This is a genomic window from Dyella sp. OK004, assembly GCF_900114495.1.
Classification (GTDB): Bacteria; Pseudomonadota; Gammaproteobacteria; order Xanthomonadales; family Rhodanobacteraceae; genus Dyella_D.
Window position 1 is genome coordinate 1 of record NZ_FOZI01000004.1, and the last position, 57,671, is coordinate 57,671.

The following is a 57,671-nucleotide window of genomic DNA, read 5'->3' on the forward strand; positions in this document are numbered from 1 at the left end:
GGTCGCAAGTGATTGATCTTTGACAGTGTGCGCAGGTGACTTGTGTGGGCGCCTTGCGGTGGATGGTAACTCTGTCCATATATGCAAGCGTCTAACCTAAGAGTCAATTCAAAAGCTTGACGTTTTATGGTTAGGACTAACGCTTCAGAAAGATAGATCAAGTTCCTGCCTTCGGGTGGGGATGCGGTCGAAAACTTAAGTGAAGAGTTTGATCCTGGCTCAGATTGAACGCTGGCGGCATGCCTAACACATGCAAGTCGAACGGCAGCACAGCAGTAGCAATACTGTGGGTGGCGAGTGGCGGACGGGTGAGTAATGCATCGGGACCTGCCCAGACGTGGGGGATAACGTAGGGAAACTTACGCTAATACCGCATACGTCCTACGGGAGAAAGCGGGGGATCGAAAGACCTCGCGCGGTTGGATGGACCGATGTTCGATTAGCTAGTTGGTGAGGTAATGGCTCACCAAGGCGACGATCGATAGCTGGTCTGAGAGGATGATCAGCCACACTGGGACTGAGACACGGCCCAGACTCCTACGGGAGGCAGCAGTGGGGAATATTGGACAATGGGCGCAAGCCTGATCCAGCAATGCCGCGTGTGTGAAGAAGGCCTTCGGGTTGTAAAGCACTTTTATCAGGAGCGAAATACCACGGGTTAATACCCTATGGGGCTGACGGTACCTGAGGAATAAGCACCGGCTAACTTCGTGCCAGCAGCCGCGGTAATACGAAGGGTGCAAGCGTTAATCGGAATTACTGGGCGTAAAGCGTGCGTAGGCGGTTTGTTAAGTCTGTTGTGAAATCCCCGGGCTCAACCTGGGAATGGCAATGGATACTGGCAAGCTAGAGTGTGATAGAGGATGGTGGAATTCCCGGTGTAGCGGTGAAATGCGTAGAGATCGGGAGGAACATCAGTGGCGAAGGCGGCCATCTGGATCAACACTGACGCTGAGGCACGAAAGCGTGGGGAGCAAACAGGATTAGATACCCTGGTAGTCCACGCCCTAAACGATGCGAACTGGATGTTGGTCTCAACTCGGAGATCAGTGTCGAAGCTAACGCGTTAAGTTCGCCGCCTGGGGAGTACGGTCGCAAGACTGAAACTCAAAGGAATTGACGGGGGCCCGCACAAGCGGTGGAGTATGTGGTTTAATTCGATGCAACGCGAAGAACCTTACCTGGCCTTGACATGTCTGGAATCCTGCAGAGATGCGGGAGTGCCTTCGGGAATCAGAACACAGGTGCTGCATGGCTGTCGTCAGCTCGTGTCGTGAGATGTTGGGTTAAGTCCCGCAACGAGCGCAACCCTTGTCCTTAGTTGCCAGCACGTAATGGTGGGAACTCTAAGGAGACTGCCGGTGACAAACCGGAGGAAGGTGGGGATGACGTCAAGTCATCATGGCCCTTACGGCCAGGGCTACACACGTACTACAATGGTCGGTACAGAGGGTTGCAATACCGCGAGGTGGAGCCAATCCCAGAAAGCCGATCCCAGTCCGGATCGTAGTCTGCAACTCGACTACGTGAAGTCGGAATCGCTAGTAATCGCAGATCAGCTATGCTGCGGTGAATACGTTCCCGGGCCTTGTACACACCGCCCGTCACACCATGGGAGTGAGTTGCTCCAGAAGCCGTTAGCCTAACCGCAAGGAGGGCGACGACCACGGAGTGGTTCATGACTGGGGTGAAGTCGTAACAAGGTAGCCGTATCGGAAGGTGCGGCTGGATCACCTCCTTTCGAGAACGACAGAACCTCCCCGCAAGACGTCCACACAAGACACCTGCACTTTATTTCACGCGAAGACCTTTCGCGAAGAGCAAAATCAGCCATTCATGGCTGGACTCTTCAACGAAGAGCCGCTTCGATGCTAGGCATCGATGGCGGTTTTTTGTTTCGGAAGGCATTAGGTTCCCGGGTCTGTAGCTCAGGTGGTTAGAGCGCACCCCTGATAAGGGTGAGGCCGGTGGTTCGAGTCCTCCCAGACCCACCACCAAATCACTTGGGGCCATAGCTCAGCTGGGAGAGCACCTGCTTTGCAAGCAGGGGGTCGTCAGTTCGATCCTGACTGGCTCCACCATTTTGGTGATGACGTGAAATGAAGGCAGCGCACACATAAAGAATTTTGAAACCAACCGGCACTGTGGCCGACTTGGTGTTCTTTGAAAATGTAAACGAGTGACAAGCGTCTTGGTTCGAAACCGAATCGAGATGTGTCGTTGAGGCAATTAAGCGAACGCGTTGTTTGGAGATGTAATCCCGAGGCGACTTGGGGTTATATGGTCAAGCGACCAAGCGTATACGGTGGATGCCTTGGCAGTCAGAGGCGATGAAGGACGTGGCAGCCTGCGAAAAGTGTCGGGGAGCTGGCAACAAGCTTTGATCCGGCAATGTCCGAATGGGGAAACCCACCGCTTAGGCGGTATCGCATAGTGAATACATAGCTATGCGAAGCGAACCCGGGGAACTGAAATATCTAAGTACCCGGAGGAAAAGAAATCAACCGAGATTCCGTCAGTAGCGACGAGCGAACGCGGACTAGCCCAAAAGCGCATTATGTTTTAGTCGAAGGGTCTGGAAAGGCCGGCCATAGCGGGTGATAGCCCCGTAGACGAAAGGGCATAGTGCGTGAAATTGAGTAAGGCGGGGCACGTGAAACCCTGTCTGAACATGGGGGGACCATCCTCCAAGGCTAAATACTCCTGACTGACCGATAGCGAACTAGTACCGTGAGGGAAAGGCGAAAAGAACCCCGGAGAGGGGAGTGAAATAGACCCTGAAACCGTATACGTACAAGCAGTGGAAGCCCGCAAGGGTGACTGCGTACCTTTTGTATAATGGGTCAGCGACTTACTGTCAGTGGCAAGCTTAACCGTATAGGGGAGGCGAAGGGAAACCGAGTCTGAATAGGGCGCATAGTCTCTGGCAGTAGACCCGAAACCGAGTGATCTATCCTTGGCCAGGTTGAAGGTGCGGTAACACGCACTGGAGGACCGAACCCACATCTGTTGCAATAGATGGGGATGAGCTGAGGATAGGAGTGAAAGGCTAAACAAACTCGGAGATAGCTGGTTCTCCTCGAAAGCTATTTAGGTAGCGCCTCGTATGAATCTTCCTGGGGGTAGAGCACTGTTATGGCTAGCGGGCCATCGCGGCTTAGTAAACCATGGCAAACTCCGAATACCAGGACAGAATGTACGGGAGACACACGGCGGGTGCTAACGTCCGTCGTGAAAAGGGAAACAACCCAGACCCGCAGCTAAGGTCCCCAAGTTATCGCTAAGTGGAAAACGATGTGGAAAGGCATAGACAGCCAGGAGGTTGGCTTAGAAGCAGCCACCCTTTAAAGAAAGCGTAATAGCTCACTGGTCGAGTCGGTCTGCGCGGAAGATTTAACGGGGCTAAGCGATACACCGAAGCTCGGGGTGCACACGTAAGTGTGCGCGGTAGAGGAGCGTTCCGTAAGCCTGTGAAGGTGGATTGAGAAGTCTGCTGGAGGTATCGGAAGTGCGAATGCTGACATGAGTAACGATAATGCGGGTGAAAAGCCCGCACGCCGAAAGCCCAAGGTTTCCTCGCGCAACGTTCATCGGCGCAGGGTGAGTCGGCCCCTAAGGCGAGGCAGAAATGCGTAGTCGATGGGAAGCTGGTTAATATTCCAGCACTTGTCTGTAGTGCGATGTGGGGACGGAGAAAGTTAGGTCTACCGGGCGTTGGTTGTCCCGGGGAAAGGCGGTAGGCATGCATCTTTGGCAAATCCGGGATGCTTTATGCCGAGCACCGAGACGAGTCCTATTGGACGAAGTGACTGATACTACGCTTCCAGGAAAAGCCACTAAGCTTCAGCTACAGAGAAACCGTACCGTAAACCGACACTGGTAGGCAGGGTGAGAATCCCAAGGCGCTTGAGAGAACTCGGGTGAAGGAACTAGGCAAAATGGCACCGTAACTTCGGGAGAAGGTGCGCCCTTCGACGTGGTCACATGCGTGACTGAGCGTTGAAGGGTCGCAGTAACCTGGCCGCTGCGACTGTTTATCAAAAACACAGCACTCTGCAAACACGAAAGTGGACGTATAGGGTGTGACGCCTGCCCGGTGCTGGAAGGTTAATTGATGGGGTCAGCCGCAAGGCGAAGCTCTTGATCGAAGCCCCAGTAAACGGCGGCCGTAACTATAACGGTCCTAAGGTAGCGAAATTCCTTGTCGGGTAAGTTCCGACCTGCACGAATGGCGTAACGACAGCGGCGCTGTCTCCACCCGAGACTCAGTGAAATTGAAATCGCTGTGAAGATGCAGCGTTCCCGCGGCAAGACGGAAAGACCCCGTGAACCTTTACTACAGCTTCACACTGAACGTTGAGTTCTTCTGTGTAGGATAGGTGGGAGGCTATGAAACCGAGACGCTAGTTTCGGTGGAGCCATCCTTGAAATACCACCCTGAAGTGCTTGACGTTCTAACCTAGGTCCGTAATCCGGATCGGGGACCGTGTGTGGTGGGTAGTTTGACTGGGGCGGTCTCCTCCCAAAGAGTAACGGAGGAGCACGAAGGTACGCTCAGCGCGGTCGGACATCGCGCACTGTGTGCAAAGGCATAAGCGTGCTTGACTGCGAGATCGACGGATCAAGCAGGTACGAAAGTAGGTCTTAGTGATCCGGTGGTTCTGTATGGAAGGGCCATCGCTCAACGGATAAAAGGTACTCCGGGGATAACAGGCTGATACCGCCCAAGAGTTCATATCGACGGCGGTGTTTGGCACCTCGATGTCGGCTCATCACATCCTGGGGCTGTAGCCGGTCCCAAGGGTATGGCTGTTCGCCATTTAAAGTGGTACGCGAGCTGGGTTCAGAACGTCGTGAGACAGTTCGGTCCCTATCTGTCGTGGGCGTTGGAGATTTGAGGGGGGCTGCTCCTAGTACGAGAGGACCGGAGTGGACGTTCCGCTGGTGTTCGGGTTGTCATGCCCATGGCATTGCCCGGTAGCTACGAACGGAAGTGATAACCGCTGAAAGCATCTAAGCGGGAAGCACGCCCCAAGATGAGATCTCCCGAGACTTCGAGTCTCCTGTAGGCACCATCAAGACTAGGTGGTTGATAGGCGCGGTGTGGAAGTGCAGCAATGCATTGAGCTTACGCGTACTAATGAGCCGTGCGGCTTGACCATATAACCCCAAGACGCTTCGTTAAAACTTCAACGAACCATCTCGAACACATTTCACCAGACGCTTGTCACTCGTTTACCCCGTATGCCGGACTGGCGCTCATCAAGCGCTGTCCGCACCCTTTCCCTGGCGGCTATAGCGCTGTGGTCCCACCCGATCCCATCCCGAACTCGGAAGTGAAACGCAGCTGCGCCGATGGTAGTGTGGCTTGCCATGCAAGAGTAGGTCACCGCCAGGGGCTTTATCCTAAAAACCCTCACCGTCTCCGGTGAGGGTTTTTTCTTGAGTGAAAACAGTCAGCTCCGCCGAATCTGCGCGACGAATTTTGAGGTTCCTACCGCAGAACGCCGTCCAGATCAGCTCGCAGGACCGCAAGCATCACCTATGATGCAATAGCCTGCGCTGCCAGACGCTGTGACCGAGGGAGTCCTGCGTGTTTGTTCATGTCGAAACCCGGCGTCGCCCACGTGTGCAGTGGGCGACCATGTTGCTTGTTGTGCTGTGCGTAGTGAGCTTTGTCGGGCTCGCACTGCTGCCGGCACGGCAGCGGTTGTCGCTGCTGCTCGAATGGGGCACGGTGCCGGCGAATATCTTCGACGCGCACGAACCCATTCTTGCGCAATTGCATGATCCATCGCTGCTGAGATTGGTCACCGCACTGTTCATTCATGTCGCCTGGCTGCATGTCCTCGGCAACATGCTGTTCCTGGTGATCTTTGGCTTGCCTTCGGAACGCACTCTCGGCTCGACCCGCTTTCTCACGCTGTTTCTACTCGGCGGCATTGTGGCGAACCTTGTGGGTGCGCTCTCGCTGGCTGGCGTCCACTCTCCGATCATCGGATGCAGTGGTGCCGTCTCTGCCGTTCTCGGTGCCTATATCGCCTTGTTTCCCCGCGAACGTCTGGGCTTGGTACTCCCCTTGGGTTTGTACCTTGAATTCGTACGCGTCCCGGCTTTCTTGCTGATCGGTATCTGGGTGCTTCTGCAGCTGCTCTTCAGCTATGCGGGACCCAGCTACGGCGCGGTCGTGTGGTGGACGCATATCGCCGGCTTTCTGTTCGGCGTGATCTTCGCTCTGTTCTCGCGTGAGGCGATCGCACGTCGCCTGCGCGGATAAAATATGGCCATGCGCACCAAGAAACTCTATAAGGTCACCTTCCTGCATCTCGGCAAAAGTTACGAGTTGTACGCACGGCACGTTGCTTCGAGCAGCTTGTGGGGCTTTACCGAAGTCGGGGAGCTCGTGTTCGAACCGACAGGCGAAGGACTGCTGGTCGACCCGACTGAAGAAAAACTCCGCGAGGAATTCAAGGACACGCGCGTGCTGCATCTGCCGATGCAATCCGTTGTTCGCATAGAAGAAGTCGAACGCAAGGGCGCGCTAGTCATCCGCGATGCCAGCGACGGCCAAAAGGTCACGCCTTTCCCGATGCCGCCGCGAAGCCGCTGATCGTCAGCGCGCAGTAGCCAGCCCATGATGACGGGCGAACTGCCGCAGTAACCGTCGCGCCATCGGTGTGGGAGCCACCTGACGGAACGCGTGGTGCGGATCGAAACCTTCTTTGTGCATGTCCGCGCGTTTGCGATGGATGTAAGCGCGCATCACGTCGGCGTTGAATTCCGGGTGGAACTGCACGCTGACAGCATGCTTGCCATATCGAAGCAGGTGATTGGGATCGCGTGCTGAACTTGCCAATACGGTCACGCCTTCGGGCACTTCCATTACGCTTTGCTCGTGCGTGGCGTGTGCTCGGAACTGGGTAGGTAGTACTCCCGCGAGTGGATCGCGCTCTGCCTGTTGCAGAACCTCGATCGACACCGTTCCGATCTCCCGTCCACCAGGCAGATAGTCCACTCGTCCGCCCAGCGCGTGAGCCATAAGCTGATGTCCGTAACAGACGCCGAACATTGGTAGTTCCACGTCCATGGCATCGCGAATCCAGCCAGCCGTGCGCTCGCTCCAATCGGCGCGCTCAGTGACCATGGCGGCGGACCCGGTGATCAACGCGCCGGCAACTTCGCCAGGTGGCGGTAGCGATTCACCAGCCTGGACGTCGATGATGCGGATTTTCTCCGGTGCAAGCTGCGCACCCAGACGGAACCAATGAGGGAAATCGCCATAACGTGCGCGGATGGGGTCGGGTGCGCGGCCGGTGCGGATGATCAGGACAGGCTTCATTCGAGTCATGCACTACATAATTTCAGGGTTGGTGATCTTCGGGCGACTCGATCGGCGGCAACACGGTCAGTACCTCCTGCACGGTAGTCAGTCCTCGCGCTACCTGCGCGGCCGCTGAGATCCGCAAAGGACGCATGCCTTCCTTGAGTGCTGCGGTACCGAATCCACCGAGGTCGAGTTGAGCGGAAATAAGGCCGCGTAACCGAGCCGACAACTGCATCATTTCATAAATGCCGGTACGTCCCATGAAGCCGGTGTTGCGACATTCCAGGCAACCGACCGGCTTGAACACCGTCTCCGGCACCGGCAATGACCAGCCATGGGTGAGCGCAGTCCATTCGTGCGGATCTTGCGTGGCAGCCTGCTTGCAGTGCGCGCATAGCGTTCGCACGAGGCGCTGCGCCACCACGCCAGTCAGCGTGGATTGGATCAGATAGTGCGGCACACCGAGATCAAGCAGACGGGTTACCGCGCTGGGCGCGTCGTTGGTATGCAGCGTGGATAGCACCAGATGGCCGGTCAGCGACGCTTGCACCGCCATCTGCGCCGTTTCCAGATCGCGTATCTCACCGACCATGATGATGTCGGGATCCTGGCGTAGCAGCGTACGCACGCCGGCGGCAAAGTCGAGATCAATCGACTGCTGCACCTGCATCTGGTTGAACTCCGGCGAGACCATTTCGATCGGGTCTTCCACCGTGCATACATTGAGCTCCGGCGTGGCCAGATGCTTGAGTGTCGAATACAACGTGGTGGTTTTACCCGAGCCGGTGGGGCCGGTGACCAGCACAATGCCATGGGGGCGCTCCACCATGCTGCGCCACGCGACGTCCTCATCCGGCGAGAAGCCGAGCTGCGAGAAGTCCTTGGCTACGATGTCCGGGTCGAAGATACGCATCACTACCTTCTCGCCAAACGCGGTCGGCATGGTCGAGATGCGCAACTCCACCTCGCGGCGGGCGGCAGAGCGTGTCTTGATGCGGCCATCCTGAGGTCGGCGCTTTTCCGCCACGTCCATGCGCGAAAGAATCTTGATGCGGGCCGTCACGGCGGTCATCACCGGTGGCGGTAACTCAAATACTTTATGCATCACGCCATCGATGCGAAAACGCATCTGGCCTGCTTCACGACGCGGCTCCAGGTGAATATCCGAAGCTCGCTGCTCGAAGGCGTACTGCAGTAGCCAGTCCACGATATGCACGACATGACGATCATCCGCGCCGACCTCGCCACTCTTGCCCAGCTCTACCAACTGCTCGAAGTTGAGAATGGCTGAGGAGTCGTAACCGGTCGTCTTGGCATCCTGCGCCAGCTGGATCGAGCGCTGGACCCCGTAGAACTCCAGCAAATAGCGATTGATATCCAGCGGATTCGCCACGACCCGGCGCACGTCCCGGCGCAGCATATGCGCGAGGTCGGTGGCCCAACCCGCGTCGAACGGCTCGCAGGTGGCAAAAGTCACCTCGCCCGGCGCCGCCGCCACGGGCAGGATGCGATGGCGCTGCGCATAGGCATGGCTAACTACCTGCGTCACCGCGGCGGCGTTGATCTTCATCGGATCGATTTTCAGGTAGGGCAGACTGGCTTGAGCCGCCAGCCATTCGGTCAGCGCTTCCAGGCTCAGCGGGCGTGCTGGTTCGCGCTGGTTGGGCAGCTTGGCGTTTGCGATCAGCACCAGCGGATGCAACTCCACCGTGGCACGTCCACTGCGCGAACCCATGCGCACGTGCTTGGCGTCGTCGGCAAGCAGGAATCCGTCCACGACCAGGGCGGCCAGCATGTCTTCCAGCGTGAGCCGGCCGCGCCGGCCCAGCAGGGAAGCGATTTGCGGAGAAGCTGCCATGCGTCCGATTCCCCTTGGTTTTCGGCCTTCGGTAAGGCCAGAAGCATAGTGCGCCGCTATACTAACGCGCTTTATTCCAGGTCACGGAAAGCCATGTCCGCTCGCACCTTCCAGGATGTGATCCAGACCCTCAACCGCTACTGGGCGGCACAGGGTTGTGTGTTGCTGCAGCCGCTCGATACCGAAGTCGGCGCCGGCACCTTCCACCCTGCCACCTTCCTGCGTTCACTGGGTCCGGAGCCCTGGGCCGCTGCCTATGTGCAGCCCTCGCGCCGTCCCACCGACGGCCGCTACGGTGAGAATCCCAACCGCTTGCAGCATTACTACCAGTATCAGGTGGTGATGAAGCCCAATCCGGAAAACATCCTGGAGCTGTACATCGGTTCCCTCAAGGAGCTGGGCCTGGATCCGCTGGTGCATGACCTGCGTTTCGTCGAGGACAACTGGGAATCACCCACCCTTGGCGCCTGGGGTCTGGGCTGGGAAGTCTGGCTGAATGGCATGGAAGTCACTCAGTTCACCTATTTCCAGCAGGCTGGTGGCCTGGAGTGCAGGCCGGTGACCGGTGAGATCACCTACGGTCTCGAGCGCCTCGCCATGTATCTGCAGAACGTGGACAACGTCTACGACCTGGTATGGACTCAGGGTCCGTACGGTACCGTCACCTACGGCGATGTGTTCCACCAGAACGAAGTGGAGCAAAGCACCTACAACTTCGAGCACGCCAACGTGCCTGAGTTGCTGCGCTGGTTCGACGTGTGCGAGGGCGAAGCCAACAAGCTGATCGCCGCCGGCCTGCCGCTACCTGCGTACGAGCAGGTGATGAAGGCCAGCCACACGTTCAACCTGCTTGATGCACGCCGTGCTATCAGCGTCACCGAACGCCAGCGCTACATCCTGCGCGTGCGCACGTTGGCCCGCAGCGTGGCCGAAACCTACGTGGCTCAACGCGAGAAACTTGGCTTTCCGGGCCTGAAGCATCAAAAGAAGGAGCAGGTCGCATGAGCGCCGCCAAGTCGTTGCTGATCGAACTGGGCACCGAGGAACTGCCGCCCAAGGCACTGGACGAACTGGCCGCCGCATTCCAGCGCGGCATATGCGACGGGCTTGCCAAGCGCGGTGTGGAAGCTTCGCTTGACCTGGCCAAAGCTTATGCCTCGCCGCGCCGTTTGGCCGTCCATATCCCTGATGTCGCGGTCAATCAGCCGGAACAGACCATCGAGCGCCGCGGCCCCGCGATCAATGCCGCTCTGGATGCCGAAGGCCAGCCGAGCAAGGCCCTGCAGGGCTTTGCGCAGTCCTGCGGGGTCAGTGTCGAGCAATTGGAAAAGCTGGAAACCGACAAGGGCTCCTGGTTCGTTTTCCGTGCCGTGAAGCCCGGCCAGCCGGTGGCGAGTCTGCTGCCGGACATCGTCGACGAAGCGCTCAAGGGCCTGCCGATCCCCAAGCCGATGCGCTGGGCCGATCACGATTACAGCTTCGTGCGTCCCGTGCACTGGCTGGTAATCCTGCACGGTGCCGACATCGTGGATGGCGAAGTGCTGGGCCTGAAGAGCGGCCGCAAGTCGCGTGGCCATCGCTTCATGCATGCACAGCCGGTGCACGTGGCCGATGCGGATAGCTGGCTGGACGCGATGCGCGCCGCCAAGGTGCTGGCTGATCCAGTCGAGCGCCGTCAGCGCATTCGCGACGAGGTCGCCAAGGCTGCCAAGCAGACGGGCGGTCAGCCGCAGCTGGACGATGCCCTGCTCAACGAGATCGCCAACCTCACTGAATGGCCGGCGGCGATCGCCTGCACCTTCGAGCGCGAGTTCCTCGCTGTACCGCCCGAAGCTCTGGTCACCACCATGGAGACCAACCAGAAGTTCGTGCCGGTATTCGACGCCAGCGGCAAGCTCACCGAGCATTTCATCGGTATCGCCAACATCGACAGCAAAGACCCGGGCGAGATCCGCAAAGGCTATGAGCGTGTGATCCGTCCGCGTTTCGCTGACGCCAAGTTCTTCTGGGACGAAGACCTGAAGACGCCCTTAGCTGGCTACCAGGATCAGCTGAAGAACGTCACCTATCAGCAGTCCCTCGGCAGCCTTTGGGACAAGAGCGTGCGTGTGGCCGAGCTGGCCCGCATCATCGCCAACCGCGTCGGCGTGGATGCTGGCGAAGCCACCCGTGCCGCCGCGCTCAGCAAGTGCGACCTGCTGACGCGCATGGTTGGCGAGTTCCCTGAGTTGCAAGGCGTGATGGGCCGTTATTACGCCAGCCGCCATGGTGAAACGGCTGAAGTCGCCGCAGCGCTGGATAGCTACTATCAGCCGCGTTTTGCTGGCGACGCCATCGCCGCCGGCAAGGTCGGGCAGGTGCTGGCTGTCGCCGAACGCTTCGATACCCTGGCCGGCATTTTTGCCGTAGGTCTCAAGCCCAGCGGCAACAAGGATCCGTTTGCGTTGCGCCGCGCGGCTCTGGGTCTCGCCCGCACCCTGGTAGAAGGTCAGATTGAGCTCGACCTCAAGGGCAGCTTCGTTGAGGCGCTGGAGCTCATTCCAGAAGCTGCGCTGGCGGCCGGCCTCAAGCCGGGCAAGGATGGCAAGGCTCCGGCATTGGACGCCGGCAAGCGGCGCGGCGTGCTGGTCGATGAGCTGTACGACTTCGTGATCGATCGCCTGCGCGGCTACTACGCCGAGCAGGGTTTCACCAGCGAACAGTTTGAAGCCGTACTGGCCGTGGCGCCGGCTTCATTGGTCGATTTCGACCGGCGCCTGCGTGCCGTTGCGGAGTTTGGCCGTCGCCCCGAGGCATTGAGCCTGGCTGCCGCCAACAAGCGCGTGGCCAATATCCTGCGTAAGCAGGCGGAAGAAGCGAACGCATCCATCGTGGGCACCGTAGTCGATCCCGCCCATTTTGAAGCTGACGCGGAGCGCCATCTGGCTATGGCACTTGATGCCGCAAAGGCCGATACCGCGGCCCCTCTGCAATCGGGCGACTACACCGCCGTACTGGCGCGTCTTGCTCAGCTACAGGCGCCGGTCGACGCTTTCTTCGACAGCGTGCTGGTGAATGCAGAAGATCCGGCTGTCCGAGCCAATCGCCTGGCCTTGCTCGGCCAGCTGAAGGCACAGTTCACGGCCATCGCGGATATCGCCCGACTTTGATTCAAGTCGAACGTGCAAACAAAAACGGCAGCCAGATGGCTGCCGTTTTTGTTTGCCTTAGGTCGGAGCGCTCAGGCGGTGTGACGGTCGCGCTTGAGGCGATCGCCCAGACGGTGATTGAAAGCCACCATCTCCGCGGCGTCGACGTCATTGCCGCCGGGGCCAAGAATTTCATAGAGATCGGCAAGCAGATCCGCATTGTCGGCCAGCGATAGATGGCTATCGGCCAGATCCAGCTCCGATTGCAGGATGCGCAACGCGGTATTTAACCGCATCGGATCCATCGCCACGCCACTGGCATGCAGCGTATCCGCCGCCGTGCGCAGCTTTGTTCGCTGACGCTGTGAAAGTGAAGTTTCGGTGGTGCTCAGTTCTTCCCCGCTGGTAATGGCCTCGGTCTGAATGGTGCCTTCGCCAGCCACCAGCCACACCAGAGAAATGCCCAGGGTTTTCGCAAGCGTAACGCAGCGAGCGCGGGACGGATCGGTGTTGCCATCGCGCCAGCTGCGCACTACTCCTTCGGAAAAACCGCACATTCGAGCGATCTCCGTAACGCTGCCAACGCGCTGGATCAGCACCTTAATGCGATCCGCGAAAGTTCCCGCACTCTGAGGTGTCGTATTTAGTTGCGTAGCCATGGGGCGCTCCTAGGCAATCTGGCGGTTGACTTTTACTCAATTTGCTTTCGAGACGCTTACGTAGACGCCACTGAAGAACGTTACAAAAGTGTTGACCATCATGTGATCTTCATCTAGTTTCGTAATTTCTTTCGGAGTAATCCGCAAGAAAACCGGTCTCTGAGCGGGGAAACGCACGAGGCTCCATTTGGAGTACTTGCGCGAGCGCAGGGATGGGCAGTTGCAGGCTTTTTTGCCTTGCGACGTAACTAGACCCGGTTTTAGCCCGGGTATATCTCTTAAGGGGAGAACAATCGAATGAATTCACGCAACACGTCCGCCGTGTTTCGGCTCCGCCATGCCGCGTTGGCCGTCGCCGTCAGTTTGAGTCTTGGTAGTGGTGCCGTGCTGGCGCAGTCCACCGCCGGCGATATTTCCGGTACTGCCACCTATGCCGCCGGCGAAACCATCGTCATCAAGAATCTGGATTCCGGTTTGTCACGCTCGGTGAATCTGCCGGCTGATGGCAAGTTCCGTGTGCCGTCGTTGCCGAGTGGTCGCTACGAGGTTCAGCTGCTCCAAAACGGCAAGACGGTCGGCACCAATAATGTGACGGTGGTTGCCGGCCAAACGGCGCAGGTCAATCTTGGCGCCGAAATCCAGGCAACCAGTCTGTCGAGCGTGACGGTAACGGCGAATGCCATTCCCGCCATCGATGTCAGTTCGATCGAAAGCCGCACCACCTTCACGGCTTCACAGCTGAACTCGTTGCCAGTGCCGCGCGATATCGTCAGTGTGGCTACGTTGGCACCGGGTGTAGTTAAGGGTAATGCCGTATTCGGCAATCTGCCGTCTTTCGGCGGCTCGTCTGTGGCCGAAAACAGTTACTACGTTAATGGCTTCAACGTCACCAATCTGTACAACAACCTCTCATTCGGCCAAGTGCCGTTCCAGGCGATCGATCAGCTCGATGTGCAGACGGGCGGTTATGGCGCGCAATATGGTTTCTCTACCGGTGGTGTGACTAGCGTCAACATCAAGCGTGGTACCAACGAATGGAAAGGCGGCGTAAGTTGGGCCACCGTTCCGGGTTGGACACGCGAAACGCAACCAAACGTAAAACGCGCCAATGGCACCACGTTCCGTAACTACGACAAGAACAGCAGCGCCAGCAATGTCTATTCAGCTTGGTTAGGTGGCCCCCTAATTAAAGACAAGCTGTTTATTTTCGCGTTGGGTGAATTCACCAAGAGCACTAACACGACGTATGGCGCTTCGAGCTCAACCAGCAATAGCAATAATTTCAGCAGCGCAACGGCTTACGATCTGACCAGCAAGAGTCCGTATTGGGTGGTGAAGGTTGATTGGAACATCAACGACAGCAATCATCTTGAATACACTGGCTTCAACAACACCGATAACAACAAATACAAGTACAGCAGCGCGGCCTATACCGATGGCGAGTCGTCCAAGACGGGTTACCTCGGTGATATGCACACTAAGTTTGGTGGCCTGACAAACATCCTGAAGTACACCGGTTACCTGACGGATACGCTGACCCTCACCGCCCAGTACGGCAAGATGGACAGCAACAACTCGACCTATACGGTCAGCCCCAACGGTACGCAGACCAGGTACAACGGCGATATCAACGCCCCGAATTCGGGTTGCCCGTATGTCGCTTATCGTCTCACCACCGCTAGTCCCCAGGCGTGGGGGCCGCGTGGTTGCTGGATTGTCAGCAGCTTTGATCGATATGGTGGCGACGATCAGCGAAAAGCTGGCCGCATTGACCTAGATTGGAAGTTAGGCAGCCATGACATCGGCGTCGGTTACTCCGACGAGCGTTGGTCGTCGGATGCTGGTACGGCTTATTCCGGTGGTCACTACTATTACTACTACAGCAAGCCGAACGCCGCCGATCCAGTGAATCGTCCCGGTCTCGTTTTCGATACGGTGTTCAGCACCGGTGGCATGGTCAAGGTCAACCAGAAATCGTGGTACCTGGAAGATCGTTGGCAGGTCAGCGACAAGCTGATGCTCTATGGCGGTATACGTAACGACAACTTCAATAACAAGAACGGCAACGGTCAGACCTTCGTCAAACAGGACAACATCTGGCAGCCGCGCCTCGGCTTTTCATGGGACGTTCTGGGCGACTCGTCGTTCAAGATTTTCGGTACCGCCGGCCGCTATTCGCTGCCTATGGCCGCCAACGTAGCGCTGCGTGCCGCGACGGCGTCCTACTACGTTGAGTACGACAGCCTGTATTCCGGCATCAACCCCGATGGCTCGCCGGTTTTGGTCGGTGATCGAGGTGGCGAAGGCGTCTACGTTTCCAATGGCGAGGACGGCAGCACGCCGGACCCGAAGTCAGTCAGCAGCAAGGGTCTGAAGCCTTATGTGCAGGATGAGTACATCTTGGGCTTTCAGAAGACGCTTCGCAGCGATGTGAGCTTCTTCGACAACTGGACCGTTGGCGCGAAGGCAACTTATCGCAAGCTGCGTAATTCCATTGATGACACCTGCGACTCGCGCCCGCTGTTCGCTCTTGCCCAGGAAAAGGGGCTTGATGGTGCTTGGGATGACGAATGGACCGTGCCCAGCGGCATGCCGGGTTGCTGGATTTTCAATCCGGGTAGTGCTCTTAAGCTGACCACGTCGTTGGACGGCTCATCCAACAAGTTTGATGTGACGATTCCTGGCAATCAGTTGGGACCAGCCGCCAAGCGCTCCTATCAGGGTATTGAGCTGAAGGCCGAGAAAACCACGGACAAGTACTACGTCAACGCGTCGTACACGTGGTCGCGCAGCTACGGCAACACCGAAGGTCTGGTGAAATCGAACAACGGTCAGGACGATACCGGCACCACGGCTGACTTCGACTTCCCGGAGATCATGGCGGGGGCCAACGGTTATCTGCCCAACGATCGTCGCCACAGCTTCAAGCTCTACGGTGGTTACAAGTTCACGCCAGAGTGGTCGGCCGGTCTGAATATGCTGGTGCAATCGGGCACCCCCATCAGCTGCTACGGCGGCGGCGGTGGCACGCTCGGAACCCACTACGGCTACGGTGCACAGTTCCACGTGTGCAACGGCCAAGTCAGCCCTGAGGGTGGAGAAGGCCGTACCCCTTGGACCTGGACGGTCAGCCCGAACGTCGCGTATCAGCCGTCCTGGGCCAAGGGTCTGACGATGCAGCTGTCGGTGATCAATCTGTTCAACAACGACAAGCCTGTTTTCGTTTACGAACAGTACGAAACGATTAGCGCGGCAGGTGCACGTACTGCCTACACCAACTACAAGCTGCCGAAGTACTTCAACACTCCGCGCTATGCGCGCTTCCAGGTGCAGTACGACTTCTCGCTGTAATCCTCGAAGTATCCGCTGACGCGGGAAAGGGTCGCCGGTTTCCGGCGGCCCTTTTCTTTGGGCGGCCTGATCAGCCCAGGATTGCGACCGGAATCCCCCTTCGGGGGCGTATGGAGCGCCTTGATCCTATTGACTTTTCTGGGTGGATAATTTTGGGGTATGCTTGTAGCTTCCCCCGCGAACACCAATGGGCGCACTGCGCCAAGCCTTGGTCTCGCGCCCCGTTTCATAGCTTGATTGAGGTTCCACATGCGCAGGTTGGTTTGGTCGCTGATGTCGGTGGCAGCCCTGGCTCTCGCCGGCTGCAATTCTTCTGATACGTCGCAATCCGCGGCGCAGGGCGGTTCGGCTGCTCCCGCTGGTTCGGCGGCGGCGGGTCCGGCGGCCAAGGCCAATGCGGTCAGCGGTACCGTGACGCTGCGTGACAGCGCTGCCCAGCTTTCGCCCCAGGCCAAGCTGGAGGTCAAGCTGGTCGACGTGAGCGCGCAGGATGCCGCGCCGCTCGCTGCCAAGACGATCGAGCCGGTGGCCAGCCTGCCGCAGTCGTTTGAGCTGGAGTTCAATCCGGCCGACGTGAATCCCAACGACATGTACATCGTCCAGGCCGTGCTGACGGATGGCGACCGCCGCTATACCCCGCCGCTGCAGTCGACGGTGTTGACCAAGGGTGCAGCGAACCAGGTGTCGATCCAACTGGTGGGCGAGCAGACCCCGGGCGAGAAAGAACTGGCTGCCTTCAGCTCCGTGCAGAAGCAGATCGGCGGTATGAAGATCAGCAACGGCACTAAGCTTGAAGACAAGGTTTCGCGCGGCTGGCAGTTGTTCCGCGAGGCGGGCGAGGTCAAGTTCATCCGTGAGCAGGTCGATTACGGCGACAAGGGCTTCACCAGCACGGATTACGCCTTCAAGGATGGCAAGCCGTGGGTGGTGGTGCAGCAGAAGAAGGCCAGCAAGGACGCCCGTCCGAACTCCACCGAGCGTGCCGGCTGGAACGGCGAAGGCGCATTGGTGCTGAAGCAGAGCCAGGCAGGCGGCAAGACCGAGCCGCTGGCTGACGACGAGGCCGCCAGCCTGCAGAAGCAAGCCCAGGCGATCCTGAGCCTGGCGACCGGCGGCAAGGGCAAGTAAGCCCCGGCCGTGTGGGCGTCCGAATCACGGGCGCCGGAAATGAAAAAGCCGTCCGCGTAAGCGGACGGCTTTTTGTTTGGATGAAGACCGGCCTTAGAAGCCGACCTTCACACCCAGGTTGACGCTGTTGTACTTCTGGCTGTTGTCGCTGAAGCGGCCGCTGTAGCCCACCCAGCCCGTGACGTTCGGGCTGAACTGAGCTTGCAGACCGATGTCGGCGCTGCCCCAGGTCTTGTCCGGGCTGAAGCCGGTCAGGGAGAACGTGCCCGGCATGCTGTTCACGCCTGCAGTGATCGCGCGCGGATCAGCCTTGCTGTCGTGGTTCCAGGCGAGTTCGGCGTACGGCGACAGCATCATGCCGCCAGCCTGCCAATGACCCTGCAGGCGCCAGCCCAAGGTGGAGATCAGCGCGTCACGCTGCTGGCGGCCGAACCACATGGCGGTGCTGTCGCTGCCATCCTCGCTGTAGCCGTTGACCTTCACGCTCTGCCATTCGACGTTGGCGAAGGGGCCAGTGCGCAGGCCGGAGAAGTCGAACCACCAGCCGCCGGTCAAGCCGCCGCCGAGGCGGCTGCCATCCGCTTTACCGCTCTCGCTGCGCTGAGCAGCACCAAGCGTGATGCGGCGTTCGATATCGGAGAAGTTGGACTGGCCGAAATCGGCGTAGCCGCCGACATAGCCGCCGCCGTTGTGATAGGTCAGATAACCCAGGCCGCTGATGTCCTGCAGCTTGTAACCGCCACCGCCAGCGAAGTCAGCATTGTGCTGACCAATGCCCAGCGCCACGCCTGCGGAGAAGTGATCGTTGATGCGCACGTCGGCACCCAAGGTCAGGTTGACGTTGTCGCTGGTGGTCTTCGGCGAGCTGCTCTGCTGCTTGAAGTCCTGACGTGCGTAATCGACATTGGCGAAGAAGCGCGTATCGCTACCGATGCTGTCGGCCAGCATTTCGTTACGAATGGCGCGAGTCTGCGCGGCGCTGGCCGCGAGCGGGGCTTCGCCCAGCAGGGAGATCTGGCCCGGGGCACGGATCAGCGACACCACGTACTGGCCCAGCATGGCGTGAGCCGCGGTGGTTGGATGCACGCCGTCGGCAAACAGGTAGGTATTGTTGGTACCGGCTGCATAGCTGTAGGGCAGGCCGGAGCCGGCCGGGCCGCACTGCACCGAGGTGCCGTTACAGGCCGGCGTGGTGACGTTAGTGAAACCGTAGGCAGACGGATTGGCGATCACTTCGTTGAGCAGTGCGAAGGTATTCACCGGAATCACGTTGAGGCCGTTGTTGCTGAGCTGGGTGATGCCCGCGCCGAGCGTGCCGTTGAAGGCAAGCGAAAGCTGCGTGGCACCTGCGGCGGCGGCCGGGCCACCGGCCATGGCGGACGGGGTCTTGCCGATATCCGGCAGGTTGTAGACCACCACGTACTTGGCGCCAGCGGCCTGCAGCTGACCAATCATGCCCAGCTCAGTCTGCGCGGCGGAGATGGCGCCGGCAGCGAGCACGTTCGGATTGGTGGAGGTGGCGGTCAGATAGAAGATGTCGTTGGCGCCGCCCCATACCTGGTAGAGCGCCTTGGAATCGGCTGCGCCGCCGTTGGCGGCCAGATACATCTGCATCTGCTGCGGCAGCAGCGGCACGCCGGCCGGTGTGCCTGGTGAGTTGTGCTGGATACCAGCGCCGCCGAAGGCGAAATCCGTACCGCCCGACAGCGAATTGGTCACCGGCAGATTCAGTGCGGCCGCCACGTTCTCGGCCGTGGTGGTGCCCGGATTGGTGGTGAAGCGCAGCGGCACCGGCGAGCCCGACAGCTTGGCGATATTGCCAGCGTCGCTGAGGCTGTCGCCGATCACGACGACTTTGCTGAAATCAGTGGCGGAAGCGGCAGTGCTGAACAGCAGGGCGGCGGCGATGGCGCCGGCAATATGGCGAGTGCGGGGCATGACGATAACGCTCCTGGGGCCGGGATGGCCTTTGTTATTCCCGCGTTACGGTAATGCATGCCCATACGTAAGCGCATGCTGCGCTGCATCGCGGCGCAGCATGCGTCGGGCGGAGGGTTTTAGCGCTTCATGGCGCGCGTCAATGCATCAGCAAATGCGCTGTTGCCCGGAGCCAGTGCAGGCTTGGGCGCACTGCCACCTGGGCGCGGTCCACGGTTGTTGTCGCGCGGCCCGCCACGGCTGTCGCCGCCGCCGGCAGGGCGGCCACCACGGGCTTGGCCTGGTTCATCGTCCAGGCGCATGGACAGGCCGATGCGCTGGCGCGGGATGTCCACCTCCATCACCTTCACCTTGACGATGTCGCCGGCCTTTACCGCATCGCGTGGATCCTTGACGAAGGTGTGCGACAGCGCCGAGACGTGCACCAAGCCGTCCTGATGCACACCGATGTCCACGAAGGCGCCGAACGCCGCCACATTGGTCACGCGGCCTTCCAGGATCATGCCGGGGCGCAGGTCCTTCACATCCTCCACGCCCTCGGCAAAGCTGGGCGCGACGAACTCGGGACGTGGGTCGCGGCCGGGCTTCTCCAGCTCTTTCAGGATGTCGCGCACGGTAGGCACGCCGAAACGCTCGTCGGTGAACTGCTCTGGCTTGAGTCCGCGCAGGAAGCCGGTGTCGCCGATGATGCTCTTCACCTCGCGACCGCACTGGGCAATGATGCGCTCCACCACCGGATAGGCTTCCGGATGCACCGCGCTGACATCGAGCGGATTGTCGCCGTTAGATACGCGCAGGAAGCCCGCGCACTGCTCGAACGCCTTGTCGCCCAGGCGCGGCACCTTGAGCAGGGCTTTGCGGTTGGCGAACGGGCCATTGGCATCGCGGTGCTTCACCACGTTCTCGGCGACGCTGGTGGAGAGGCCGGCCACGCGCGAAAGCAGGGCGGCCGAGGCGGTATTCACGTCAACGCCGACGGCATTCACGCAGTCTTCGACCTTGGCATCCAGCGCGCGCGCCAGCTTCACCTGGTTCACGTCGTGCTGGTACTGGCCCACGCCGATGGCCTTGGGTTCGATCTTCACCAGCTCGGCCAGCGGATCCTGCAGGCGGCGCGCGATGGACACAGCGCCGCGCAGACTCACGTCGAGATCCGGGAATTCCTTGGCCGCCACTTCCGACGCCGAATACACCGATGCGCCGGCTTCGCTCACCACAATTTTGGACAGCATGAGGTCGGCGTGCTTCTTCATCAGCTCGCCGGCCAGCTTGTCGGTTTCGCGCGACGCGGTGCCATTACCGATGGCAATCAGGTTCACGCCATGCTGCTTGCTCAGCACCGCCAGGCGCGCGATGGACTGATCCCACTGCTTACGCGGCTCGTGCGGATACACAGTATCGGTGGCGAGCACCTTGCCGGTGGCATCGACCACCGCCACCTTCACGCCCGTGCGGATACCAGGATCCAGACCCATCACCGTCTTGGCGCCGGCCGGCGCGGCCAGCATCAGGTCCTTGAGATTGTCGCCGAACACGCGGATGGCTTCGTCCTCGGCGCCTTCGCGCACGCGACCGAACAGATCCAGGGTGAGGTGAAGATGCAGCTTCACGCGCCAGGTTAGACGCACGGTCTCGCGCAGCCATGCATCGGCGGCACGGCCGCGATTGAGAATGCCGGCGTGCGATGCGACACGGCCTTCGCCTTCCAGATGGCCCTGTTCCGCCTCGGCACTGGGTGCGAGCTCCAGCTCGATCACGCCTTCGTTGCGCGCACGCATCAGTGCTAGCAAGCGATGCGAGGGAATCTTGCCGATCGCTTCCATGTGGTCGAAGTAGTCGCGGAACTTCGCGCCTTCGTTCTCCTTGCCCTCGACCACCTTGGCGCGGATCTGCCCCTTGTCCCACAGCCAGTCACGCAGCTCGCCGACCAGATGGGCATCTTCGGCAATGCTTTCCATCAGGATCGCGCGGGCGCCGTCCAGCGCGGCGCGCACGTCCGGCACGCCTTTCTCGGCATCTACAAACGATTCGGCGAAGGCTTCCGGCGACTGCGTCGGGTCTTCGCGCAGGCTCGTGGCCAGCGGCTCCAGCCCTGCTTCGCGCGCAATCTGCGCCTTGGTGCGGCGCTTGGGCTTGTAGGGCAGATAAAGATCTTCCAACCGCGCCTTGGTGTCGGCGGCCAGGATGTCGCCCTTCAGCGCATCGCTGAGCTTGCCCTGTTCTTCGATGCTGGCCAGGATCGCCTCACGGCGCTCCTCCAGCTCGCGCAGATAGCGCAGGCGCTCTTCCAGTAGGCGCAACTGCGTGTCGTCGAGGCCGCCGGTCGCTTCCTTGCGGTAGCGCGCGATGAACGGCACGGTGGCGCCGCCATCGAGCAAATCCACCGCGGCGTGAACCTGTTCCGGCTTGGCGGCGATGTCCTGGGCAATGCGTTGTTCGATGCTGAGCATGAGGCTGTACGAATTCCTTGGATGTCTGCGTATGCCGGCCCCATGGGCCGGATCACCGATAATAGCAAGCTGTTTCCTCTGGCCCACTCCATCAGGGGCGGATGAGCGGGCAGGGTTCAGGGCGAGAGGATCTCTGCTCCCGCGCCTATGTGGCTACCGGGTCCCTTCTTGCGACGGTTTCGCCAAATCAGGATGCTTGGGTGGCCGCGCGGTGCCATGTCCGCACGGCCTATGTCACGACATGGTCTACAGGGGACAACATGATCAAGATGATCCGCATATGGGCGGCGGTGACGCTCGTGCTGCTTTTGACCGGCTGCCAGTCGAGTCTGATGACCAAGTCCAGCAAGGAAGCAACTACGGTGGCGCCCGGCGGGGCCACGGTGGTTTTCCTGCGACCCTCCTCATTCGGCGGAGCCATTCAATCGTCGGTGTATGACGTGACCGGCGGGCAGACAACGTTTGGCGGCATCGTTTCGACCAAGACCAGCGTGCAGATGCAGGTGCCTGCGGGCGAGCATCTGTTCATGGTGATCGCGGAGAACGCGGATTTCGTGAATGCCAATCTCGACGCGGGCAAGACCTATTACGTGCTGGTCATGCCGCGCATCGGTGTGTGGAAGGCGCGCTTTTCGCTGATCCCGATCCACAGCGACGCTTCCGCCAAATACAACCTGCAGTCGAAGGATTTCGCCGACTGGAAGCAAAGCAGCGAGCCCGTGGTAAAGACCCCGGGTGCTGACGCTTGGTACCAGCAGAATAAAGCGGATATCGAAGCCAAGCGCCTCGACTATATGAAGAAGTGGGATCGCATGGACCCGGAGCACAAGGCCGAGTTGACCTTGCATGCGCAAGACGGCGTCTGACCGTCTCATGCTCGAGCTTTAAAAAAAGCGCCGGTAAACCGGCGCTTTTTCTTTAGGCGTTGAACGCGCCGTCGTCCCGGCCGCGCGGTGGTTGTGTGACGGCTTGCTCACCTGCACGGCCATTAAGGACCAGCGTACTGGCGACCAAGTCATGCAGTCCCTGCTTGCGCTGGGTCCATGCGACCGCGAGGTAACACACCATCGGAATCAACCAGATGATCATATTGGTCAGGCGCACGGCGTTGCGCGCGGCGGCGCGGCCCAGTGACAGGCGCTGGCCGTTGATGTCGGTGACGCGCAGGCGCAGGGCCAGCTTGCCCGGAGTGGCCTGCCATTTCGAGCCTTCAAATAGCGCGTAATAGACGAAGCCGATAACAACCGTGGCGATGGACGAACTCTGTGCGCCCAGAGCGTACTCGCGCATGGCCGTCGCCATGTCCGCGCCGCCTTGTACCTGCTCGAGAAAGTGCTTGTAGGCATCCAGACCACCGAAGGCGTAGAAGGCAATGGCCGAAGGCACGATCAGCACGATCAGGTCGATCACCCACGCACCGAAGCGCTGCCAGAAACCGGCGTAATCAGCGGCGGCTTCTGGCGCCGTGATAGCAGCGTGCTGTGGGAGAGGTGGGGCGACGGGAGTGGCTGCGGGCTTTTCATCCGGGAAAAGCACCGACAGTGGCTGCCAGTCGGCCAGGCCTTCGTACCAGCCGAGATCGTTGGCGCTGATTTGACCACTGCGCAGCCATTGGCGGATATCCGCCTCCTTGTACGGGCCGTGCCGTTCGCCGTCCCTTCCGATCCAGACTTCCATCGTGTGCGCTCCGCGGGTCACCAAGGGACGCATGATGCCATGCGCCGATGGTGTAAATGGCTGCAAACCTTGAGGGTATATCGCGTGTGGTCGCTTACGCCGCGGCGCGGCGTTTCAGGTGCACCAGCAGCAGGGAGATTGCCGCCGGTGTCACGCCGCTGATGCGCGCGGCCTGGCCAATGGTTTCCGGCTGTGCGCGCTTGAGCTTCAGCAAGACCTCGGCGGAGAGGCCGCGCACCTTGTCGTAATCGAAGCTGCCGGGGATGACGGTTTGTTCATGGCGGCGCTGGCGCTCGATCTCTTCGCGCTGGCGCTCCAGATAACCGGCATATTTGGTCTGCACCTCCACCTGAGCGGCGACGTCGTCGTTCTCAACGGCGGGACCGAGTTCGGTGACTGAGGTGATCTTGGCGTAGTCCAGCTCCGGACGGCGCAACAGGTCCAGGGCATTGGTTTCTCGACTCACGGCGATACCGAGCTGGCGCTCGATGGCTGCGCCTAATGCATTGTTCGGCGCTGCCCATAGCGCGCCCAGGCGTTGCGTCTCTCGTTCTACCGCGTCGCGTTTGGCGCGCAAGGCGTCGAAACGCGCCTGCGGCACCACACCAAGCGCATGGCCGGTTTCGGTAAGGCGCAGGTCGGCGTTGTCTTCGCGCAGATGCAGCCGATACTCGGCGCGTGAGGTGAACATGCGATAGGGCTCGATGGTGCCATTGCTGGTCAAGTCGTCGATCAGCACGCCGATATAGGCTTCATCGCGGCGCGGATACCACGGCGCCTTGCCTTGCACGGCCAGCGCGGCGTTGAGTCCGGCGATCAGGCCCTGCGCGCCCGCCTCCTCGTAGCCCGTAGTGCCGTTGATCTGGCCGGCGAAATACAGACCGGGGATGGCCTTGGTTTCCAGCCAGGGGTGCAGCCCACGCGGATCGAAATAGTCGTACTCGATCGCATAGCCCGGTCGCGTGATGTGCGCGTTTTCGAAACCCTTGATCGAATGCACCAGCGCCAACTGCACGTCGTAGGGCAGTGAGGTGGAGATGCCGTTGGGATACACCTCGAAGGTGTCCAATCCTTCCGGCTCGATAAAAATCTGGTGCGACGACTTCTCAGCGAAGCGCACCACCTTGTCCTCGATTGAGGGACAGTAGCGTGGGCCGATGCCTTCGATCTGGCCGGTATACAGCGGCGAGCGATCCAGCGCGCCGCGGATCACTTCGTGGGTGTGCTCGGTGGTGTGGGTAATCCAGCAGCTGACCTGGCGCGGGTGATCCGCGCGCGAGCCGAGATAGGAGAACACGGGTGCAGGATCGTCGCCGGGTTGTTCGTCCAGGCCGGTGAAATCAATGCTGCGCAGGTCGATGCGCGGTGGTGTGCCGGTCTTTAGGCGGTCAGCAGCCACCGGCAGTTCGCGTAGCTTCTGCGCCAGCGTGCTGGCCGGTGGGTCGCCGGCGCGGCCACCAGCGTACTGGGCCTGACCGATGTGAATCTTGCCGGCCAGGAAGGTACCGGCGGTGAGCACGACCGAACGGGCGCGGAAGGTCAGGCCCATCTGCGTCACCACACCGGTGACACGGCCACCTTCAAGCACCAGGTCATCTACCGCCTGCTGGAATAACTCAAGATTCGGCTGGGTTTCCACCAGGCGGCGGATCGCGGCCTTGTATAGCGCGCGATCGGCCTGGCAGCGGGTCGCGCGCACGGCCGGTCCCTTGGAGGCATTCAAGGTGCGCCACTGGATGCCGGCGCGATCGGCCGCCTGTGCCATGGCACCGCCCAGGGCGTCGATTTCCTTGACCAGATGCCCCTTGCCGATACCGCCGATGGCCGGGTTGCAGCTCATCTGCCCGATCGTCTCGATGTTGTGGCTGAGCAGCAGAGTGCGCGCGCCGGTGCGCGCCGCAGCCAGTGCGGCTTCGGTGCCGGCGTGGCCGCCGCCGATCACGATGACGTCGTAGTGAGTGGGGTGGAGCATAGGAAACTGCCTAACTGGCGCAAAAAGTGACCAAACAGGACGCTATGGTAGCGCGGTCAATAGTTTACGGGCGGATAGGATAAGTCTGGCACGAATACTGCTTTTACCTCTTCGCACTTTCACGGGCAGACGCTGCGCGGAGACGCGCGCTGAGATCGAACGGACAGGGGTTCGATTGCGTGCCGAGAGAGGAAGCGAGACGGCGCCCAATGGGCGCCGTCGTTTTTTGTGCCTTGGAATGAGATCTGGCGCCCGGCGGTCTCAGGAACAGGGGGAATCCAGGATGACCGTGTTGCCGGGCGCCAGAAACCGTAATGAACGGTGGCGCAGGCAGCGAGCGCTGCCTCGTCGTAGGGCTGATAGTCGCCCGCGGAGCGTGAATATTGGGTGACTAAAACGGAGATTTGTGCCGGATCAGGGCAGCTGATGACGCTGTGCGTCATTCCGTGATGAAGGGCCGGGTAGAGCGTGATTTCCATCACATTTGTGGCATGCCTGTTGCTTCCTCTCCCCTGCAGGACTCGCAAGGGGATGGAGCAATGGACACGAACTTCGATTTTGAACGGCTGTACCCGCACCACGATCTGCTGATCGAGATCGGCCGCGTCGAAATGGCCATCGAGCATCTGGATCTGCGCGCCGAAGAAGAGCAGCGCACGCTGCGTCCACGCCTTGAGTCGCGCATGCATCGCTTGCGCGATGCGCTGGATCATCTGGCCGCCTGAATCACCGCGCCCGGCATCCGCGCCGGCCGCTCACCGCATGAAGCCGCCCGGGTGACCCGTCGATGACGGGCAACACCCGGGGCGGATCCAGCCAACCGGGATCGATCAATCGTGCAGCATGCTCTGCACGATTTCCGTGAGGTTGCGCGACAACGCGGTCCGCTCCGCCAATTCAGCGATGGCGGCCCGTGCTTGCGCACGCCGCACCGGCTCCAGCCGGCGCCAGCCGTTGAAGGCGGTAGCGAGTCGCGCCGCAACCTGCGGGTTGAGCGCGTCGAGCTGCGCCAGCCGTTCCGCCAGCAGGCGATAGCCGGCGCCGTCGGCTTGATGGAAGCCCGCGGGATTGCTGCGTGCCCACGCGCCGAACAGCGCATTGACGCGATTGGGGTTTTTCAGCGTGAACGTCGGGTCACGCTCCAGTTCACGCACGCTTGCCAGCGAGGCGGCCCCGCGCCGCTGCGTTTGCACGTTGAACCACTTGTCCAGCGCGAGCGGGTTGTCGGCATAGCGTTCGCGGAAATGCGCCAGCGCGGCCGCTGCCTGCGGTACATCCGTACGCACCAGCACCGACAGCGCGGCGAGGCGGTCGGTCATGCTCGGCGCCTGTTCGTATTGCAGGGCGGCAAGTGTTTGCCCCTGCTCCGTATCGAGCAGAGAAATCAGTTCCAGCACGCGCCGTTTCAGCCGGCGCTGCGCCTGGCTGGCAGCGTCGAGCTGTCCGTTGGTGGCCTGCGCCAGCGTGCGATAGCGCTGCAGCAGCGTCGCCGCGCCGATGCGGGTAGCGAGCCGGCGCTGCAGCTCCTGGCGCAAGGCATGAATGCGATCGGGATCGGCTTCGCGCTCACGCTCGGCCAACTCCACTTCGCCTGGTGGCGTCATTACTTCAGCCAGCAAGGCGTCGTCCACGTTGCCATCGGCAAACAGACCGGCCAGTGCATCGCACCAGGCGACGATTGCCGCGTCGTTGCCGCCTTCGCGCAGTGCCTCGTAAGCGCGCATCGCCAATTGCTGGCCAGCCTCCCAGCGATTGAAGCCATCGATGTCGTGACGCAGCAGCAAGGCGAGCTCCGCCGGGGAGTCATGGCTCTCAAGGACCACCGGCGCGGAGAAGCCACGCAGTAGCGAAGGCACCGGCTCAGCACCGACCTCGCGGAACACGAAGCGCTGCTCGGCCTTGTCGAGTACGACAACGAGCTCGGTGTCACCGCTGGACGGGTGGCCGTCCAGATGCAGCGGCAACATATGACCGTCGCGGGTAAACAAGGCCAGCTTCACCGGAATCGGCAGCGTCTGTTTCTCAGGTTGATTGGGCGCGGCCGGCGTGTGCTGCGACAAGGTTAACGTGAACTCCCGCCGTGCCGCATCGTAGTCGCGCCGCGCCCTCAGTCGCGGCGTGCCGGCCTGGGCATACCAGGCGAGGTAAGGCGTGAGGTCGACTTGGTTCGCTTCGCCGAGCGCGCCGAGAAAATCCTCCAGCGTCGCGGCGCGGCCATCGTTGATCTCGAAATAGCGATCCATGCCGCGCCGGAAACCATCCTTGCCCAGGCGCCCCGCCAACATGCGTACCAGCTCTGAACCTTTCTCGTACACCGTGGCGGTGTAGAAATTGTTGATCTCGCTGTACTGCGCAGGGCGTACCGGATGCGCCAGCGGGCCGGCATCTTCCGGGAACTGCGCGCGGCGCAGCAGGGCCACATCCTCGATGCGCTTCAGCGGCAGCGAGTTCATGTCCGCCGAGAACTGCTGCTCGCGGAACACGGTGAGGCCTTCTTTAAGCGACAGCTGAAACCAGTCACGGCAGGTGACGCGGTTGCCGCTCCAGTTATGGAAATACTCGTGCGCCACCACCGCCTCCACCGCGCGATATTCGTCGTCGGTGGTGGAATCCGGATCGGCCAGCAGGTACTTGGCGTTGAAGATGTTGAGGCCCTTGTTCTCCATCGCACCCATGTTGAAATCGTGCGTGGCGACAACATGAAACACGTCGAGATCGTAATTGCGCCCGTAGGCCTGCTCGTCCCAGCGCATGGAGCGCTCTAGCGCGTCCATGGCGTAGTGGCAGCGGTCAATCACGTTCGCTTCCGACCACATCACCAGCTTCACCGCGCGACCATCGGCCGTGGCGTAATCGCGCTCGATCTTCTCGAGTCGCCCGGCGACCAAGGCGAACAGATAACTGGGCTTGGGGTGCGGGTCGACAAAGCGCGCCCAATGGCGGCCACCTTCCAGTAGGCCCGCACCGTCCGGATTGCCTCCGGCCAGCAGCACCGGAAAGCGCTCGCGGTCGGCGCGCAAGGTCACCGTGTAGCTGGCCAGCACATCCGGGCGATCGGGAAAGAATGTGATATGCCGGAAACCTTCAGCCTCGCATTGGGTGAGCAGGAAGCCCGTCTCGCGCGAGCCAGAAAGGTACAGGCCTTCCAGCGCGGTATTCGCCGCCGGGTGTAGCCGCACGCGGGTTTCGAGCACGCTGCCGTCCTGTGCGCCGTCGATCTCCAAGTGGCTGTCGTCGTGGCGATAGCTGCCCGATTCGAGGGGTTTGCCATCAAGCGCGATAGCCAACAGCTCCAGAGCTTCGCCATCCAGCCGCAACGGCACCTGTTGCGCAGGATCGTGGCGCAGGTGCAGGCGTGCGTTGACTTCGCTGGCGTCGATGCCCAGATCGAAATCCAGCTCCACGCGCTCCACGCGCCAGGCCGGCGCACGGTACTCGCTGAGGCGGATCGGGGAGGGAGACTGGTCGTTGCGTGCGTTCATGGGGACTGCAGGGCCGAGATGGGACGGATCAGGCTAACATGCGGCGTTTTGGGGCCGGGACAAGCCAATGGCGGCATACCACGCGGAGCGGGCCAGTCTGGGGCCGCATGACATCGTCGTACTGCGCGATCCTGCGCATGGGCGGTGCGTGCGCATCGCGCGGCGCGGCGCCACCGTGATCGCGCTGGAGCAGACGCTGCGCGGCGCAACGTGCGACCTCGCTGACGGCTATCGTGACGCGGCGGAACTGGACAGTCGCCCCAGCTCCCGCTTCGCCATCATGGCGCCGTTCGCCAACCGCATCGCCGATGCGCGCTATGTGTTCGACGGCCAGGCGCACGATCTGCAGCCCGGTGTGGAAGGCGCACAGCGCGCGGCTCGTCATGGCTTTGTGCGTGGCGTGGATTTCGAGATCGCCGAGCTGAAGGCGGATGAGCAAAGCGCCCGCGTCAGCTTCTTCACCTCGGCGATCCGCCCGGGCGTGCATCCGGGTTATCCGTTTGCGATCGACCTGACGGTCACGTACATCCTGGATAACGGCGGCCTGACTCTGGAGGTACGCATGCGCAATGCCGGCGAACAGGCCGCGCCGTGCTTCTTCGGCTGGCATCCGTACTTCCGCTTTGACGGCACGTCCATAGATACGTGGGAGCTGCAGATCCCCGCCGCGACCCTGGTGCGCACCGACGCCGATTACATTCCTTTGCCGGGCATCGCGGCGCAGGTGAGGATGGATGACGCACCCGCGCTGGATTTCCGCCACCGAAAGCGCATCGACGGGCGCGAGATCAACCATGCCTATACCGACTTGCAACGCGACGCCGATGGGCGTGCGCGTACTCGCCTGCGCGATCCGTCCAGCGGACTCGGCATCGCCGTGTGGCAGGAGTCCGGAGTGATGCTGGCCTTCACCGCCGACACCGTGACGCGCAATGTACGCGGCTCGATCGCACTGGAGCCGATGGAAAGCTGGTCCGACGCGTTCAATCGCCCCGATTGTGCGGCGGCAATCCGCCTTGAGCCGGGCACCGAGCGCGTCTTTCGTTGTGGTGTGGAGATCGAATTGCCATGAGTGTGGTCCTGCCGGATATCGAACAGATCCACGATGCCGCCGCACGCATCGCGCCGTATGCGGTCGTCACGCCGGTGCTGCGCAGCGCACGACTCGATGCGCTGGTTGGCGCAGAGCTGCATTTCAAATGCGAGAACCTGCAGCGCGGCGGCGCCTTCAAATTTCGCGGTGCCTGCAATGCCGTGTGGTCGCTGGACGACGAGCAGGCCGCACGCGGCGTTGTCACGCATTCGTCCGGCAACCACGGCAACGCGCTGGCGTTGGCGGCAGCGACGCGAGGCATTCCCGCGCATGTCGTGGTGCCTGAAGGCGCCGTGCGTGCCAAGCTCGAAGCGATCCAACAGGCCGGCGCTGTGTTGCACCGCTGTGCGCCCACACAAGCAGCGCGTGAAGCGGCGGCGGCAGAAGTGCAACGACAGACCGGCGCGGAGCTGGTGCATCCCTATGCCGACGCGCGCGTAATGGCCGGGCAGGGCACCTTGGTGCTGGAGTTGATGCGTCAGGTCGAGGCGCTGGACGCCTTGATCACGCCCGTCGGCGGCGGCGGTCTCGCTGCTGGTTGCGCCATCGCGGCGCATGGCATCGATCCCGCACTCACCATGTACGGCGCAGAGCCGGCGGGTGCCGACGATGCCGCGCAATCGCTGGCGCGTGGCGCGCGAATCGATTCGCTGCAGGCCGACACCATCTGCGACGGTTTGCGCACGCTGATCGGTGAGCCGAATTTCGCCGCCTTGCTCAGTCATCGCACCCAGGTGATCACCGTGACCGATGAGGAAACCATCGCTGCGATGAAGCTGCTGTGGCGCGAGCTGAAACTGGTGGTGGAGGTATCCAGCGCCACTGTGCTCGCCGCCGCACTGAAACAACGCGAGCACTTCACCGGCCGTCGCGTGGGCCTGGTGCTCACCGGCGGCAATGTCGATCTGGACGCCTTGCCGTGGTGATGTATCTGTCTATCCGGGGCTGCGCCGAAACCGCAAGCCGCTGACGGCCATCAACCCAAGCAGCACGAACGCGATGCCCACGGCCTCCATCGCCGAGGGCTGCTCGTGCAGGATCGCCCAGGCCAGCAGCACGCTGACGATCGGCACGCCAAGACTCGACAAGCTCGCCACCGCCGTCGGCAGGCGCTGCAGCACGATCAGCCACAACCCCCAGGCCACACTGGACGCCAGCACCACGCTGTAAGCCAGACCGCCGACAAAACCCCAGCTCCAGTTGATCGGCCGCTGCGGCGTCAGCATGGCGAGCACACACAACGCCAGCGCGCCGAACAACATCTGCCAGGCCGTCAGGTTCAACGGCGACGGCGCATGGCGTTGGAACATGCGCTTGCTCAGCACCGTGCCCATCGCCCACGCGGCACCCGCCGCGATCGCCAGCAGCGTGCTGCCGGCACTGCCCATGCTGCGCCAGGGTTCGATGATGCAGATGAGCCCGACGCCGGCCAGCCCGATGCCGATCCAATGGCGCGAGGTCGGCTTTTCGCGTAGCACCACCCAGGCCAGCAACACGGCCCAGAACGGCATGGTGTAAGCGAGCAACGCGATGCGTCCGGCACCGCCCTCGACCAGCGCCCATTGCCCCAGTCCCTGAAACGCGGCGGTCTGGCACAGGCCGATCAACACCGTGAGCTGCAGCGGCGGCGGCCGCAACGATTGCCGTGTGGCCAGAAGGACGGCAAACAACACCAGCGCACCCAAGACATAACGCAGAGCGGCGAACTGAAACGGGCCGGCGTGCTGCAGCACCTGCTTCATCACGATCCAGCTGTAAGCCCAGATCAGGATGGTGACGAGCAGGGCCGCTACGGCGCCGCGTTGAGATAGCTGAGAAGGCATGACGTCGCAAGCGAGAGAGGAGCGAAAACTTGCGCATCGCACGCGAGACAGGTTGCGATGGCAAGAAGATCGCCAAGCTTACTAGGCGTCGCACACGCGTCACTCGATGAGAGCAAGCGGCTTATGTGAAAGAGATGTGCAAGCTTCGCGCCGAGCCCGACATTGAAAGTCGGCGGGTCATTCGTGTTTCTTGAGGGCCATCACACTTTAAGCACGCCGGTTGTTTCATCGTCGCCGACACAATTTATGTACCAGCATCGACCACAGGGGGGCTAATGATCGAGCTGGAGATGCAGATCCTTTCGGATCGTCGCGAGGGATTGCTCGTCGAACTCGGTCGCGTGGTTGTCGCCAACGGCTTTACGCTGTTGCGGCAGCGTCTGTCCCAGGACAGCAGAGGCACGTGGCTGGTGATGATCGTGCGTGGCGCTGCCGAACGTCAGCTGGCGCTCGAAGAAGAGCTCGCCACGCATAGTCGGGTGCTCAGCTTCGAAGTGGCGCTTGCCGAAGGCGGCACGCTGCCTGCGCAACCCGCGCCCGTCGCCACGCGGCCTTCGATGGCCGCTGCGCCCTCTGCGCCATCCGCCGCAGCACCCGAGGCCGGCCCGGATGTACGCCAGGTAGAGAGCACCTTGCCGCAACTGGCGCGTGACTATCCCAAGATTTTCCCGTGGCTGCTCACGCTCGAACGCGCAGTGGCGGCGGACGCTCGCGAAGCTTCGCTGCAGCTGGCGGGGCGTCGTACCGGCGCGTGGGTGTACAAGCGCGACTATGCGATGGGCGCCAAGCTTGGTTTGCCCGATGCGATCAAGCGTATCGCCGTGCCTGCCATGCGCGAACTGACAACCGTCGACTGGCGCGACGGACAGTTGCATATCCAGAACAGCCCAATCTGCTCGCCCGGCAGTCACTCTGGTTGCCGGTTTTTCAGCGGCTATCTCGAAGGCGTGCTCGGCGGCTCGGTGGCGCCGCAGACGGTGTTCGTGCGCAGCCTCTACTGCCGCAGCACCGGAGCGGGGAGCTGCATTCTGGAAATCTCGCACTAAGCGTCGATCTGTGCAGCCGGCTCACACCCGCTGCACAGATCGAACTAGAGAGCCTGTACCCGGCCAGGCTTGCACGAGAGCACGACCGGCGCTCGCCGCCGGCAACAAGACGTCTGTCCGACTTACTCACTAGCCGATCCATTGAGGAGGAGTGTCATGCCTGAGCATCAGAGCTACAACCTGTTGCTGGTCGTCCTTTCGTACGTCATTTCCGTGCTCGGTTCGTTTACCGCACTGCAGCTGGCCGTGGTCATTCCGCTCGCGCAAAACGGCCGTCAGCGCACCGCTGCCGTGCTGGCCGCTGGCGCGGCGATGGGCGTGGGCGCGATCTGGGCCATGCATTTCATCGCCATGCTGGCCTGCGACATGGGTATGCCGGTGACCTACGACGTGACACTTACCGCGCTGTCGGCGGTACTTGCCTTCGGTGCCTGTTCGCTCGGTCTGGCCATTGCCAGCAGCGGCACTTTCGCCTGGTCCAAGCTGGTACTGGCCGGCATCTGCATGGGCCTGGGTGTGACTGGCATGCATTACCTCGGCATGGCCGCGGTGATGATGGGTGCGTTCATCAGCTACAACATGAACCTGGTCGTTGCCTCGTTGGCGATCGCCGTCGTGGCATCCATCGTCGCGCTGTGGCTGGCGTTCAACCTGCGCGGTCCGCTGCAGATGATCGGCAGCGCGCTGGTAATGGGCGTGGCCGTCTGCGGCATGCACTACACCGGCATGGCCGCGGTGAGCATCGACGACAACGGCGGTCAGCTGCCGGCGAACTATGCCAACGGCATGCGCGGCGACAACCTGGGTCTGAGCATTTTCGTCGTGGCCCTGCTACTGCTGGTGGTGGTGCTGGTGCTCAACCATCTGCGCCAGCGCCGGCGCGCGATGATCAGCATCTGAGTCCGGAGCAGGAGCATCGCCTCCCAACCTCCCCCTGCGCCCGAAGGGAATCCCCTTTTCGGGACAAAGCAGGGGGAGCGGCAAGGGCGTTATGCTGCGGCTCTCTCACCCGGAACCAGGTCCGATGAAGCCAGTCACCCGATGCAGTTGGGCCAATAGCAGCGACATCGAGCGCGACTATCACGACACCGAGTGGGGCGTACCGCTGCACGACGACCGCGGCCTGTTCGAATTTCTGGTGCTGGAAGGCGCGCAGGCCGGGTTGTCCTGGCGCACCGTGCTGGCCAAGCGCGAGCGCTATCGCGACGTGTTCCATCAGTTCGACATCGCCCGCGTCGCCGCGATGAAGGATCGAGAGCTGGAAAAGCTGCTGCTGGACCCCGGCATCATCCGCAATCGCCTCAAGATCAGCTCAGCACGAGACAACGCGCTCGCCTCGCTCAAGGTGATCGACGAATTCGGCAGTCTCGACGCCTACCTGTGGTCCTTTGTCGACGGCAAGCCTGTGCTCAACCACTGGCGCGACCGCGGCAGGGTGCCAGCCAGTACACCGCTGTCCGATCGCCTGAGCAAGGACCTGCGCAAGCGCGGCTTCCGTTTCGTCGGCAGCACCATCTGCTACGCCTTCATGCAGGCCACCGGCATGGTCAATGACCACATCATCACCTGCTTCCGACACCACGCCGGTGGCGGAAAGTAAGGGCCGCAGCTCTTCTATGCTTTCGGCCGTGACAGGGGCTTAAGCCGCACTGCATCATTCTCGGTATCAGCCGGCACAAGTTGTGCCGGCGCCACCCACGGCGCGAGGGCCGATCCACGATGCAACAGGCACCCCACCGACCCGAGGTCAAAGCCTTCTTCCACGCCGACACCTGCACGTTCACTTATGTCGTGCACGAAGGCCGGGCTGCTGTGGTCATCGATCCGGTGCTGGACTACAACGCCGTTACCGCGCGCACGTCGACGGCGTCGGCGGATGCCGTTATCGCCTATGTGCACGAACATCGCCTGACGGTGGAATGGATTCTGGAAACCCACGCGCACGCGGACCATCTCAGTGCCGGCGACCACCTGCGCGACGTCTTTGGCGCGCATCTGGCCATCGGTCGCGGCATCACCCAGGTGCAGGCCCGCTTCAAGACGTTGTTCGGTTTCGGCGAGGACTTCGTGCCAGACGGGCGCCAGTTCGACCGCCTGCTGGAGGATGGCGATGTGCTGCATGCCGGTGTACTGGACATCCGCGTGATGGCCACGCCAGGTCATACCGATGATGGCCTGACCTATCTGATCGGTGATGCCGCCTTCGTGGGCGACACCGTGTTCGCCCCCGAGACAGGCACGGCGCGTTGCGATTTCCCCGGCGGGGACGCCGCCCGGCTGTACGCTTCCATCCAGAAGATCCTGGCACTGCCGGCCGGCACGCGCCTGTTCCTCTGCCACGACTACCCACCTGTTACGCGCGAGGCCGTCGCCGAATGCAGCATCGCGGCGCAGCAGCAGAACAATGTGCACGTAAAGCGCGGCATTGAAGAAGTCGACTTTGTCGCGATGCGTACTGCACGCGACGCTACCCTGGCACCGCCGAGGCTGGCGCTGCCGGCGTTGCAGGTGAATATCCGTGCTGGCCGCCTGCCGCCGGAGGAGGACGGGGTGCGCTATCTGCGTCTGCCGCTCAACCGTTTCGGCAAGTCGTGATGGCAGTGCTTCAGTAGGCCAGCTTCGGCCGCCAATCCGCCCCACGCCCTTCCGGCGTGTAGTCGAGCAAGTTCCATAGCGGCCAGGCCATATCGACATGCCGGGGATCCTGCCCCGGCTCCGCCGGCACAAACATCAGCTCGGTGGCGTACGTGTGATAGACGCGGCCGTCGCGGCGCGTAAACACATTGAGTATCGGCATCTGGCCGCCGTCCGGACGCTCGCCGTGATAGTCGGTGTTATAGCTGTTGTTGGCGGAGGAGAGCAGCGGCAGGTTCACCCAGCCGTGCTCGTGTGCGAATTCCTGGATGCGCGCGACAGGCGACTTGGCGACCACCACGAGATTGACGCGCTGAAGCGCATGATGCGCTGCGCCGTTCCAGCCTTCGAGGATTGAGGTGCAGGACGGGCAGGCGTTCTGCATCGCCGGGCCGTACATAAAGCTGTAAACCACCAGGCTGTCTTTGCCATCACGGAACAGCTCGGACAAACGCACGGTGGGCGAGGCTCCCTGATCCTGCGCAGCGATGCCGGCCCGCTCGAACACATAATCTTCTTTCACCTCGCCGCCCAAGGGCAGGGTGCGCCTCATCGCGGCGACGGCTTCGATCTGGTGGCGCAGGTCGATCTCGGCCCGCAGCAGCTGGTCGCGGGCCATGCGGTAAGCGGCGCTCTCTTGTGGGAAGCGGGTGGCGTGCAATGACTGGTTCATGGCCTCTCCTGCAGCTAGGCAAAAAAACCGGAAGCGCGGCCACCTGTAGGAGCCCACCCTGTGGGCGATGCTCTTCCATCACGCGTCCATTCGGCGGGCTATCACGCACAGGGTGCGCTCCTACAGGTACGCCGCCGCGGACCGCAAAGGCGACACGATAGTCGCCCAGCCATGAAGAACCCGTATCGGGAATGTGGAATTCAGCGCCGCCGCGAACCGCGCAGGCTGTCCACCGAGAAACTGGCAATCTCGCCGCCGTCTTTGCCGCGACGCGACTGGCCCGGCGGCGGGCCCCAGGCGTGCGCCGTCACTACTTCCCAGGTGGCGGGAATACGCCCATCGACGCGCATGGTTTCGTAGGCCGCAAGCATTTGCTGGTAGTGGCGTTTGCCCGTGAGGCCGCGCTCGCGCGTGGTGTCGGCATTGGTCGCGCCCAGGCCCTGCAGTTCTTTCAACAGCATCCGCGGTTCGCTATAGGTCAGCGTGTAGCGATCCACATCCAGCACCGGATCGCGCAAGCCGGCGGCAATCATCGCGTCACCCAGATCGTGCATATCCAGAAAGCGGCTGACGTGCGGCTGTTGATCCGCGCTGGCCCAGGCCGCGCGCAATTCCTTCAGCGTGTCGGGGCCGAAGGTGGAGAAGGTGAGCAGGCCGCCCGGCTTTAGTACGCGCACGCATTCGCCGAACAACCCCTGCAAGTCATCGACCCACTGAAAACACAGGTTGGAATGCAGCACGTCGACGCTGTGATCAGGCAGCGGCAATGCGGTGGCTTCGGCGCACACGCGCTGGAACGGCTTCAGCCAGCTGGCGTGCTGTTTCGCGGCACGCAGCATGGGCAAGGCCAGATCCATGGCGATCACCTGCGCCTTGGCATAGCGCTTCTTCAGCAGCGCGCTGCCGCGGCCGGTGCCGGCGCCGACGTCCACCACGCGCTCAGGCGTTTGCAGATAGAAGTCCAGACGCTCCAGCAGCACGTTCTGCACTTCGCGTTGCAACGCATCGTGTTGTTCGTAGGTGCGCGCGGCGCGGCTGAAATTGCGCCGCACTTGCTGGCGATCGACGTGAAACTCGCTCATCGGTAAGCGTCCAGCATGGGGGTAAGCGCCTGCACCACGGCATCGGTGTGGCCGAAGAAGGGCGCATGTCCGGCGCGTTCGATCTCACGGTAAGTGCCGCCGCATTGCGAGGCCGACCACTGCATGGCCTGCGGCGGCACCAGGCGGTCGCGATGGCCGGCGATCCACGTGCTGGGCACGGCCAGATCGGGCAACGCGGCGCGACGGTCGCTGGTTTCCAGGATGCGGATGCCTTCCTGCAACACGCGCAGATCCGGCTCGCCGCGGTCGAACACCAGGGTGCGCAGATGGCGCAGCTCGCCGCGCGGGTCGGTGCTGCCCATCGCTTCCAGCGTCAGGAAGCGCTCCAGAGTGGCGTGGTAGTCGGTTTCCAGATCGGTCGCGAGCTCATGCACCAGGTCGGCACTGTTGCCATAAGGCCAGCCGGCATCGCGCACGAACTTTGGCGTCGCGCACAGCATGGCCAGCCCGCGCGCATGTGCCGGGCGTTCCAGCGCCGCCGTCAGCGCAATCAATCCGCCGAGCGACCAGCCCAGCCATAGCGCCGGTGGTGTGGCTTTGACGATCGCGGCCGCGCAGGCCGACGGCTCCAACGGAATGCCGCAATCGCGTGAATAGCCGTGACCAGGCAGGTCGACCACATACAGTGTGCAGCGTGCTTCCAGTGCTTCCGTCAATGGCGCGAGCACGCCGCCGTGCATGGCCCAGCCGTGCAGCATCACCAGCGGCACCGGCCCGGTGCCGCGCACTCCGATGTGCAGCGTCATGGTTCCTTCTCCCCCGTGGGGAGCTCGTCGGTACTGGCGGGCAAAAGCTGCTTGTCCACCGCGCCACGGTCGTCGAACACGAAACAATCGCCGCGCCAATGCGCGCCATCGGTTTCCTCGAAGTACTTCAGGATGCCGCCTTCGAGCTGGAACACGCATTTCATGCCGATGTCCTGCATGTGCAGCACGGCCTTCTCGCAGCGGATGCCGCCGGTGCAGTAGGACACCACGGTCTTGCCGTCGTAGCGCTCGCGATCGGCGGCGATGGCGGCGGGGAATTCGGTGAAGCTCGCGATGCGATAGTCGATCGCCTGTTCGAACAGGCCAACGTCGGTCTCGTAGTCGTTGCGCGTATCCAGCAGCACCACTTCGCGGCCATCGTCGTCGCGGCCCTGATCCAGCCAGCGGCGCAAGGTGGCTGGCGTAACGGAGGGAGCGCGCTCGCCTTCCGGACGGATCGCCGGCATGCGCATGGTGATGATCTCTTTCTTCAGACGTACCCGCATGCGGCCGAACGGCGCGCCATCGGAGATCGACTCCTTCGGCACGATGTCCGCGAAACGGGTGTCCTCGCGCAGCCATGCCATGAACGCATCGGTCGCTTCGCGCGGTCCGGCCAGGAACAGGTTGATACCTTCGGGCGCGAGCAGGATGGTTCCCTTCAGCGCCAGCGCGTGGCAGCGCTCGCGCACGCGCTCGCGCAGCGCTGGCAGGTCGTCCAGGCCGACGAATTTATAGGCAGAGAGATTGACGGTCGACATGGGAAGCTACGGCAGCAAGGCCCGCATTATACGGGGGTGGCCGAAACGAGTCCGGACAAGGCTTCCAGCAGCCGATCGACGTGCTCTTCCTCATGCGCGGCCGACAAGGTGATACGCAGCCTCGCTTTGCCTTGCGGCACGGTGGGCGGCCGGATGGCGCCGACCAGGAAACCCTGTGCTTCCAGTGCCTGTGCCCCATCGAGCGCGGTTTGGGCCTCGCCCAGCAACAACGGTTGGATCGCGGTAGGCGATGGCATCAGTGGCAGGCCGAGCTGCTCCGCGCCTTCGCGAAAACGGGCGATCAGTGATGTCAGTTTCTCGCGCCGCCAGTCTTCCTCGCGTGCCACGCGCACCGCGGTCAGCGCAGCGGCAGCCAATGCCGGGGGCATGGCGGTGGTGTAGATATAAGTGCGTGCGGATTGCAGCAGGCCATCGATCAGCGCCGCCGAGCCGGCGACAAACGCACCGTGGCAACCAAGCGCCTTGCCCAGCGTCGCCATCAGCACCGGCACCTCGCGCTGGCCCAGCGCCAACGCACTGAGGCTGCCGGCACCGTCGTCGCCCAGCACGCCCAGGCCATGCGCGTCGTCCACCATGAAGGTGGCGCCTTCGCGCCGGCATAGCGACGCCAGCTCGCGTAGCGGTGCGATATCGCCGTCCATGCTGAATACGCCGTCGGTCGCCAGCAATGCGGCAGCCTCGCTACGACTCGCGAGCTGACGCGCGGCAGCAGCCACGTCAGCGTGCGGATAGCGCTTCAGCTCCGCACCGGCGAGTTGCGCACCGTCGAGCAAGCAGGCGTGGTTGAGCTTGTCCTGCACACACACATCGCCGTCCTGCAGCAGCGCCTGCATCACCCCGAGGTTGGCCATATAGCCGGTGGAAAACAGCAGCGCGCGTTCGCGCCCGGTCCATTCGGCCAGCGCTTCTTCCAGCGCAGCGTGCTCGGCGCGATGGCCGCAGATCAGATGTGCCGAACCGCTGCCCACACCCTCGTCATCCGCGACGCGCTTGAGCGCGGCGATCAGCTGCGGGTGCTGGGCAAGGCCGAGATAGTCGTTGCTGCAGAACGACAGCAGCCGGCGTCCGTCACTCTCCAGCCACGGCCCTTCCGCATGCTCGATCGTGCGCAGGCGGCGCAGCAATTGAGCCTGCGCGCGCTCGGCGGTGCGCTGGGCAAGGCGATCGGTGAGCGATGGACGGGGCATGGCGAAGAGGGGGCGATACGCCCCCGCAATCAGGCCGCGACGCTGCAGCCGCAACCGTTACCGCAACTCGCGTCGGCGGTTTCCAGAATGTCGGCGTGCACGGTGCCGGCTTCTTCCACCACCTGCAGCGGATGCAGATCCAGTCGCGCAAACAGCTGGCGGTCGTGCTCCACATCCGGGTTGCCGGTGGTCAGCAATTTCTCGCCGTAGAAGATCGAATTGGCGCCAGCAAAAAAGCATAGCGCCTGCACAGCATCGTCCATCTGCTGGCGGCCGGCGGACAGACGCACCATCGAGGCCGGCATCAACAGGCGCGCGACGGCGATCGTGCGCACGAACTCAAACGGGTCCAGCGCATCGGTGCCGGCCAGCGGCGTACCTTCCACCTGCACCAACTGATTGATCGGCACCGACTGCGGATGCTCGGGCAGATTGGCCAGCGTCTGCAGCAGGCCGGCGCGCTGCACGCGCGACTCGCCCATGCCGACGATACCGCCGCAGCAGGTTTTCAGGCCCGCTTCGCGCACGTGCTCCAGCGTATCTAGGCGATCCTGGTACTGGCGCGTGTGGATGACTTCGCCGTAGAACTCCGGCGCGGTATCCAGGTTGTGGTTGTAGTAGTCCAGGCCGGCGCTCTTCAGCGTCTGCGCCTGCCTGCCGTCGAGCATGCCCAGCGTGACGCAGGTTTCCAGGCCCAAAGCCTTCACCGCGGAAACGATCTCCGCCACCTTGACCACGTCGCGATCCTTCGGGCTGCGCCATGCCGCGCCCATGCAGAAGCGGCTGGCGCCGGCATTCTTGGCCGCCTGAGCGCGCGCCACCACTGCGTCCACGCTCATCAGCTTCTGCGCCTGCACGCCGGTGTCGTAGCGCGCGGCTTGCGGGCAGTAAGCGCAATCTTCAGGGCAGCCACCGGTCTTGATCGACAGCAGGGTGGATACCTGCACGGCGTTCGGATCGTGGTGTTCGCGATGCAACGAATGCGCGCGATGCAGCAGTTCGTTGAACGGCAGCGCGAACAGCGCGGCGACTTCGTCGCGGGTCCAGTCGTGGCGGATGGCGTGGGCCATGGGGCTAGCTCTGGGGGTGGGGAGCGTGACAGTGTGGCAGCGGCTTTCCGCCTGTCAACTTCCAAAGGTCATTTCTTGTTGACGATGCGCCAGGGTATGGCTGCGCTACCATCGGCCTCAATCTTTATTGAACGGAGTGAGGGACATGAGCGCAGGACAAGGCAGCGGCGGCAACGTACTCGCAGCAATCTGCAGCTTCTTCATCCCCGGCCTCGGCCAGCTGGTGCAAGGACGCCTGCTGATCGCCATTGTGATGTTCGTGCTAGCCGGCATCCTGTGGATCGTGTGGCTGGGCTGGATCATCCACCTGTGGTCGATCCTCGACGCCGCGCTGTTCAAGCCGCGCGGCTGAGCCACCCGCCATGCGCACGGATGCGCTGACCCGCACCTTCCGAGCCCGCCTCGCCCGGTTACAGGCCGCATTGCTGCCGTGGCGCTGCCAGCTGTGCGGCGCACCCGGCCAGGACGGCCTCGACCTCTGCCATGCCTGCGATGCGGATCTTCCGCGCAACCGCAGCTGCTGCGCCCGTTGCGCTTTGCCACTGCCGCATGCTGCCGAGCTGTGCGGTGAATGCCAGCGCAGGTTGCCGCCATGGGACGCGGCCTGGGCACCGTTCCGCTACGGCTGGCCGCTGGATCGGTTGGAATCGCGCTTCAAGTTCGGTGCTGATCTTGCGGCGGGGCGCACCCTGTCCAAACTATGGGCGCGCGAATTTACGTCGCTGGAAAAGCCGGACCTGATTCTGCCCGTACCGCTGCACCCGAAGCGCTTACGTCAACGCGGCTACAACCAGGCGCTCGAACTGGCTCGACCGCTGGCTGCCGCATGGCACGTGCCAATGCGTAGCGACATATTGCAGCGAGAGCGAGATACCGCCGCACAGACGGAACTTGACCGTGCGGCGCGCCGCCGTAACATGCGCGGCGCCTTCAGTCTTAGCGCAAGCATCGCCTTGCCCGCGCACATAGCCTTGCTGGACGACGTCATGACTACCGGTGCCACCCTGGCCGAGTGCGCGCTTCGGCTCAAGCGAGCCGGTGTGCGCCGCGTGGATGTGTGGGCGCTGGCGCGGGCGCCATCGCGTTAGCGTGGAGCGTTGAGGTAGATCGGATTGCCGATCAGCAGCGGCTTACCGGAAGCGTCGCGTGCTTCGACGCGCAGCCAATGCGGCTTGCCGTCACTGGTCCATTCAAAGCGGTGGCGCAAGTCATCGCTGTCGATCGCCGTGCTGCCGGCCGCGGCGAAGGGTTTACCATCCAGCAGCGCGATCAAGGTCGCGCCCTTGGCATGGGCAACGTGCGCCTCGAAACCTACTTTCTCGCTGGCTGCGGCACGCAGCGCGTCGCCCATCGCGGCATGCCGATCATTCGCTTCGGCACTCAGTTCCAACAGGCGATCGCGACTGCCTTCTGTATCGATGAACACATGGCCGGCGCGGATGCCATCGAGAATCGCCGGCATCGACAACGCTTCCGCATGCACCACGGTGGTCGGCACGCCGGTGGGATTGGAGCCGATGCGCAGTTCGTTCTGAAACGCTTCGTGGTTGTCGCTGCCGCCAATGCCGGTAAGGCGATAGCCCTTGGACAGCTGCTGCTCCCAGAACGGCACGCCCGAAATCGGCGTACCCGCATCGCCGCCGTTGACCACTTCAATAGCTTGCACCAGTGCCATGTCGGCGGGTGGCTGGGCTGTCCAGCCGCAACCCATGCAGACTTCGCCGCTGGCGCGGATGGCATGGTTGATCGAGATCACACCATGCAACGGCGCGATGGCGCGCAGCAGAGCGTTCCAGTCTGGCACGTCCTTGCTGCCCACGCGGAAATCCACCGGCGCCGTGGTGCCGAAGAAATTGGCGTGGCCGGTGAAGGTGGTGATCTCGCGCCCCGGAATCAGCAGTAGGCGGTCGAAGTACGGCTGCAGTTCGCGCATGGCGTTGGCATGCGACACCGTGTTGTGATCGGTGATCGCGATGAAGTCGAGGCCGCGCTGCGCCGCGCCTTGCACAGTGAAGAACAACGGGCACGGGACGCGCTGGCCGCTCTGGCTCTTGCAGCTGCCGTCGCTGTGCGCGGTATGCATGTGCAGGTCGCCGCGATACCAGCCGGCCTCCTTGCGCAACGGCGGATTCAGCACTGCGGGCTCCCATGCAGGATCGCCGGGATGACCAAACCAGATGTTGGCGGTATAGCTGGAATGACTGTCTTTGCGGATGTTCGGAATGCCCAGCACGAGTTGCCAGCGCCCCGTACGAATGGGCCCGGGCAAGTAAGAGGGCGTGGCATCGGTGGCGGCAACGGTGAACAGCTTCTTGCTGCCGCCGCTCCAGCCGCGGAAACCATCCTGCCCGCGGAAACCGTCCGGGCCGAGCAGGCCGAGATCGATAGTGGTGTGTTCATCGCGACCGCTGTAGTCGAACTGCACGGTGATGCGATTCACCCTGGCCGGCACCTCGAACGGCAGGCCGCGATAGGTCTGGTTGTCCTTGCCGCTCAGCTCGCCGTGCAGGGTAAGGTCGGGCGGTCTGTCGTTCGACGGCGCGTCTGCCGCGCGCGTGACCGTGGCGGCGAGCAGCAGCACCAGGCAAGCCAGCGCATTGATGACCAGATGACGGAAGCGAAGATTCATGGCGTAGCGCCGGACTCAGGTGAAGGGCAATGGGCAGCGCGTACCGGATTGCAGCGCGCCACGGTGTTCTGCGGCAGCTGCACGCGGTAGTCGCTGAAGCGACGGTCGGCCTGCATGTAATCGGTGGAAACGTATTGGGCGCCGCTGGCGAAGGCGGCCTCGCGCCGGTGCGTATCGTTACGGCGCGCTTCGACCGTGTCGGCATCGGCACGTGTGCGCACCATGAAGCCGGCCGCTACATCGCGCGCGATGCGTTGGCCTTCGCCGACCGGGTCGTTCAAGGTGAGATAGGCCGCGGCAGGCGAGCGCTCGTCCGTGTTGACGAACATCACGCGTCCCTCCAGCGATGAGCGATGTCCACGATACGCGGCCACCTTGCGCGCATCCTCGTCCAGTACAAAAAACACCTTGCCGCGTGCCTGGCCAAGACTTGGCCATTGCCCGGCCAGCACGGCGTTGCGCAGTGTGGGATGGCGGCCCTGCACGTTATCAGGCGTGACCAGTTCGCTGCGCTGGAACACCGACAGTACTTCGGCATCCAGCGCATCGAAGGCCTTTTCATCGAAACGCAGCGGCGCGACCGCACCCGGACCGCCGCCCCCATCCTTGGCATTGAGCAGCAGCATGATCGGCACGTGCCGCGGGTGTGCGCGCGACCAATCGCGTATCAGCGTGAGGCAGGCGACGAAGGTCTGGCAGTTGCTGCGGAAATCGATATCGGCCAGATGCATCACCTTGAAGCCGGGGCTCAGCATTTGCGCGGCCGCCTCCGGTGTCCATGGCGGTGTCGGGTAACCCTTGCGCAGTGCGCCGGGTGGATGCGCATAGCGTCCGCCGGCGGGGTCGTAATACACGTCCAGCTCGATGGTGCGCGCACCCCGATTCAGCTGTTGCGGAATCGGCGGATGCCCATAGTCGATGCCATCCGCGCCTTTCGGATCGCGCGCGCGATGCGCGGCCAGCTCCTCCGGCGGCATCGCCTGCTTGTAGCTGTTGTGCGTGCCGATCACCTGGATGTCGTTCATGCGCAACTGCCGGTCGAGGGCAGCAAGATCGCAATGGGGACTCGCGGCTTCGAGATCGCAGGCCAATGCGAAATGACTCCATGCAATGAGCAGCCACACAAACACGAGCTTGCCCATAGCTCTTACCCCTCCCCCTGCTAGCAGGGGGAGGTTGGGAGGGGGTAAGCCCTTGAGACGGCGCCATGAACTTGTGGGCTTGACCCCACCCCAGCCCTCCCCTGCTGCACGCAGGGGAGGGAGCAGGTTGTCTTGGCGTGAGCCGCGAACGAATATCGAAGAGGTTTTCTTCTTCATCGGCAAAGAGCCAGGCAAGCACCCGGCCCTCATCCTCAGAACCGATACATGATCGCCGCGCGGTAGGCTCGACCCAGGATCGGACGGGCGATAAAGGTATTCGCGCCCGCATCAGCGCTCGCCAGCTCACCCGCGCGTGGGTTGCCCTCGGTCAGGCCCAGCGAGTTGGTGATGTTGTCGGCGTAGAAGAACAGCGAGCACATTTGCGAGATGTCGTAGCGTGCACTGGCGTTCCACACGTCATACGAGGGCAGCTTCACCGAGTTGGCGGTGTCCACGTAGCGCTGGCCTTCGTACTCGTACGCCACTTGCAGGCGCAGCTTGCCGCCCAGCAGATTCACGCCGGGCACCACGCGGTAGCTCTGCTTGGGCACGCGGATCAGCTGGTTGCCTTCGTAGTTGCGCAGCACCGGCGCACCGGAGACCAGTTCGGTATAGCGCAGGCCCTTGTACTGCGGATCCTGCATGGTGGCGGTGACCTGCACGTCGAACCACTCCACCGGATACCAGGTGCTTTCCAGCTCCAGGCCCTTGGTCTCGGTGTTGGCATAGCCCTGCTGCACCGTGGAGGTGTTGCCGTTGGAATTGAAGACGTAGTTGCTGAAGCCGACGTTGTTGTACTTGGTGTAGAACGCGGTTGCGTACAGATCCAGCTGGCGGTCGGTGTACTTGTAGCCGACTTCGCCCAGCTTCATGGTTTGCGTCACCGGCACCGCGGTTGGGTTAGTGATGTAGGTGCTCAGGTTGGGCAGGCGGAAGGTCGGCGTCCAGCGCGCGAACACGCCGGAGCGTTCAGAGAACTGCCAGTTGGCACCGAGCGTCCAGCCCAGCTTGCTGAAAGTGTGATCCCACGGCACGAACTGGCCGGTGCCGGTGATGATGCTGGCGGTGGAGGGCGTACCCAGATTCACCGTCTGCTTGGTCTCGGTCTTGCCCTGGGTGTTCACTTGCTCCCAGCGCACGCCGCCGTCGATGCGCAGCTGGTCGGTCACCTGCCATTCGTCGGAGAGGTACACAGCATTGGTGGTCGAGGTACCGGTGGCGTTCTCCCACTCGTAGCCATAGCGCGTGATGCCGCGATCGGACAACGTGCTGACCGGCTGACCCGCGGTGTTCACTGCTACTAGGTCGAGCAGGCGCGCATTGTTGGTGGCATCGAGCAGCGCCACCGACGAGTAGCGGCTGAAATCCTGATCGAAACGCGCGTAGTAGTAGCCGAAGGTCACGTCATGGGTCTGGCCGCCCAGGTCGAACTTGCGCAGCACGCGCGTATCGTTGATGAACTCCTTCACCGGCATGGTCACGCCGCGCAGGCCACCAACCACCACCAGGCCGTTGCCGTTCTGGTTCGCGTTGTCGAACACCGCGGCGGGGTTGTCCACGTAGCGCAGCTGCAAGCCGGCAGCGCCGGCAGGCACTTTCTGCTGCGAGAGATACTTGGTGGCGCTCATCAGCGAGTTGGGGAACACGCCGTTGCGCTGCGTACGCGTGTCGTCATAACGCATCGACTCCGCCAGTTTCCAGTCGTCGCCCAGGTCGTAGTCGAACTTCAGGGTCACCTGATCGCGCTTGACGTGCGTACCCTCGCTATTGTCGAAGTTGTACAGGCCGCCGTTGCCCTGCTTCATCAGGATGTGCTCGGTCTCGGGGCCGGCCAGCGTGCCGTAGTTGCCGTCGAAGCCGGGCACGGCACGGATATCGCCGTTGGGCAGGGTGCGCATCGGTATGCCCAGGTACAGCGCTACCTTATCGTCCAGATGCTTTACGTCGGCGCTGAAGCTGCCGTGCTCGAAATCGCGCGACAGGTTTAGGCGGATCTGGCCGCCATCGTTGGCGTTGAAACGCGGGTCTCGGATGCCGCTGTCGGTGCGGTAGAAACCGCCTACGCCCAGCTTCCAGCCGCCACCCACCGGCGTGCCCAGCCAGAAGTCGCCGCGGGTCAGGCCGTAGTCGCCCACCGTGAACTTGGCGATGCCTTCTGCCTTGTCGCCGACCTTGCGCGGAATGAAGTTGATCGCACCGGCCGGCGCGTTCGAATAGAACACCGACGACGGACCGCCGCGCACCACTTCAATGCGCTCGATGGTCTCATCCAGCCGGAACGCCTGATCGGCGTTGAGATAGCCCAGTGCGGGATCGTGCTGCACCGGGATGCCGTCTTCCAGCAGGTTCACCGAACCGAAGCCGTCCACCGGAATGCCGCGCGCACGAATATTGCCGCTGGCTTCACCGCCCGAAGCTTCCACCCAGAAGCCCGGCACCGATTTCATCGCCTCGGTCACTGAGGTCGGCGCCTGCATGCGCAGCCGATCTTCGTCGATGGTGGTGATGGAGTAGCTGGTCTCCGCCTTGGTGCGCGTTTCCACACCCGAGCGTGCGGTAACCACGATGCTGTCGAGGTTCTTGGCCTTGTCGGCGGCCGGCTTCTTGGCGTCGCTTGCGGTGCTGGCGCTATTGGAGCTGTTGTCCTGCGCGAAAGCATGCGGTGTAAAGGTGGAAAGCAGGCCGCCCAGCAGGGCTAGGCCGATAGCATGGCTGATCGGTGAGGTACGCAAGGTTGTGACTCCGGGGAAGAGGGTGTGACGGAGCCATGCATTCAGTGCAACCAAAACACAGCTGACACCGTGCGCGGTGATTCCAAAGGAATCGCGCTGGGCGTCCGCGTAGAGGCTTCCCTGGCCCTGACACAGGCTCTGACCTGCGCAGACTAGGTCAGGGCTGTGACGGTGGCGTGCAGGAAGGATGACGGCTTATCGACAAAATCGATTTAGACGTCTAAATATGTCATGTGAATGGCAACTTCCCGGCAGCGGAGACATGTTCTCCACTGCCGGAAAGTGCCTCACGTCGCCGGGCAGGAGCGGGATGGCTCCGGCGTCTTCACGTATGTGGCCGTCAGGTGCGGATGCGGTTTCCGCAGCAGCACAAACGAAAGCACCGCGAGTCCTGCCGTGAGCCAGGCCAGACCGATGAGCAGGCTGCTAAATGCGCCGACATAGGTATGCAGCAAGGTGGCGCGGCCGATCGCGGGCGCCTGCAACGCAGCGCGCAGCAGATTTCCAGTCGCCAGGTTGCTGGCCGCCGCCGCGACCTGCGCCGCGGGTTGTCCGGACAGGCGCAGCTCGATCACGGTGGCCAGCGCGGCACCCGTCGCCGCCATCGCCAGTGCTTCGCCCGCCACGCGCGTGGTGGTGAAAAAACCGGTGGCCATGCCGGCACGCTCCTTCGGCACCACACTGACAGCGAGATCGTCCATCAGACCCCATGGCAGGCCCGCGCCGCTGCCGATCATCAGCAGCGGCCACGCAAGAGTTCCCCAGCTCGCCGAAGGGTCGGCCATCGCTCCGCGCAACCAGGTCAGGCCGATTGCCGCAACCAAAAGGCCAATCGCGGTAAGTGTGGCGGCACTAAGCCAGCGGGTAAGCAGAGCGCCGACCAGCGGCACCACCAGCATGGGTGCCGAGAGTGGAATCATCAGCAGGCCGGCCGTCACTTCCCCGCGGCCCTCCACACCCACGAAACGCAACGGCAGGAAAATCAACAGCACCACGTAGCAAAGTGCTGTAGCGATTGGCAGTGCCTGCGCCCCTAGAAAGCGGGGATTGCGGAACAGCGTGAGGTCGAGCATCGGGCCGCGCACGCGCTGCTCGACCAGTACGAACAACACAAACATCGCCAGCGACGCCGCGAACAATATAAGCGTCATACCGCTCGCCCAACCGCGCTGCGGCGCCTCGATGATGGCGAAGGTCAGCAAGGCCAGCGCGCCGGTGAAACTCAAGGTGCCGGGCAGATCCAGCCCTTGCGCCTCCGGGTCGCGGGTTTCACGCATGCGCGGCACGCCGAGCACAAGCACCAGTACACCCATCGCCGCTATCGCGACGAACACCGACCGCCATCCGAACGCATCGATCAGATACGCCGACAGCAGCGGACCAAAGGCGAGCCCCAGCCCGAACGTGGTGCCCAGCAGGCTATAGGCACGCGTGCGCGCACGCCCCTCAAACTCCTGCGCCAGCGAGGCCGCACCGGACGACATGGTGAGCGCGGCGGCCACGCCCTGCAGCGCCCGCAACACATCGAGCGCGAGCAGGTTGGGTGCTAGGGCGAGCAGCAGCGACATGACGGTGAACAGCGCGATGCCCAGCGTGAAGATGCGCTTGCGGCCGTATTGATCCGCCAGCGTTCCACTCGCCATCACGAAACCGCCGAAAGCGAGAATGAAGGCATTCACCACCCACGACAGCATGACCGGATCCGAACCCAGCGCATGACCGATCGCCGGCAACGCCATGGCTGGACCAGTGAAGCAGAGCGGCATGGCCAACCCTGCCAGGCAGACCGACGCAAGCACCAGCAGCCGGTCAGCCAGCGTGTGAGGTTTGTCGATGGGGAGGGCGTCAGGCATTGGCGCCCCCGTCCACAGTGAATGCCGCGCCATTGGCGAAGCGGCCTTCCTCGCTGGCCAGCCAGGCCACCATGCCGGCGATGTTGGAGGCATTGCCGTAGCGCTGGATCGCCATGCGCGCGCGTTGCTCTTCGGCATGGGGGCCGCCGGCCGGATTCATGTCGGTGTCGGTGGAGCCCGGCTGTACCAGGTTCACGGTGATGCCGCGCGTACCGAGGTCGCGGGCCAGGCCCTTGGTGAAGGCGGTGAGCGCCGACTTGCTCATGGAGTACAGCGTCATGCCCGGGGCCGGCACGCGCTCGCCCAGATTGCTGCCGATGCTGATGATGCGGCCGCCTTCGCCCATGTGCCGGGCGGCAGCCTGTGACGCCACGAACACCGCGCGCACATTGATCGCCATAGTGCGGTCGTAATCTTCCAGCGTGACGTCCTCGAACGGCCCGCCAACCCAGATGCCGGCGTTGTTGACCAGGATATCGAGCCGTCCCAGATCCACCGCGGCCTTGTCGATGGCGGCGCGCAGCGCCGCCGGGTCGGCGCCATCGGCACGGTAGGCATGCGCTTTGCCGCCCTCGGCCACGATCTCTGCCGCCAATGCCTCGGCCTTGTCCGGCGCGCTGACATAGGTGAAAGCCACGGCTGCACCTTCCTTCGCCAGCCGCCGCACGATTGCCGCGCCGATACCGCGCGATCCACCCGTCACCAGCGCCACCTTGCCCTTGAGACTGCTCATGCCATTCATCCTTTTATGTAGTGATCGATACATAATTAGGAATGGACTTGACGCGGGCTGTCAAGGACTTTATGTATTGACCACTACAGAAAGGTGCGCCGATGACGGCTACAGCGAAAGAGCGGGGGCGCCCGCGCAAATTCGACCGCGACCACACTTTGCGCCAGGCCATGGAGGTATTCCTCGATCGCGGCTATGACGGCGCCTCGCTGGGCGACCTCACTACGGCAATGGGCATCAACGCGTCCAGCCTGTATGCCGCCTTCGGCTGCAAAGAGGCGTTGTTCCGCGAAGCGGTCGATCTTTACGTGAATGCCGCCGGCCCGCGTACGCTCGATGCGCTGGCCGTACGGGACGTCAGCGCTCGCGCGGCGGTGGAGGCGATGCTGCGCGAGGCGGCACGCCGTTTCGGCAATGGGCGCGGTTGTCTGGTGGTGCTCGGCGCCACGCATCGCACAGCCGATAACGAGGCGGTGTTCCACGACCTCACCGAGCGCCGGGGGCAGACCCAGGTATTGATCCGGCAGCGTCTCAAGCAGGGCATGGCAGCCGGCGACGTTCCCACTGGAACCGACATCGGTGCCGTAGCCGCCTTCTACACCACAGTGCTGCACGGCCTTTCGCTGCAGGCGCGCGATGGTGCGCCACGCAAGCAGCTCTCGGCGGTCGTGGATTGCGCAATGAAAGCGTGGGACGGCCTGGTGCCGGCGTAGGATCCGGATCCTTTCTCGCCTGCGGCGACTAGGCGCAGGCGCGCCGCTTTATTTGACGGCCAGGGCAAGCACGATGCCCACCCAGATCAACATGCCCAGCCAGTTGTTGTTGCGGAAGGCCCACAGGCAGGCGTCGCGGTTGCGCTCGCGGATGCGCCACAGCTGCCAGCCAAACAGCCCAGCCGCGCCCACCAGACTCAACCAATAAGGCCAGCCCAGCGCGCCGCGCTGGCCGACGAACAACATGGCCAGCAGGAAGGTGCCAATCAGGATGCCGAGGATCGGCAGGTCCGCATCGCCAAACAGGATCGCCGTGGACTTGGCGCCGGCCTGGATGTCGTCGTCGCGATCCACCATCGCGTACTGCGTGTCGTAGATCACCGACCACAGGATATTGGCGATAAACAGCAGCCAGCCCAGCGGCGGCACCGTGTTGCTCACCGCCGCGAACGCCATCGGGATCGACCAGCCGAACGCCGCGCCCAGCACCACCTGCGGCATATACGTATAGCGCTTGGTGAAGGGATAGATCGCGGCCAGCGCCGCACCGGCGAACGACAGCTTGATGGTCAGCGCGTTGGTGAACAGCACCAGGATGAACGCAAACGCGAGCAGAGCGCCGAACACGATCAGCGCCTCGCGCGGCGTGACGCGCCCCGCGGCGATGGGCCGCCCGGCAGTGCGCTCCACCTGCGGGTCCAGCTTGCGGTCGGCATAGTCATTGATGGCGCAACCCGCCGCGCGCATGGCGAACACACCGAGCGTGAAAATCACCAGCGCCTTCAGCGGCGGGAAATCGCCCGCGGCCAGCCACAGCGCCCACCACGTCGGCCACAGCAGCAGTAGCGCACCGATCGGGCGATCCATGCGGGTCAGCACCAGATAGTCGCGCGCCCTTTCCTGAATACGCGGCGGTAGTTTCTGCAGCAGGAAATCCAGCACGCGCATGGCGCGCGTTGAACTGTCTGCAGGTCGCACCGAGGCCTTGGGCGCGGCCGGCCGCGGTCGCGGCGTGCCGGTGGAAGGAGTGGTGCGCCGCTGGCGCTTGCGGGAAGGAGAGGCCATGCGCCGAAGTTTAGCGTGGGACAGCCCCGTGAGCGGCGTGACCCAGCGCCGCAAACCGCCATGCCCGTGCCATGGTCGCGCTGCTACGATGGCCTATTCGACGGATCGGAGACTTCCATGAAGAAGGATCGATGGCTTGCCGCGGCCCTGTGTGTCGTACTGGCCGGCGTCTTGCCAGCGCATGGCGCCACAGCGGATGCGGCGGCGCCCTATCCACGCTGCCCCAAGCAAGAGATCTTCGGTAAAGGGCCGCCATGCGTCGATCTGTTCGACGCGCTCGACCCGAGCGAATTCTCGGCGAAAGATTTCAAGGCGGCCAGCCTGCCATTGCAGGACCGCGGCCATGCCGCAACCGCTGCCGGCCTGCCCGGCGCGGACAGCTTCTTCGCGCATATCGCTGTTCACCCCTCCGGCCGGCTCTACGCCGTCGGCGGTCCCGGCCTGCAAGTGGCTACGGCCGATGCGGATGGCGCCAGCTGGCATGTCGCGTCCCATTCGGCGTTTGCCGATGCCTTGCGCGGCATCGCTTTCGTTGACGCCAAGCGTGCCTTCGCCGTCGGCGAGAACGGCAAGATCTTCCGCACGCAGGATGGCGGCGAACACTGGGAGCCGTTCAACCGCACCTTCGCGACCTACAAGGATCCACAACTCAAGGATCTGCATTTCGACGGCGCAGCTTATGGCGTGGCGTTCGCGGATGCCGAGCACGGCGTAGTGGTGGGCGAAGCGCGCCTGCTGCGCACCATAGATGGTGGGCAGCAATGGCAGCGGGTGCCGGTCGCGCTGGATCACATCGCGCTGCAGCAGGTGCGCTTTGGGGACGCCAGGCGCGGCTGGGCGGTCGGCAGCAGTGGCACGGTGTTGCGCACGGACGATGCCGGTGAGCACTGGAGCGCCGTTTCGCTAGGCGACGGCGAAGCGCACCTCATGGACGTGAGCTTCTCCGATGCCACGCACGGCTGCATCGGCGGCGGTTTCAAAGTGTGGTGCACACAGGATGGCGGCCAGGCGTGGCAGGTTGCTGAAGTGACTTTGCCGAAAGGATTCGACACGGGTCCCTCCATCGGCATCACCAGTCTGGCGATGCGCGATGCCGGGCATGGCTGGTTCATCACGCGCGATGGCTGGATCTTCGCCAGCAATGATGGCGGCAAGCATTGGGCGCCATGGATGAACGTGGTCACTGCAGCTCACGGCAAGCTCGGCGGCGTCGAGCTGTGGAGCCTTGCGCTTGCCAAGGATCGGGTCTGGGCTACCGGAGTGGGCGGCTTCGCCACACCGAAAGCGGGCGCCATGTCTCTCGATAGCTCACCGCTGATCGTGTCGTGGCGTCTCTAAAGCCTTCCCTTGTGAGCTGGATTAGCGTCGAGTCTTAGATAGGCATGCTCTACTCCTGCCCCTGCTCGCGACGCAAAGCTAGTCCCGTGGGACAGGGGGAGGTTGGGAGGGGGTAAGGCTCTTGCGAAAACCTCACCCGAAACGCCTTCTCAAGTACTCACCCCTCCCCAACCCTCCCCTGTCCCACGGGACTAGCTTTGCGTCGCGAGCAGGGGAGGGAGCCGGCCGCCTGGGCGTGAGATGCGGTACGCACCCCCGATTCAAAACTTGAAATCAAGCTTCGCGTAGTAATAACCACCATTCACGCCGAACGGCAGGGTCTCCCAGCCGTAGGTGAAACCCAGCTGCGGAAACGGCGCGCCGGTTTTCGGATCCCACTTGTCCGGATAGGTATCGAACACGTTGTCCGCGCCGACCGTCAGCTTCACGCTGTTGGAGAAGTGGTAGCCCACCGCCACGTCCGCCAGCCACTTGCCGCTCCAGGTCTGCTTGACGCCCGGCGTGAAGCCCTGGCCGCTGACCGGGCCGAAGTAGTTGCCGCGCAGGGTGAAGTCCCATGGCCCGGTGCGGTAAATGCCCTGCAGCACATCGTGTACGCGTGGCTGGCCTTGTTCGATCAAGGTCACCTGGGTGTCGTCGAACAGCTTGTCCGGCGGCAGGATTGCGGACTGCGATTTGCGCTTGGTGACCTTGGTCTTGTTGTAGTTGAGCAACGCGGTGAGGTCGAGCGTGGAACTGTCCGCGAAACGGAAACCCTTTTCGGCCACCACGTCGATGCCCTGCGTCTTGGTGTTGATCGCATTGGTGAAGAACAGCACCTGCCCGACACCGAACGGAGCCAGGATCGCGCGGATCGGGCAGTTGGCGTTGTTCGCCGCGCAGGGATTGCCGTCCGAGCCGACACTCTCCGGCACGATATTGCTAGAGAAGATGATCCGATTCCTGATGTCGATGCGGAACACATCGACGGTCAGCGTGAAATCGTTGCCCGGTTTGTAGACGATGCCCGCGGTGCCGCTTTGCGAGGTTTCCTGCTTCAGTGGCTGGATGCCGAACGCGCGCGTCACCGCGCTGTCCTGTCGCGCGGTGAGCGTATCGGTGAGCTTGCCGCTGGGATCGAGGTTGGTCGAGCGCTGGCTGTAGAACAGCTGCTGCACGCCGGGGGCGCGGAAGCCCGTAGCGAGTGTGCCGCGCACGGCGAACTCATCGCTGGCGTCGAAGCGCGCTGACAGCTTGCCGGTGGTGGTGCCGCCGAAGTCGGAGTAGTGCTCGTAGCGAGCGGCCGCGCCCAACAGCAAACGCTGGGTGACCTGCGATTCGGCGTCGACATACAGGGCGTAGTTGTGGCGCCCCTTGTTGACCGCCTCGGTCGGCGAGAAGCCGGGAAACCCCTGGATGCCCGGCTGCGCTATATCGCCAGTCTGGCCGACGATAGGAATGTTGCGGTTGTTGGTGCGGCCGTAGGCGTAGGACACTGGATCGCCGGGCAGGATCTGATAGTTGTCACGACGCCACTCGACACCGGTGGCGAAGTTCAGCGCATCGTGACCCACGCCCCAGTCGATCGGGCCGCGCACGTCGACATTGAAAGTGGTTTCGTTGAGACGCAGGGTGCCGGTGTTTGCCGAGGTCGGCGAGGAACCATAGATGCCGGCGGCCGGATTAGCCGGATCGCGCGGTTCGTACCACCAGCTCACATTCGCCGACTGGCGCTCGTTGAAACCGAACTGGCTGCGGCCATGGATGAGCGATACGTCGTAGTCCCATTTGTCGCCCAGCGGTCCGCGATAGCCCACCGCCAGCGAAGCATCTTTGACGTTGGTGGCAATGTTCGGCAGGAAGCCATTCGGATACAGCGCCGGAATGGTGCGATTGTCCCCGGCGGGGCGGAAGAAGCCGAACGAGTCGCCCTTGCGCTGTGAGATGCCGCCGAACCAATAGAGCTCGCCACGCGCGATCGGCAGGCCGCCGTTGAGCCAGAAATATGCATCCTTGGTGTCCGCATCGCCAAGCTTCTGAGTGACGCGTGGCGGATCCACACGCAACATGTCAGGACCCGCGCGGTTAGTCGGATCGCGATGCCGGTACTCCGCGGTCAGATCAAGATAACCGTCGTGGCCAAGGCGCAGGCCGGTGTTGATGCCGCCTTGCCGCGTGAAGCCGTCACCCTTGTACGTCTTGCCGCCGGTCAGCGACACATTGGTTTCGCCCACCTGTTTCTTCAGCACGATATTGATCACGCCGGAGATCGCGTCCGAGCCGTACTGCGCGGCGGCACCGTCGCGCAGCACTTCAATGCGTTCGATCGCCGAAATCGGGATCGCGTTGATGTCGGTGCCCGCCGAGCCGCGGCCGATAGTCTGCTGCACGTTGACCAGCGCCTGCTGATGCCGGCGTTTGCCGTTGACCAGCACCAGCACCTGATCCGGACCAAGTCCGCGCAAGGTCGCCGGACGGATGGTGTCAGTGCCGTCGCTGACGAAGGTGCGCGAGAAGTTGAAGCTGGGTTCGAGCATTTGCAACGCCTGGCCCACTTCGACCACGCCGGCGCTTTCCAGTTGCTCGCGGCCGATCACATCGACCGGTGCCGGCGTCTCCGCCGCGGTGCGGTCTTTGGCGCGCGAACCGACCACTTGCACGCCTTCGAGCGTCTTGGCTTTCTGCTGATCGGGTGGCGCGGTCTCTTGCGCCCAGACGGTGAGGGTCATCGACAGACCCAGGATCGCCGCCCCCCAGCGGCACGCACAAGCCAACACGCGCCCTTGCGGACGCGACGCAAACCGACGTGACATAAGTTTCTCCCATCCAGCCGTACCAAAGCGACGACCCGGAACGCTGCAAACATCGCGGCGTCCGCCTCCCGCGTCGGAAGCTGCGCCGCAGAGAAAGTCATGTCAACCCGAATATCGGCAAAGCGCGAACGCGATCATCAAATGTGAAATGTCTTCACAAGAACATCGCGTTCATTGCAGCAACGTTGTTACGAAAAACTTGCATCAGCCTGTCGTGCCTCAGTTCAACACTGAGGCACGCGTATCAACTCTGCGCCATGTCGCGCAGCATCTGTGCCGTGGCTTCGTCCGCCGGCACGAACGACTCCAGTGCAAGTTCCGCGAGGGTGATATCCACTGGCGTGCCGAACACGGTGGTGGTGCTGATCATCGACAGTACGTGGCCGCCGACCTCCAGCAACATGGGCACGGCGATATCCGTGCCGGGGCCTTCGACGCCGTCAGCTTCATCGTGTGTCGGTGGACTCAATGCGCGCAGTTCGCGCAGTAGTTCGATCAGCGCCGGGTCGTGGCTGGTATCGATCTGCCGCCGCAGGCGGTCGAACAAATGCGCACGCCATTGCGCGAAGTTGCGGATGCGCGGCGCGAGGCCGGCGGGATGCAGGCTGAGCCGCAACACGTTGATCGGCGGCGCCAGCAGCGCTTCGGGGATGCCGGCCATCAGGCGCAAGGTAGCCTGGTTGCTGGCTACAAGATTCCAATGACGGTCGATCGCCAGTGCGGGATAAGGTTCCAGTCCCTTCAAGAGCAAGTCGATCATGCGGCGCGCCGCATCCAGCGCGGGATCTTCCAGCGGCCGCTCGCGGAACGCCGGCGCAAAGCCCGCCGCCACCAGCAGCGCGTTGCGCTCGCGCAGCGGGATGTCGAGGTATTCGGCGAGATGCAGAATCATGTCGCGACTCGGCTGTGAGCGTCCGGATTCCACAAAGCTCAGATGTCGCGTGGAGATCTCCGCTTCGGCGGCCAGTTCGAGCTGACTAAGGCGGCGATGCCGGCGCCATTCGCGGAGCAGGTCGCCGACCGGGCGTTGTGTGCGTGAGAGTGCTGCGTTCATGGTGCGATCCTAGAACTTGTTCAAAATCTCTGCGCCGGAAGAATGGGGGTACTAGGGTGTTCTTTGTGGTCGCGATAACCCAACCCGAAGAGCGTGAACCAAGAAGCTCCCCCCTCCCGACCTCCCCCTGTCCCACGAGACTAGCTTCGCGTCGCAAGCAGGGGGAGGAGAAAGCAGCGCAACGTTCAAGCCGCCATCGGCACCTTGTCCAGGAAGCCATACACCTGGCGGATGCGACCGTTGTCCAGCGCCGCGACATCGAAGCCGATCACCAGCGGCTCGTTGGCGCCGGGCGCAGTGAGATGCCAGTGAAAGCGCAGCGTGTCGTGGTGTGCATCGACCTGCCCGCCCAGTTCAAATACATGGCCGGGGAACATGTTCTGCACCGCGGCGATGGTGGCGTCGATCGCTTCCCAGCCCTTGGCCTGCACCATCGGGTCGGTATAGCTGGCCTGCTCGGCATAGACGTCTTCGATCAGCACGCGGCGGCGCAACG

Annotated in this window: 42 protein-coding genes, 2 tRNA genes and 3 rRNA genes (1 of these 47 running past the window's edge); 22 read left to right on the forward strand and 25 right to left on the reverse strand. The window is 62.7% G+C overall.

The window, feature by feature from the left end; genetic code table 11:
* Window positions 1–196: 196 nt before the first annotated feature.
* From BM338_RS16215 to BM338_RS16245, 7 genes are all read left to right on the forward strand, one after another.
* Window positions 197–1,741, forward strand: a 16S ribosomal RNA gene (locus BM338_RS16215).
* Between the two features lie 176 nt (window positions 1,742–1,917).
* Window positions 1,918–1,994, forward strand: a tRNA-Ile gene (locus tag BM338_RS16220).
* Window positions 1,995–2,005: 11 nt separating this feature from the next.
* A tRNA-Ala gene (locus BM338_RS16225) sits at window positions 2,006–2,081 on the forward strand.
* A 201-nt stretch (window positions 2,082–2,282) separates the two neighbouring features.
* A 23S ribosomal RNA gene (locus BM338_RS16230) occupies window positions 2,283–5,162 on the forward strand.
* Window positions 5,163–5,285: 123 nt separating this feature from the next.
* Window positions 5,286–5,398, forward strand: a 5S ribosomal RNA gene (rrf, locus tag BM338_RS16235).
* Together the 16S, 23S and 5S rRNA genes with 2 tRNA genes alongside form the textbook arrangement of a ribosomal RNA operon.
* A gap of 195 nt (window positions 5,399–5,593) precedes the next feature.
* Window positions 5,594–6,277, forward strand: a complete 684-nt coding sequence (locus BM338_RS16240) for a rhomboid family intramembrane serine protease (RefSeq protein ID WP_090452630.1) — start codon at window positions 5,594–5,596, stop codon at window positions 6,275–6,277.
* A gap of 9 nt (window positions 6,278–6,286) precedes the next feature.
* On the forward strand, window positions 6,287–6,610 hold the full coding sequence (locus tag BM338_RS16245; protein WP_090453474.1) for a DUF1820 family protein: 324 nt from the start codon (window positions 6,287–6,289) through the stop codon (window positions 6,608–6,610).
* 3 nt (window positions 6,611–6,613) lie between these two features.
* Here the strand turns inward: BM338_RS16245 and BM338_RS16250 are convergent, their stop codons facing one another.
* Window positions 6,614–7,339, reverse strand: coding sequence for a glutamine amidotransferase (locus BM338_RS16250; RefSeq protein ID WP_090452632.1), 726 nt, complete (start codon window positions 7,337–7,339; stop codon window positions 6,614–6,616).
* Window positions 7,340–7,361: 22 nt separating this feature from the next.
* Complete coding sequence (locus tag BM338_RS16255; RefSeq protein WP_090452634.1) at window positions 7,362–9,182, reverse strand: type IV pilus assembly ATPase TfpB; 1,821 nt, start codon at window positions 9,180–9,182, stop codon at window positions 7,362–7,364.
* 93 nt (window positions 9,183–9,275) lie between these two features.
* Between BM338_RS16255 and glyQ the strand changes: the two genes are divergently transcribed.
* Complete coding sequence (glyQ, locus tag BM338_RS16260; protein WP_090452636.1) at window positions 9,276–10,187, forward strand: glycine--tRNA ligase subunit alpha; 912 nt, start codon at window positions 9,276–9,278, stop codon at window positions 10,185–10,187.
* Window positions 10,184–12,331 (forward strand): glycine--tRNA ligase subunit beta, encoded by a 2,148-nt coding sequence (glyS, locus tag BM338_RS16265; protein ID WP_090452638.1) that lies wholly within the window; start codon window positions 10,184–10,186, stop codon window positions 12,329–12,331. The genes glyQ and glyS overlap by 4 nt, the downstream gene beginning before the upstream one ends.
* A gap of 71 nt (window positions 12,332–12,402) precedes the next feature.
* Here the strand turns inward: glyS and BM338_RS16270 are convergent, their stop codons facing one another.
* Window positions 12,403–12,969: a helix-turn-helix domain-containing protein gene (locus BM338_RS16270; protein WP_090452640.1), complete on the reverse strand. Its 567-nt coding sequence runs from the start codon at window positions 12,967–12,969 to the stop codon at window positions 12,403–12,405.
* Window positions 12,970–13,266: 297 nt separating this feature from the next.
* Here BM338_RS16270 and BM338_RS16275 point away from each other — a divergent pair, with 297 nt between their 5' ends.
* Together BM338_RS16275 and BM338_RS16280 are read left to right on the forward strand one after the other, a co-directional pair.
* Window positions 13,267–16,320: a TonB-dependent receptor gene (locus BM338_RS16275; RefSeq protein WP_090452642.1), complete on the forward strand. Its 3,054-nt coding sequence runs from the start codon at window positions 13,267–13,269 to the stop codon at window positions 16,318–16,320.
* Window positions 16,321–16,569: 249 nt separating this feature from the next.
* Window positions 16,570–17,448: a DUF1481 domain-containing protein gene (locus tag BM338_RS16280; protein WP_090452644.1), complete on the forward strand. Its 879-nt coding sequence runs from the start codon at window positions 16,570–16,572 to the stop codon at window positions 17,446–17,448.
* 93 nt (window positions 17,449–17,541) lie between these two features.
* On the opposite strand, the gene BM338_RS16285 is transcribed toward BM338_RS16280, so the two are convergent.
* Complete coding sequence (locus BM338_RS16285) at window positions 17,542–19,386, reverse strand: autotransporter outer membrane beta-barrel domain-containing protein (RefSeq protein ID WP_090452646.1); 1,845 nt, start codon at window positions 19,384–19,386, stop codon at window positions 17,542–17,544.
* A 119-nt stretch (window positions 19,387–19,505) separates the two neighbouring features.
* Window positions 19,506–21,836, reverse strand: coding sequence for a Tex family protein (locus tag BM338_RS16290; protein ID WP_090452648.1), 2,331 nt, complete (start codon window positions 21,834–21,836; stop codon window positions 19,506–19,508).
* A 260-nt stretch (window positions 21,837–22,096) separates the two neighbouring features.
* Here BM338_RS16290 and BM338_RS16295 point away from each other — a divergent pair, with 260 nt between their 5' ends.
* Window positions 22,097–22,702: a hypothetical protein gene (locus BM338_RS16295; protein ID WP_090452650.1), complete on the forward strand. Its 606-nt coding sequence runs from the start codon at window positions 22,097–22,099 to the stop codon at window positions 22,700–22,702.
* Window positions 22,703–22,754: 52 nt separating this feature from the next.
* Here the strand turns inward: BM338_RS16295 and BM338_RS16300 are convergent, their stop codons facing one another.
* The 4 genes from BM338_RS16300 to pepN all read right to left on the reverse strand — a co-directional run bounded on the left by BM338_RS16300 (window position 22,755) and on the right by pepN (window position 28,967).
* A complete protein-coding gene (locus BM338_RS16300) occupies window positions 22,755–23,513 on the reverse strand; it encodes an RDD family protein (RefSeq protein ID WP_090452652.1) in 759 nt (252 codons plus the stop codon).
* A gap of 94 nt (window positions 23,514–23,607) precedes the next feature.
* Entirely contained in the window at window positions 23,608–25,485 is a 1,878-nt protein-coding gene (gene mnmG / locus BM338_RS16305) for a tRNA uridine-5-carboxymethylaminomethyl(34) synthesis enzyme MnmG (protein ID WP_090452654.1), read from the reverse strand.
* Window positions 25,486–25,604: 119 nt separating this feature from the next.
* Window positions 25,605–26,198: a hypothetical protein gene (locus BM338_RS21705; protein WP_218156372.1), complete on the reverse strand. Its 594-nt coding sequence runs from the start codon at window positions 26,196–26,198 to the stop codon at window positions 25,605–25,607.
* 117 nt (window positions 26,199–26,315) lie between these two features.
* Entirely contained in the window at window positions 26,316–28,967 is a 2,652-nt protein-coding gene (gene pepN / locus BM338_RS16315) for an aminopeptidase N (protein ID WP_090452658.1), read from the reverse strand.
* Between the two features lie 67 nt (window positions 28,968–29,034).
* Between pepN and BM338_RS16320 the strand changes: the two genes are divergently transcribed.
* Both BM338_RS16320 and BM338_RS16325 read left to right on the forward strand, forming a co-directional pair.
* On the forward strand, window positions 29,035–30,039 hold the full coding sequence (locus BM338_RS16320) for an aldose 1-epimerase (RefSeq protein ID WP_090452660.1): 1,005 nt from the start codon (window positions 29,035–29,037) through the stop codon (window positions 30,037–30,039).
* Window positions 30,036–30,986 carry a pyridoxal-phosphate dependent enzyme gene (locus tag BM338_RS16325; protein WP_090452662.1) on the forward strand — a complete coding sequence of 317 codons (951 nt, stop codon included), beginning with the start codon at window positions 30,036–30,038 and terminating at the stop codon, window positions 30,984–30,986. Before BM338_RS16320 ends, BM338_RS16325 begins: the two co-directional genes overlap by 4 nt.
* A gap of 9 nt (window positions 30,987–30,995) precedes the next feature.
* Here BM338_RS16325 and BM338_RS16330 read toward each other — a convergent pair whose 3' ends face one another.
* Window positions 30,996–31,883 (reverse strand): DMT family transporter, encoded by an 888-nt coding sequence (locus tag BM338_RS16330; RefSeq protein ID WP_090452664.1) that lies wholly within the window; start codon window positions 31,881–31,883, stop codon window positions 30,996–30,998.
* A gap of 290 nt (window positions 31,884–32,173) precedes the next feature.
* On the opposite strand from BM338_RS16330, the gene BM338_RS16335 reads away from it, so the two are divergent.
* From BM338_RS16335 to BM338_RS16350, 4 genes are all read left to right on the forward strand, one after another.
* A complete protein-coding gene (locus BM338_RS16335; RefSeq protein ID WP_255367339.1) occupies window positions 32,174–32,929 on the forward strand; it encodes an ACT domain-containing protein in 756 nt (251 codons plus the stop codon).
* Between the two features lie 156 nt (window positions 32,930–33,085).
* Window positions 33,086–33,829: an MHYT domain-containing protein gene (locus tag BM338_RS16340; protein WP_090452668.1), complete on the forward strand. Its 744-nt coding sequence runs from the start codon at window positions 33,086–33,088 to the stop codon at window positions 33,827–33,829.
* Window positions 33,830–33,953: 124 nt separating this feature from the next.
* Window positions 33,954–34,529, forward strand: coding sequence for a DNA-3-methyladenine glycosylase I (locus BM338_RS16345; protein WP_090452670.1), 576 nt, complete (start codon window positions 33,954–33,956; stop codon window positions 34,527–34,529).
* Between the two features lie 119 nt (window positions 34,530–34,648).
* Entirely contained in the window at window positions 34,649–35,524 is an 876-nt protein-coding gene (locus BM338_RS16350) for an MBL fold metallo-hydrolase (RefSeq protein WP_090452672.1), read from the forward strand.
* 10 nt (window positions 35,525–35,534) lie between these two features.
* Here the strand turns inward: BM338_RS16350 and BM338_RS16355 are convergent, their stop codons facing one another.
* The 6 genes from BM338_RS16355 to bioB all read right to left on the reverse strand — a co-directional run bounded on the left by BM338_RS16355 (window position 35,535) and on the right by bioB (window position 41,124).
* Complete coding sequence (locus BM338_RS16355; RefSeq protein WP_090452674.1) at window positions 35,535–36,236, reverse strand: DUF899 family protein; 702 nt, start codon at window positions 36,234–36,236, stop codon at window positions 35,535–35,537.
* Between the two features lie 200 nt (window positions 36,237–36,436).
* On the reverse strand, window positions 36,437–37,318 hold the full coding sequence (bioC, locus tag BM338_RS16360) for a malonyl-ACP O-methyltransferase BioC (RefSeq protein ID WP_090452676.1): 882 nt from the start codon (window positions 37,316–37,318) through the stop codon (window positions 36,437–36,439).
* Entirely contained in the window at window positions 37,315–38,085 is a 771-nt protein-coding gene (bioH, locus tag BM338_RS16365) for a pimeloyl-ACP methyl ester esterase BioH (protein ID WP_090452678.1), read from the reverse strand. The genes bioC and bioH overlap by 4 nt, the downstream gene beginning before the upstream one ends.
* Window positions 38,082–38,846 carry a sulfurtransferase gene (locus BM338_RS16370; RefSeq protein ID WP_090452680.1) on the reverse strand — a complete coding sequence of 255 codons (765 nt, stop codon included), beginning with the start codon at window positions 38,844–38,846 and terminating at the stop codon, window positions 38,082–38,084. The genes bioH and BM338_RS16370 overlap by 4 nt, the downstream gene beginning before the upstream one ends.
* A gap of 26 nt (window positions 38,847–38,872) precedes the next feature.
* Entirely contained in the window at window positions 38,873–40,054 is a 1,182-nt protein-coding gene (gene bioF, locus BM338_RS16375; protein WP_090453476.1) for an 8-amino-7-oxononanoate synthase, read from the reverse strand.
* Window positions 40,055–40,083: 29 nt separating this feature from the next.
* Entirely contained in the window at window positions 40,084–41,124 is a 1,041-nt protein-coding gene (gene bioB / locus BM338_RS16380) for a biotin synthase BioB (protein WP_090452682.1), read from the reverse strand.
* A gap of 145 nt (window positions 41,125–41,269) precedes the next feature.
* Here bioB and BM338_RS16385 point away from each other — a divergent pair, with 145 nt between their 5' ends.
* Entirely contained in the window at window positions 41,270–41,476 is a 207-nt protein-coding gene (locus BM338_RS16385) for a hypothetical protein (RefSeq protein ID WP_090452684.1), read from the forward strand.
* A 10-nt stretch (window positions 41,477–41,486) separates the two neighbouring features.
* The gene (locus BM338_RS16390; RefSeq protein ID WP_090452686.1) at window positions 41,487–42,212 is read left to right on the forward strand and encodes a ComF family protein; all 726 of its coding nucleotides are present in this window, start codon (window positions 41,487–41,489) and stop codon (window positions 42,210–42,212) included.
* Here BM338_RS16390 and BM338_RS16395 read toward each other — a convergent pair.
* The 5 genes from BM338_RS16395 to BM338_RS16415 all read right to left on the reverse strand — a co-directional run bounded on the left by BM338_RS16395 (window position 42,209) and on the right by BM338_RS16415 (window position 50,213).
* Window positions 42,209–43,753, reverse strand: coding sequence for a CehA/McbA family metallohydrolase (locus BM338_RS16395; protein WP_090452689.1), 1,545 nt, complete (start codon window positions 43,751–43,753; stop codon window positions 42,209–42,211). The genes BM338_RS16390 and BM338_RS16395 overlap by 4 nt on opposite strands.
* Window positions 43,750–44,895 carry a phosphatidylinositol-specific phospholipase C1-like protein gene (locus BM338_RS16400; protein ID WP_090452691.1) on the reverse strand — a complete coding sequence of 382 codons (1,146 nt, stop codon included), beginning with the start codon at window positions 44,893–44,895 and terminating at the stop codon, window positions 43,750–43,752. Before BM338_RS16400 ends, BM338_RS16395 begins: the two co-directional genes overlap by 4 nt.
* A 212-nt stretch (window positions 44,896–45,107) precedes the next feature.
* Window positions 45,108–47,627, reverse strand: a complete 2,520-nt coding sequence (locus BM338_RS16405) for a TonB-dependent receptor (RefSeq protein ID WP_255367340.1) — start codon at window positions 47,625–47,627, stop codon at window positions 45,108–45,110.
* A 287-nt stretch (window positions 47,628–47,914) separates the two neighbouring features.
* Window positions 47,915–49,480: an MFS transporter gene (locus BM338_RS16410; RefSeq protein WP_090452693.1), complete on the reverse strand. Its 1,566-nt coding sequence runs from the start codon at window positions 49,478–49,480 to the stop codon at window positions 47,915–47,917.
* Entirely contained in the window at window positions 49,473–50,213 is a 741-nt protein-coding gene (locus BM338_RS16415) for a 3-oxoacyl-ACP reductase family protein (protein WP_090452695.1), read from the reverse strand. The genes BM338_RS16410 and BM338_RS16415 overlap by 8 nt, the downstream gene beginning before the upstream one ends.
* Before the next feature lie 101 nt (window positions 50,214–50,314).
* Here BM338_RS16415 and BM338_RS16420 point away from each other — a divergent pair, with 101 nt between their 5' ends.
* Window positions 50,315–50,926, forward strand: coding sequence for a TetR/AcrR family transcriptional regulator (locus BM338_RS16420; RefSeq protein WP_090452697.1), 612 nt, complete (start codon window positions 50,315–50,317; stop codon window positions 50,924–50,926).
* 48 nt (window positions 50,927–50,974) lie between these two features.
* On the opposite strand, the gene ubiA is transcribed toward BM338_RS16420, so the two are convergent.
* A complete protein-coding gene (gene ubiA / locus BM338_RS16425) occupies window positions 50,975–51,904 on the reverse strand; it encodes a 4-hydroxybenzoate octaprenyltransferase (RefSeq protein WP_255367364.1) in 930 nt (309 codons plus the stop codon).
* 204 nt (window positions 51,905–52,108) lie between these two features.
* Here ubiA and BM338_RS16430 point away from each other — a divergent pair, with 204 nt between their 5' ends.
* Window positions 52,109–53,329 carry a WD40/YVTN/BNR-like repeat-containing protein gene (locus tag BM338_RS16430; RefSeq protein ID WP_177229390.1) on the forward strand — a complete coding sequence of 407 codons (1,221 nt, stop codon included), beginning with the start codon at window positions 52,109–52,111 and terminating at the stop codon, window positions 53,327–53,329.
* Window positions 53,330–53,589: 260 nt separating this feature from the next.
* On the opposite strand, the gene BM338_RS16435 is transcribed toward BM338_RS16430, so the two are convergent.
* The 3 genes from BM338_RS16435 to BM338_RS16445 form a co-directional block, all read right to left on the reverse strand.
* A complete protein-coding gene (locus BM338_RS16435) occupies window positions 53,590–56,121 on the reverse strand; it encodes a TonB-dependent receptor plug domain-containing protein (RefSeq protein WP_218156373.1) in 2,532 nt (843 codons plus the stop codon).
* A gap of 244 nt (window positions 56,122–56,365) precedes the next feature.
* Complete coding sequence (locus BM338_RS16440) at window positions 56,366–57,175, reverse strand: helix-turn-helix domain-containing protein (RefSeq protein ID WP_090452705.1); 810 nt, start codon at window positions 57,173–57,175, stop codon at window positions 56,366–56,368.
* A gap of 185 nt (window positions 57,176–57,360) precedes the next feature.
* Window positions 57,361–57,671, reverse strand: the 3' portion of a protein-coding gene (locus tag BM338_RS16445) for a nuclear transport factor 2 family protein (protein ID WP_090452707.1). Its footprint extends 58 nt past the window's final position; 311 of the gene's 369 nt are visible here — the last part of the coding sequence; its start codon lies beyond the right edge, outside the window; the stop codon is at window positions 57,361–57,363.

Bases quoted from the DNA above. Each gene is read 5' to 3' on its own strand.
- mnmG (WP_090452654.1), bottom strand. From the start codon at position 25,485: ATGCTCCACCCCACTCACTACGACGTCATCGTGATCGGCGGCGGCCAC.
- BM338_RS16415 (WP_090452695.1), bottom strand. From the start codon at position 50,213: ATGAGCAGTCTCAAGGGCAAGGTGGCGCTGGTGACGGGTGGATCGCGC.
- BM338_RS16285 (WP_090452646.1), bottom strand. From the start codon at position 19,386: ATGCCCCGCACTCGCCATATTGCCGGCGCCATCGCCGCCGCCCTGCTG.
- BM338_RS16270 (WP_090452640.1), bottom strand. From the start codon at position 12,969: ATGGCTACGCAACTAAATACGACACCTCAGAGTGCGGGAACTTTCGCG.
- BM338_RS16320 (WP_090452660.1), top strand. From the start codon at position 29,035: ATGGCGGCATACCACGCGGAGCGGGCCAGTCTGGGGCCGCATGACATC.
- BM338_RS21705 (WP_218156372.1), bottom strand. From the start codon at position 26,198: ATGATCCAGCGCATCGCGCAAGCGATGCATGCGCGACTCAAGGCGTGG.
- BM338_RS16275 (WP_090452642.1), top strand. From the start codon at position 13,267: ATGAATTCACGCAACACGTCCGCCGTGTTTCGGCTCCGCCATGCCGCG.
- BM338_RS16330 (WP_090452664.1), bottom strand. From the start codon at position 31,883: ATGCCTTCTCAGCTATCTCAACGCGGCGCCGTAGCGGCCCTGCTCGTC.
- BM338_RS16245 (WP_090453474.1), top strand. From the start codon at position 6,287: ATGCGCACCAAGAAACTCTATAAGGTCACCTTCCTGCATCTCGGCAAA.
- BM338_RS16325 (WP_090452662.1), top strand. From the start codon at position 30,036: ATGAGTGTGGTCCTGCCGGATATCGAACAGATCCACGATGCCGCCGCA.
- BM338_RS16385 (WP_090452684.1), top strand. From the start codon at position 41,270: ATGAGCGCAGGACAAGGCAGCGGCGGCAACGTACTCGCAGCAATCTGC.
- BM338_RS16340 (WP_090452668.1), top strand. From the start codon at position 33,086: ATGCCTGAGCATCAGAGCTACAACCTGTTGCTGGTCGTCCTTTCGTAC.
- BM338_RS16355 (WP_090452674.1), bottom strand. From the start codon at position 36,236: ATGAACCAGTCATTGCACGCCACCCGCTTCCCACAAGAGAGCGCCGCT.
- BM338_RS16300 (WP_090452652.1), bottom strand. From the start codon at position 23,513: ATGGAAGTCTGGATCGGAAGGGACGGCGAACGGCACGGCCCGTACAAG.
- bioH (WP_090452678.1), bottom strand. From the start codon at position 38,085: ATGACGCTGCACATCGGAGTGCGCGGCACCGGGCCGGTGCCGCTGGTG.
- BM338_RS16345 (WP_090452670.1), top strand. From the start codon at position 33,954: ATGAAGCCAGTCACCCGATGCAGTTGGGCCAATAGCAGCGACATCGAG.
- BM338_RS16290 (WP_090452648.1), bottom strand. From the start codon at position 21,836: ATGCTCAGCATCGAACAACGCATTGCCCAGGACATCGCCGCCAAGCCG.
- BM338_RS16430 (WP_177229390.1), top strand. From the start codon at position 52,109: ATGAAGAAGGATCGATGGCTTGCCGCGGCCCTGTGTGTCGTACTGGCC.
- BM338_RS16435 (WP_218156373.1), bottom strand. From the start codon at position 56,121: ATGTCACGTCGGTTTGCGTCGCGTCCGCAAGGGCGCGTGTTGGCTTGT.
- bioF (WP_090453476.1), bottom strand. From the start codon at position 40,054: ATGCCCCGTCCATCGCTCACCGATCGCCTTGCCCAGCGCACCGCCGAG.
- BM338_RS16250 (WP_090452632.1), bottom strand. From the start codon at position 7,339: ATGAAGCCTGTCCTGATCATCCGCACCGGCCGCGCACCCGACCCCATC.
- BM338_RS16440 (WP_090452705.1), bottom strand. From the start codon at position 57,175: ATGAACGCAGCACTCTCACGCACACAACGCCCGGTCGGCGACCTGCTC.
- bioB (WP_090452682.1), bottom strand. From the start codon at position 41,124: ATGGCCCACGCCATCCGCCACGACTGGACCCGCGACGAAGTCGCCGCG.
- BM338_RS16420 (WP_090452697.1), top strand. From the start codon at position 50,315: ATGACGGCTACAGCGAAAGAGCGGGGGCGCCCGCGCAAATTCGACCGC.
- BM338_RS16410 (WP_090452693.1), bottom strand. From the start codon at position 49,480: ATGCCTGACGCCCTCCCCATCGACAAACCTCACACGCTGGCTGACCGG.
- BM338_RS16390 (WP_090452686.1), top strand. From the start codon at position 41,487: ATGCGCACGGATGCGCTGACCCGCACCTTCCGAGCCCGCCTCGCCCGG.
- BM338_RS16395 (WP_090452689.1), bottom strand. From the start codon at position 43,753: ATGAATCTTCGCTTCCGTCATCTGGTCATCAATGCGCTGGCTTGCCTG.
- BM338_RS16295 (WP_090452650.1), top strand. From the start codon at position 22,097: ATGATCAAGATGATCCGCATATGGGCGGCGGTGACGCTCGTGCTGCTT.
- BM338_RS16255 (WP_090452634.1), bottom strand. From the start codon at position 9,182: ATGGCAGCTTCTCCGCAAATCGCTTCCCTGCTGGGCCGGCGCGGCCGG.
- BM338_RS16400 (WP_090452691.1), bottom strand. From the start codon at position 44,895: ATGGGCAAGCTCGTGTTTGTGTGGCTGCTCATTGCATGGAGTCATTTC.
- pepN (WP_090452658.1), bottom strand. From the start codon at position 28,967: ATGAACGCACGCAACGACCAGTCTCCCTCCCCGATCCGCCTCAGCGAG.
- glyS (WP_090452638.1), top strand. From the start codon at position 10,184: ATGAGCGCCGCCAAGTCGTTGCTGATCGAACTGGGCACCGAGGAACTG.
- BM338_RS16335 (WP_255367339.1), top strand. From the start codon at position 32,174: ATGCAGATCCTTTCGGATCGTCGCGAGGGATTGCTCGTCGAACTCGGT.
- BM338_RS16370 (WP_090452680.1), bottom strand. From the start codon at position 38,846: ATGTCGACCGTCAATCTCTCTGCCTATAAATTCGTCGGCCTGGACGAC.
- glyQ (WP_090452636.1), top strand. From the start codon at position 9,276: ATGTCCGCTCGCACCTTCCAGGATGTGATCCAGACCCTCAACCGCTAC.
- BM338_RS16350 (WP_090452672.1), top strand. From the start codon at position 34,649: ATGCAACAGGCACCCCACCGACCCGAGGTCAAAGCCTTCTTCCACGCC.
- BM338_RS16280 (WP_090452644.1), top strand. From the start codon at position 16,570: ATGCGCAGGTTGGTTTGGTCGCTGATGTCGGTGGCAGCCCTGGCTCTC.
- bioC (WP_090452676.1), bottom strand. From the start codon at position 37,318: ATGAGCGAGTTTCACGTCGATCGCCAGCAAGTGCGGCGCAATTTCAGC.